Origin of the sequence: Mesorhizobium sp. M0664 (assembly GCF_040320565.1) — a bacterium.
GTDB lineage: Bacteria > Pseudomonadota > Alphaproteobacteria > Rhizobiales > Rhizobiaceae > Mesorhizobium.
Window position 1 is genome coordinate 1 of the sequence record NZ_JAMYPW010000021.1, and the last position, 56,958, is coordinate 56,958.

At 59.7% G+C, this 56,958-nt stretch carries 56 protein-coding genes, 1 tRNA gene and 5 pseudogenes (1 of these 62 only partly in view); 19 read left to right on the forward strand and 43 right to left on the reverse strand.

The genetic code is table 11. The features are described 5' to 3' along the window. Positions 1-427, reverse strand: a pseudogene (locus NKI39_RS19275) (OmpA family protein); the annotation flags it as partial. 235 nt (positions 428-662) lie between these two features. On the opposite strand from NKI39_RS19275, the gene NKI39_RS19280 reads away from it, so the two are divergent. Then, on the forward strand, positions 663-1,109 hold the full coding sequence (locus tag NKI39_RS19280) for a YcgN family cysteine cluster protein (RefSeq protein ID WP_023678278.1): 447 nt from the start codon (positions 663-665) through the stop codon (positions 1,107-1,109). A gap of 225 nt (positions 1,110-1,334) precedes the next feature. Continuing rightward, a complete protein-coding gene (locus NKI39_RS19285; RefSeq protein ID WP_352637442.1) occupies positions 1,335-1,694 on the forward strand; it encodes a hypothetical protein in 360 nt (119 codons plus the stop codon). 132 nt (positions 1,695-1,826) lie between these two features. Here NKI39_RS19285 and NKI39_RS19290 read toward each other — a convergent pair whose 3' ends face one another. Continuing rightward, a complete protein-coding gene (locus NKI39_RS19290; RefSeq protein ID WP_352472400.1) occupies positions 1,827-2,537 on the reverse strand; it encodes an SIMPL domain-containing protein in 711 nt (236 codons plus the stop codon). A gap of 173 nt (positions 2,538-2,710) precedes the next feature. Here NKI39_RS19290 and NKI39_RS19295 point away from each other — a divergent pair. After that, positions 2,711-2,786: transfer RNA gene (locus tag NKI39_RS19295), tRNA-Ile, on the forward strand. Positions 2,787-2,807: 21 nt separating this feature from the next. Here NKI39_RS19295 and NKI39_RS19300 read toward each other — a convergent pair. The 4 genes from NKI39_RS19300 to NKI39_RS19315 form a co-directional block, all read right to left on the reverse strand. After that, positions 2,808-4,025, reverse strand: a complete 1,218-nt coding sequence (locus NKI39_RS19300; RefSeq protein WP_352833645.1) for a tyrosine-type recombinase/integrase — start codon at positions 4,023-4,025, stop codon at positions 2,808-2,810. Between the two features lie 670 nt (positions 4,026-4,695). Continuing rightward, positions 4,696-6,009 carry an HlyD family type I secretion periplasmic adaptor subunit gene (locus tag NKI39_RS19305; protein ID WP_352548197.1) on the reverse strand — a complete coding sequence of 438 codons (1,314 nt, stop codon included), beginning with the start codon at positions 6,007-6,009 and terminating at the stop codon, positions 4,696-4,698. Then, positions 5,984-7,753, reverse strand: a complete 1,770-nt coding sequence (locus NKI39_RS19310; protein WP_352833753.1) for a type I secretion system permease/ATPase — start codon at positions 7,751-7,753, stop codon at positions 5,984-5,986. Before NKI39_RS19310 ends, NKI39_RS19305 begins: the two co-directional genes overlap by 26 nt. 396 nt (positions 7,754-8,149) lie before the next feature. Then, positions 8,150-8,941, reverse strand: a complete 792-nt coding sequence (locus NKI39_RS19315) for a calcium-binding protein (RefSeq protein WP_352833647.1) — start codon at positions 8,939-8,941, stop codon at positions 8,150-8,152. Between the two features lie 438 nt (positions 8,942-9,379). On the opposite strand from NKI39_RS19315, the pseudogene NKI39_RS19320 reads away from it, so the two are divergent. Further along, positions 9,380-9,760 (forward strand): annotated as a pseudogene (locus NKI39_RS19320) (transposase domain-containing protein); the annotation flags it as partial. A 77-nt stretch (positions 9,761-9,837) separates the two neighbouring features. Here NKI39_RS19320 and NKI39_RS19325 read toward each other — a convergent pair. The 9 genes and pseudogenes from NKI39_RS19325 to NKI39_RS19365 form a co-directional block, all read right to left on the reverse strand. Further along, positions 9,838-10,104, reverse strand: a pseudogene (locus NKI39_RS19325) (hypothetical protein); the annotation flags it as partial. 31 nt (positions 10,105-10,135) lie between these two features. Further along, complete coding sequence (locus NKI39_RS19330) at positions 10,136-11,086, reverse strand: LysR family transcriptional regulator (protein ID WP_352548199.1); 951 nt, start codon at positions 11,084-11,086, stop codon at positions 10,136-10,138. 67 nt (positions 11,087-11,153) lie between these two features. Next, on the reverse strand, positions 11,154-11,942 hold the full coding sequence (locus tag NKI39_RS19335; protein WP_352450738.1) for an ABC transporter permease: 789 nt from the start codon (positions 11,940-11,942) through the stop codon (positions 11,154-11,156). A 3-nt stretch (positions 11,943-11,945) separates the two neighbouring features. After that, positions 11,946-12,857, reverse strand: a complete 912-nt coding sequence (nodI, locus tag NKI39_RS19340) for a nodulation factor ABC transporter ATP-binding protein NodI (RefSeq protein ID WP_023719311.1) — start codon at positions 12,855-12,857, stop codon at positions 11,946-11,948. Positions 12,858-12,900: 43 nt separating this feature from the next. Further along, positions 12,901-13,146, reverse strand: a pseudogene (locus tag NKI39_RS19345) (carbamoyltransferase N-terminal domain-containing protein); the annotation flags it as partial. Positions 13,147-13,181: 35 nt separating this feature from the next. After that, entirely contained in the window at positions 13,182-13,778 is a 597-nt protein-coding gene (gene nodS, locus NKI39_RS19350) for a nodulation methyltransferase NodS (RefSeq protein ID WP_352466712.1), read from the reverse strand. 80 nt (positions 13,779-13,858) lie between these two features. Next, positions 13,859-15,184, reverse strand: a complete 1,326-nt coding sequence (gene nodC, locus NKI39_RS19355) for a chitooligosaccharide synthase NodC (protein WP_352466667.1) — start codon at positions 15,182-15,184, stop codon at positions 13,859-13,861. A 14-nt stretch (positions 15,185-15,198) separates the two neighbouring features. Continuing rightward, on the reverse strand, positions 15,199-15,858 hold the full coding sequence (nodB, locus tag NKI39_RS19360; RefSeq protein ID WP_352466666.1) for a chitooligosaccharide deacetylase NodB: 660 nt from the start codon (positions 15,856-15,858) through the stop codon (positions 15,199-15,201). Beyond that, positions 15,855-16,448 carry a NodA family N-acyltransferase gene (locus NKI39_RS19365; protein WP_352457034.1) on the reverse strand — a complete coding sequence of 198 codons (594 nt, stop codon included), beginning with the start codon at positions 16,446-16,448 and terminating at the stop codon, positions 15,855-15,857. The genes nodB and NKI39_RS19365 overlap by 4 nt, the downstream gene beginning before the upstream one ends. Positions 16,449-16,716: 268 nt before the next feature. Here NKI39_RS19365 and NKI39_RS19370 point away from each other — a divergent pair, with 268 nt between their 5' ends. Next, entirely contained in the window at positions 16,717-17,646 is a 930-nt protein-coding gene (locus NKI39_RS19370) for a LysR family transcriptional regulator (protein WP_352457033.1), read from the forward strand. Positions 17,647-17,763: 117 nt separating this feature from the next. On the opposite strand, the pseudogene NKI39_RS34320 reads toward NKI39_RS19370, so the two are convergent. The 4 genes and pseudogenes from NKI39_RS34320 to NKI39_RS19385 all read right to left on the reverse strand — a co-directional run. Further along, positions 17,764-18,001, reverse strand: a pseudogene (locus NKI39_RS34320) (IS1634 family transposase); the annotation flags it as partial. A gap of 445 nt (positions 18,002-18,446) precedes the next feature. Further along, on the reverse strand, positions 18,447-19,478 hold the full coding sequence (locus NKI39_RS19375; RefSeq protein WP_352466665.1) for a LacI family DNA-binding transcriptional regulator: 1,032 nt from the start codon (positions 19,476-19,478) through the stop codon (positions 18,447-18,449). Positions 19,479-19,780: 302 nt separating this feature from the next. Continuing rightward, positions 19,781-21,109, reverse strand: coding sequence for a dicarboxylate/amino acid:cation symporter (locus tag NKI39_RS19380; protein WP_352615322.1), 1,329 nt, complete (start codon positions 21,107-21,109; stop codon positions 19,781-19,783). A gap of 54 nt (positions 21,110-21,163) precedes the next feature. Next, on the reverse strand, positions 21,164-21,373 hold the full coding sequence (locus NKI39_RS19385) for a hypothetical protein (RefSeq protein WP_352503017.1): 210 nt from the start codon (positions 21,371-21,373) through the stop codon (positions 21,164-21,166). A 735-nt stretch (positions 21,374-22,108) separates the two neighbouring features. Here NKI39_RS19385 and nifA (NKI39_RS19390) point away from each other — a divergent pair. From nifA (NKI39_RS19390) to NKI39_RS19400, 3 genes are all read left to right on the forward strand, one after another. Further along, positions 22,109-23,881 (forward strand): nif-specific transcriptional activator NifA, encoded by a 1,773-nt coding sequence (gene nifA, locus NKI39_RS19390; protein ID WP_502898584.1) that lies wholly within the window; start codon positions 22,109-22,111, stop codon positions 23,879-23,881. A 238-nt stretch (positions 23,882-24,119) separates the two neighbouring features. After that, positions 24,120-25,259, forward strand: coding sequence for a histidinol-phosphate transaminase (gene hisC, locus NKI39_RS19395; protein ID WP_352503018.1), 1,140 nt, complete (start codon positions 24,120-24,122; stop codon positions 25,257-25,259). Positions 25,260-25,350: 91 nt separating this feature from the next. Then, positions 25,351-26,391, forward strand: coding sequence for an LLM class flavin-dependent oxidoreductase (locus tag NKI39_RS19400; protein ID WP_023678254.1), 1,041 nt, complete (start codon positions 25,351-25,353; stop codon positions 26,389-26,391). A 246-nt stretch (positions 26,392-26,637) separates the two neighbouring features. Here the strand turns inward: NKI39_RS19400 and NKI39_RS19405 are convergent, their stop codons facing one another. From NKI39_RS19405 to NKI39_RS19490, 18 genes are all read right to left on the reverse strand, one after another. Further along, positions 26,638-26,841, reverse strand: coding sequence for a hypothetical protein (locus tag NKI39_RS19405; RefSeq protein WP_352457028.1), 204 nt, complete (start codon positions 26,839-26,841; stop codon positions 26,638-26,640). Between the two features lie 159 nt (positions 26,842-27,000). Further along, the gene (locus NKI39_RS19410; RefSeq protein WP_352833651.1) at positions 27,001-28,896 is read right to left on the reverse strand and encodes an ABC transporter ATP-binding protein; all 1,896 of its coding nucleotides are present in this window, start codon (positions 28,894-28,896) and stop codon (positions 27,001-27,003) included. Further along, entirely contained in the window at positions 28,896-30,764 is a 1,869-nt protein-coding gene (locus NKI39_RS19415; RefSeq protein WP_352833653.1) for an ABC transporter ATP-binding protein, read from the reverse strand. Before NKI39_RS19415 ends, NKI39_RS19410 begins: the two co-directional genes overlap by 1 nt. A gap of 73 nt (positions 30,765-30,837) precedes the next feature. After that, positions 30,838-31,743 (reverse strand): SIR2 family NAD-dependent protein deacylase, encoded by a 906-nt coding sequence (locus NKI39_RS19420; RefSeq protein ID WP_352833656.1) that lies wholly within the window; start codon positions 31,741-31,743, stop codon positions 30,838-30,840. Positions 31,744-31,780: 37 nt separating this feature from the next. Beyond that, the gene (gene nifT, locus NKI39_RS19425) at positions 31,781-31,993 is read right to left on the reverse strand and encodes a putative nitrogen fixation protein NifT (RefSeq protein ID WP_352542071.1); all 213 of its coding nucleotides are present in this window, start codon (positions 31,991-31,993) and stop codon (positions 31,781-31,783) included. Beyond that, the gene (locus NKI39_RS19430) at positions 31,990-32,310 is read right to left on the reverse strand and encodes a nitrogen fixation protein NifZ (protein WP_352833757.1); all 321 of its coding nucleotides are present in this window, start codon (positions 32,308-32,310) and stop codon (positions 31,990-31,992) included. The genes nifT and NKI39_RS19430 overlap by 4 nt, the downstream gene beginning before the upstream one ends. Positions 32,311-32,408: 98 nt before the next feature. Then, positions 32,409-32,603 (reverse strand): 4Fe-4S dicluster domain-containing protein, encoded by a 195-nt coding sequence (locus NKI39_RS19435; protein ID WP_023678248.1) that lies wholly within the window; start codon positions 32,601-32,603, stop codon positions 32,409-32,411. 32 nt (positions 32,604-32,635) lie between these two features. After that, on the reverse strand, positions 32,636-34,114 hold the full coding sequence (gene nifB / locus NKI39_RS19440) for a nitrogenase cofactor biosynthesis protein NifB (protein ID WP_352833659.1): 1,479 nt from the start codon (positions 34,112-34,114) through the stop codon (positions 32,636-32,638). A gap of 236 nt (positions 34,115-34,350) precedes the next feature. Continuing rightward, positions 34,351-36,114 carry a nif-specific transcriptional activator NifA gene (gene nifA, locus NKI39_RS19445; protein WP_352833662.1) on the reverse strand — a complete coding sequence of 588 codons (1,764 nt, stop codon included), beginning with the start codon at positions 36,112-36,114 and terminating at the stop codon, positions 34,351-34,353. Positions 36,115-36,295: 181 nt separating this feature from the next. After that, on the reverse strand, positions 36,296-36,595 hold the full coding sequence (locus NKI39_RS19450) for a ferredoxin family protein (protein WP_023678245.1): 300 nt from the start codon (positions 36,593-36,595) through the stop codon (positions 36,296-36,298). Between the two features lie 11 nt (positions 36,596-36,606). Further along, positions 36,607-37,914, reverse strand: a complete 1,308-nt coding sequence (locus NKI39_RS19455; protein ID WP_352833759.1) for an FAD-binding protein — start codon at positions 37,912-37,914, stop codon at positions 36,607-36,609. Positions 37,915-37,923: 9 nt separating this feature from the next. Beyond that, positions 37,924-39,033: an electron transfer flavoprotein subunit alpha/FixB family protein gene (locus NKI39_RS19460; protein ID WP_352491473.1), complete on the reverse strand. Its 1,110-nt coding sequence runs from the start codon at positions 39,031-39,033 to the stop codon at positions 37,924-37,926. Between the two features lie 18 nt (positions 39,034-39,051). After that, entirely contained in the window at positions 39,052-39,903 is an 852-nt protein-coding gene (locus NKI39_RS19465; protein WP_352577710.1) for an electron transfer flavoprotein subunit beta/FixA family protein, read from the reverse strand. Positions 39,904-40,080: 177 nt separating this feature from the next. Then, the gene (nifW, locus tag NKI39_RS19470) at positions 40,081-40,461 is read right to left on the reverse strand and encodes a nitrogenase stabilizing/protective protein NifW (protein WP_352833664.1); all 381 of its coding nucleotides are present in this window, start codon (positions 40,459-40,461) and stop codon (positions 40,081-40,083) included. Next, entirely contained in the window at positions 40,458-41,666 is a 1,209-nt protein-coding gene (nifV, locus tag NKI39_RS19475) for a homocitrate synthase (RefSeq protein ID WP_352833667.1), read from the reverse strand. Before nifV ends, nifW begins: the two co-directional genes overlap by 4 nt. After that, positions 41,663-42,880: a cysteine desulfurase NifS gene (nifS, locus tag NKI39_RS19480; RefSeq protein WP_352833670.1), complete on the reverse strand. Its 1,218-nt coding sequence runs from the start codon at positions 42,878-42,880 to the stop codon at positions 41,663-41,665. Before nifS ends, nifV begins: the two co-directional genes overlap by 4 nt. Next, a complete protein-coding gene (locus tag NKI39_RS19485) occupies positions 42,831-43,118 on the reverse strand; it encodes a NifU family protein (RefSeq protein WP_352833762.1) in 288 nt (95 codons plus the stop codon). Before NKI39_RS19485 ends, nifS begins: the two co-directional genes overlap by 50 nt. Before the next feature lie 222 nt (positions 43,119-43,340). After that, positions 43,341-43,661, reverse strand: a complete 321-nt coding sequence (locus NKI39_RS19490; RefSeq protein ID WP_352833672.1) for an iron-sulfur cluster assembly accessory protein — start codon at positions 43,659-43,661, stop codon at positions 43,341-43,343. 589 nt (positions 43,662-44,250) lie between these two features. Between NKI39_RS19490 and hemP the strand changes: the two genes are divergently transcribed. The 6 genes from hemP to NKI39_RS19520 all read left to right on the forward strand — a co-directional run bounded on the left by hemP (position 44,251) and on the right by NKI39_RS19520 (position 49,090). Further along, positions 44,251-44,355 (forward strand): hemin uptake protein HemP, encoded by a 105-nt coding sequence (gene hemP / locus NKI39_RS19495; RefSeq protein ID WP_023678236.1) that lies wholly within the window; start codon positions 44,251-44,253, stop codon positions 44,353-44,355. Positions 44,356-44,387: 32 nt separating this feature from the next. Further along, positions 44,388-45,455 (forward strand): hemin-degrading factor, encoded by a 1,068-nt coding sequence (locus NKI39_RS19500; RefSeq protein WP_352833674.1) that lies wholly within the window; start codon positions 44,388-44,390, stop codon positions 45,453-45,455. 853 nt (positions 45,456-46,308) lie between these two features. Then, entirely contained in the window at positions 46,309-47,526 is a 1,218-nt protein-coding gene (locus tag NKI39_RS19505) for a cytochrome P450 (protein ID WP_352700543.1), read from the forward strand. A gap of 40 nt (positions 47,527-47,566) precedes the next feature. Further along, positions 47,567-47,767, forward strand: a complete 201-nt coding sequence (locus tag NKI39_RS19510; RefSeq protein ID WP_352491466.1) for a ferredoxin — start codon at positions 47,567-47,569, stop codon at positions 47,765-47,767. A 323-nt stretch (positions 47,768-48,090) separates the two neighbouring features. Next, complete coding sequence (locus NKI39_RS19515; RefSeq protein WP_352833765.1) at positions 48,091-48,711, forward strand: nitrogen fixation protein NifQ; 621 nt, start codon at positions 48,091-48,093, stop codon at positions 48,709-48,711. Positions 48,712-48,772: 61 nt separating this feature from the next. Beyond that, positions 48,773-49,090 carry a hypothetical protein gene (locus NKI39_RS19520; protein ID WP_502898583.1) on the forward strand — a complete coding sequence of 106 codons (318 nt, stop codon included), beginning with the start codon at positions 48,773-48,775 and terminating at the stop codon, positions 49,088-49,090. Positions 49,091-49,893: 803 nt separating this feature from the next. Here NKI39_RS19520 and NKI39_RS19525 read toward each other — a convergent pair. The 4 genes from NKI39_RS19525 to NKI39_RS19540 all read right to left on the reverse strand — a co-directional run bounded on the left by NKI39_RS19525 (position 49,894) and on the right by NKI39_RS19540 (position 51,775). Continuing rightward, positions 49,894-50,043: an ATP-binding domain-containing protein gene (locus tag NKI39_RS19525; protein WP_352833768.1), complete on the reverse strand. Its 150-nt coding sequence runs from the start codon at positions 50,041-50,043 to the stop codon at positions 49,894-49,896. 440 nt (positions 50,044-50,483) lie between these two features. Next, complete coding sequence (locus NKI39_RS19530; RefSeq protein WP_352833676.1) at positions 50,484-51,239, reverse strand: zeta toxin family protein; 756 nt, start codon at positions 51,237-51,239, stop codon at positions 50,484-50,486. Continuing rightward, positions 51,232-51,564 (reverse strand): hypothetical protein, encoded by a 333-nt coding sequence (locus tag NKI39_RS19535; protein WP_352833677.1) that lies wholly within the window; start codon positions 51,562-51,564, stop codon positions 51,232-51,234. Before NKI39_RS19535 ends, NKI39_RS19530 begins: the two co-directional genes overlap by 8 nt. A 4-nt stretch (positions 51,565-51,568) precedes the next feature. After that, complete coding sequence (locus NKI39_RS19540) at positions 51,569-51,775, reverse strand: ribbon-helix-helix protein, CopG family (RefSeq protein ID WP_352833679.1); 207 nt, start codon at positions 51,773-51,775, stop codon at positions 51,569-51,571. Between the two features lie 83 nt (positions 51,776-51,858). On the opposite strand from NKI39_RS19540, the gene NKI39_RS19545 reads away from it, so the two are divergent. The 5 genes from NKI39_RS19545 to NKI39_RS19565 are packed head-to-tail and all read left to right on the forward strand — an operon-like array spanning position 51,859 to position 55,171. Beyond that, positions 51,859-52,152 (forward strand): multiubiquitin domain-containing protein, encoded by a 294-nt coding sequence (locus NKI39_RS19545; protein WP_352833682.1) that lies wholly within the window; start codon positions 51,859-51,861, stop codon positions 52,150-52,152. Positions 52,153-52,156: 4 nt separating this feature from the next. Continuing rightward, a complete protein-coding gene (locus tag NKI39_RS19550; RefSeq protein ID WP_352833683.1) occupies positions 52,157-52,546 on the forward strand; it encodes an E2/UBC family protein in 390 nt (129 codons plus the stop codon). After that, entirely contained in the window at positions 52,543-53,931 is a 1,389-nt protein-coding gene (locus tag NKI39_RS19555) for a ThiF family adenylyltransferase (RefSeq protein WP_352833686.1), read from the forward strand. Before NKI39_RS19550 ends, NKI39_RS19555 begins: the two co-directional genes overlap by 4 nt. Further along, positions 53,928-54,266, forward strand: a complete 339-nt coding sequence (locus tag NKI39_RS19560) for a ubiquitination-like system serine protease family protein (RefSeq protein ID WP_352833689.1) — start codon at positions 53,928-53,930, stop codon at positions 54,264-54,266. The genes NKI39_RS19555 and NKI39_RS19560 overlap by 4 nt, the downstream gene beginning before the upstream one ends. Next, positions 54,263-55,171: an SDH family Clp fold serine proteinase gene (locus tag NKI39_RS19565; RefSeq protein WP_352833692.1), complete on the forward strand. Its 909-nt coding sequence runs from the start codon at positions 54,263-54,265 to the stop codon at positions 55,169-55,171. The genes NKI39_RS19560 and NKI39_RS19565 overlap by 4 nt, the downstream gene beginning before the upstream one ends. A 63-nt stretch (positions 55,172-55,234) precedes the next feature. Here the strand turns inward: NKI39_RS19565 and NKI39_RS19570 are convergent, their stop codons facing one another. Together NKI39_RS19570 and NKI39_RS19575 are read right to left on the reverse strand one after the other, a co-directional pair. Continuing rightward, a complete protein-coding gene (locus NKI39_RS19570) occupies positions 55,235-55,387 on the reverse strand; it encodes a hypothetical protein (protein WP_352833694.1) in 153 nt (50 codons plus the stop codon). Between the two features lie 6 nt (positions 55,388-55,393). Continuing rightward, a protein-coding gene (locus NKI39_RS19575; protein WP_352833697.1) for a 3'-5' exonuclease crosses the window boundary here: on the reverse strand, positions 55,394-56,958 show its 3' portion. It continues 1,030 nt past the right edge of the window; 1,565 of the gene's 2,595 nt are visible here — the last part of the coding sequence; the start codon falls outside the window, past its right edge; its stop codon occupies positions 55,394-55,396.

The following is a 56,958-nucleotide window of genomic DNA, read 5'->3' on the forward strand; positions in this document are numbered from 1 at the left end:
GAGCGATCTGCTCGGCCGGAGCGGATTCTGTTTGCTGCTGCTGATTGCGCCGCTTCTTGCGGGGTTGCTCGGACTCGGCTGGAGCGATCTGCTCGGCCGGAGCGGATTCTGTTTGCTGCTGCTGATTGCGCCGCTTCTTGCGGGGTTGCTCGGACTCGGCTGGAGCCGCCTGCTCGGCCGGAGCGGATTCCGTTTGCTGCTGCTGGTCGCGCTTCTTCTTTCTGGGCTGCTCTGCCTGCTGGCTTTGCGCGCAGGCCTCCGCCGACTCGCCCTCGGCGCAACTCGATTGCACTGGGATGAGCGGCGCTGCGGTACGTTGCACGGGGCCGAATGCGGCGTCGCCTTGCAGTGGGAACGCGCCTAGCGGCGCGGACGCCATCAACAGGCCAAGCGCCGTGCCTGCCAGAATCCGTGGTTGGCGTTTCATCATAAACACTCCTTGTGGCGTCCCATCCATGCCCAAACTTTCAGCAACCATGTTTGGTTCCTGTTTGTAGGTTCTAGCTGTGGCACAGGGCGATTGACCGGCGTTTTGAAGGCGACTTCATGTCATTCGTATGGTCCTGGCGTATGTTCCGGCGTATGGTCCCGGCGTATCGTTCGGACGAGGGTGCACGGTTGCCGTGCTTGACCTTGAAGCGTCCGGGGGCCACATGCCGACGATGGAAAAGCCGTTCTGGAAGACCAAGACGCTCGAGGCGATGACCCCGGCCGAGTGGGAATCACTCTGCGACGGTTGTGGCAAGTGCTGCCTGTCGAAACTCGAAGACGAGGACACCGGAGAGATCTACTGGACCAGCGTCGGCTGCCGGCTGTTCGACGCTGGAAGCTGCCGCTGCTCCGACTATGCCAACCGGCTGGCGCGTGTTCCGGATTGCGTCGGGCTGACGCCGCAGAACGTGCGCACCATCAGCTGGCTGCCCAAGACCTGCGCTTACCGGCTGGTGGCCGAGGGCCGCGATCTCTATTGGTGGCACAGGCTGGTGTCGGGAAGCGACGAGACCGTGCACGAGGCCGGCATCTCGATGCGCGGCCGGGTCAGCGCCAGCGAGACCGACCTTGCCGAGCCGGACGACTATTTCGACCATATGCTCGCGGACGAGCCTTAGGATTTCCTGCGGTAACGAAGACCGGGAACCATGGCAAAAGGGTACGTTCCCCATCTGCCCTGCATAGAACGGTTCCAGAAACGGACAGACTAACGGCTGGCCCATTCTTGCCGCATGAACGGGGGATGAATGGCCGGTTCGCAAAAAATTCAGACAGGCGGGTGCATTCTCCTCGCATAGGTTTGACGAAAACGGGTGGAAACCCTCAAACAAGGAGAGAAGACAATGTTCAATACCATCAAGACGGTTGCTCTTTCGGCACTTGTCGGCCTTGGCACGCTTGCTGCCATCCCCGCTCATGCTGACAGCATCTATCTCGGCTTCGGCAACAACCAGGATCCGCGCGTCGGCGTCTATACCGGCGACGAAGATGATGGTTACTATCGCGAACACCGCCGTCATGGCGGCTGGCGCCGGTCCTGTTCGCCGGAGCGTGCCATTGACAAGGCCGAACGCATGGGCCTGCACCGCGCCCGCATCATCGACATCAACCGCCGCACGGTCAAGGTCGCCGGCCGCCAGTATGGCGACCGCGTCGTAATCGTATTCGCCAACGAGCGCGGCTGTCCGATCATCTATCGCTAAGGTCTTCGGGCTTGCGGCCGGCTGACTTGCAGCCGGTAGAGTAGCGGAGCCCTTTCCGCCAGGACGGAAAGCGCGGCTCAAAAAACCCCGGAGGATCGATCCTCCGGGGTTTTTTCATGCTGCAAGCGATGATCATTTCAATTCGAAAGTCACCGTCACCTGTGCGGTATAGGAATTCTCGCCGGCTTGCACCGGGACCGACGCGCCGGCGGCATCGAATGCCTTGGCGTTGATCGGCATCGGCGGTGGTGCGAAATTCTGGTCGGTGATTTCCAGGACCCGGCCGATGCCGACGCCGGCCGCTTCGGCCAGCGTCTTGGCCTTGGCCATGGCATTGGCGACGGCCTTCTTGCGCGCCTCGGTGACGGCTGCCGCCGGATCGTCGTTGGAGAAGGAGATGCCGCCGCCCTGGTTGACGCCGAGCGACACCGCCTTGTCGAGAATGTCGCCGGTCTTGTCGATGTCGCGGACGCGCACCGAAAGCGTGTTGGTCACCTGATAGGCGACAAGCTCGGCCTCCTGGCTGCCGTCGGGCTTGTTGGTGTAGTTATAGCGCGGATTGATCTGGATGCCCGCTGTCTGCAGGTCGCGCTCCTTGATGCCGGACGATTTCATGGCAGCGATCACCGCGGCCATGGCGTCGTTATTGGCATCGAGCGCTGCACGTGCCGTCTTGGCTTCGCGCATGACGCTGAGCGTCAGCAGAGCCAGATCGGGTGCTATCGCCGCCTCGCCTTCACCGGTGACGACGATACGCGGCGGCGGTGGCGAATCGGCGGCGGCCGCGATCGCCGGAAATGCGATTGCGGCGGCAATCGCCAGGGGCAAGATACGTCTGGTCATGAAATCTCCTCGATCTGGGATCCCAAGACAGCCGAGTGTTGGCCGGCGTCCAATGGGCGACGTGCAATAGGTTATCAATATGGGCTGATTTGGGCGATCCCTGCCAGCCCCCTTGGAACGCCTGCTCGGAAAGCCTTGTGCGGTTCAGGGAAAAACACTAATCCAGCGCCGTGGGGCCTGTAGCTCAATGGTTAGAGCCGGCGGCTCATAACCGCTTGGTTGGGGGTTCGAGTCCCTCCGGGCCCACCATTGGCTTTTGTGGCCGTTGATTTAATTGGATTTTTTGGCCATTTTTGTCCCACCTCTTTCAACCCCCGCAGAAAGTGGGACAATTTTGTTCTCTTTTCGATCGATAACCAGCAGGTATTTCGCCGCTCTCGCTACCTTCCGGCGACGCGCTTTCTTGATGTAGTGGTCGGGCTGCTGGTACGTAGTCCACCCATATATCGCCTTCAGCTGCTCGTGCGTCGCGCCGTTCTCAGCGGCGATCGTCGCGCCAGCCTTGCGAATTCCATGAGCACTGCAGTGCGGCAGCTCAGCTTGATCACACCACTGGCGCATCTTGTTGCCCAGACCGTTCTCCGAGAACGGGCGACCATACTCATTGACCAGGAAGGTCATCTGGTCGGAGGGCGTGTGCTCAAGTTCCGCCTCTAGTTCGGGCAGAAGCGGGAGCTCCACCAACACCGCATCCTTGTTACGACTGGTCTTCCCAGGCTTAATTCTGATCCACTTCTCCCACTGCTCGGTCTCCTCGTTGTAGACGAGCGTGATGTGCTGTCGACCGAAGATCGCGACGTCGGACAACCGCAGGCCAGTAAACATGAAGATCGAGAGCGCACGTCTGGCTGCGGTACCCAGCGGATGCCGCTTCTCATATTGAACGATCTCCGACACGTCCCATGGGTGCCAGCCGTCGCCGCTCTTTAGCCGTCTGATGCCGCGGGCGGGATTGGAGTCGACGCCCGGAATCTCTGTGTCCTTTGCCCACTCAAACATCGCGCTGATGGCTTTTACGATATTGTTTGCCGCGCCAAGGGCGTCGAGCCTGGTGTCCCTGATCTCCTTAACATGAGACCGTTTCATACCGGCGAATGGCAGAGATCCCTTGGTGGGATACTGAGGATCCGGGTCACCTTCGAGGGGATGAGGTAATTCGCATACGCGCTCCAGAATTGCTCGTCGGCGCGCCATAGTGTCTTGGGTGATTTCCGTGCCGCCCCGACGGTAATACTCCTGGCAAAGCCACAGCAACGTGCCTTTCTTCGCTGGCTCGGAAGCCTTGGGGAGGCGCCGGCAAATCTCGGGAAGAGTGCCGGGCCGAACATAAGTGACCTCGGCGCGCGCGCACCGCAGTTCCTCGAGGAACTCGTCGCTGCCGGTCGGTTCACGGAGCCGGACCTTCTTCCGACCCGGTGCGCGAAAATAGTACCGATCATTGCCGTGGCGATCAGTGTCCTTCACTACGCCCTTAAGATCGATTTTCACGGGCTCATCCGTCATGTTCGTGGTTTTCGATCCCAAGGATTGTCTAGTGGCGGCGAATCTTCGTCAAGCTTTGGTGCTCCTCCGATTTGGCGGTGAGGGAGCTTTCGAAAGGCCAATACAAGTTCCTCGACGTCCCAAACAATGCGCCCCTTGCTCGGCATTCGTGGCTGGGGCATCCGGCCGTCCTGGACCATTTTATCAAAGGTCGTTGAGCTTACGCCGATGAACGTCGCAGCCTGCTCGCGATTGATTCCTACCGGCGGGAGCGAGGGCGGCAAGACGCTCGGGGTGCGTAGCATCGGTTTAGCGCGTTGAAAGCGCGTTTTTGACGCCTGCCTGTCTTCCTATGTACCTGTCCGAATATTGCAGACGCTCAATCATGTCCTAGCCCTGTGCTTGCAGGCTCACCCTAGGTCTCCAGACCTCAGGATCGCTCAAGACACCGGACTCTTTTCCAGCCTTTGTGTACGATGATGGGTATCTTAATGCGCTCGAGGCCAAGAACTGAATGGTCGGCGACTTGGAAGGGCAAAATGACCGTGGAACCACGAATCTGAGTCAGAGGCGGAATCCAACTGAGGAAAGTATGGCTGTGTTTTCAGACGGTTATGACTCTCATGCATGCGTAACAACCAACAAGAATACCAACAAAATGTTTCTGTGGTTACTTTCATTCCTCATGGAATGCGCGACTGATTTGGTCCGACAGCGGCTTCACAAAATAAGAAAGCGCCGTACGCTCGCCCGTCTGGATCATCGCTTCGGCCGGCATGCCGGGCACGAGCGTCAGGTCCTTGAGCTTCGTCAGTTCCGCATGCGGAACCGACAGACGCACCAGGTAATACGAAACGCCGTTTTTTTCGTCCGTCGCCAGATCGGCTGCGATCCGGCTGACATATCCGTTCAATACCGGCGTGGTCCTCAGATTGAAGGCTGACATCCGCAGCACGGCCTTGTGACCAAGCTGGATTTGGTCGATGTCCTTCGGGGTGATTCGTGCTTCAAGCGCAAGATCGTCGCCTTCCGGCACGATTAGCATAATCGGATCGGCGGGCGTGATCACTCCTCCGACCGTATGAACTGCGAGTTGTTGAATGGCGCCTGACTGCGGCGCGACAATATCGATCCGTCGCAGTTCCTGTTCAGCCGCCACCTTGCGCTCAACATACTCCCCAACCTGCGCCTGAACCTCTCTGAGCTCCTGGCCGACTTCCGTCTTGAAATCCGGATCGATCTGCAGGATCTGCAGGCGCGTTTCGGCTATGCGGGCTGCCGTCTGTGCCTGATGTGCAATCTTCTCACCGCGTTCGCCGCCGAAAGTGGCAACCTGCGTCTTCAGACTGTTCAAGCGTTGGTCCGAGACAATGCCTTGGTCGCGCAGCCCACTCAGGGCAGCAATTTCCTTTTGGAGGATCTCGGTGCTTTTCTCACAAGCGATTGCCTGCGCCTTGAGCCCCTCGATCTCGTGCTCATATTGAGTGATGCGTTCCGCTAGCTGCGCCTGCCTTCCGTCGCGGGATTGTCTGCGGAATTCGAACAGCCGCGTCTCGCCATGTACTGCCGAAGCTACGTCCGGAACATCTCTGCGGGCGAGCAGCCAGTCCGGGAAGGCGATCTCCGCCAGATCGTCACGCTCAGCTTCGAGTCGTGCCAGGTTGGCGGCCAGCTCATCGAGCCGCTTGGTGACTACAGCGAGAGTGGCGCGCGTCTGGGTGGCGTCGAGCCGCATGAGGATGTCGCCGGCTTTTACTTTATCACCTTCGCTCACCAGGATTTCTCCCACCACCCCGCCGGTCGGGTGCTGCACCTTCTTCACATAGGAATCGACGACAAAGTGTCCGGACGCGACAACCGCGCCGGAGAGATTCGTGAAGGCCGCCCAGGCTCCGGCTCCTCCCACAAAGATCACGCTCGCCAGCAGGCCCGCCACCAGGTGCCGGCGAATGGACCTGGAAACGTCATTGTTCTGATGAATGCCGGACACCGGGATCCTCCATGTCAGCGCGCTCGTTATCCTGTGTAGACTCGATGGCCTTGACCCCAGCGCCTGATGCCATCGCTGCCCTCTTCAAGACTTTGGAAAGCGCCTCATCACGCGCACCGAATGCTCGCTGCCGTCCACCTTCCATCACCAACACCAAATCCACGGCGCGGATGGCGCTCGGCCGATGGGCAACGACAACCGCAATGCCCTTGCGCTCGCGCACGGAGGCGATCGCCTTGACAACCGCAGCCTCGCCTTCCGCATCGAGATTGGCATTGGGTTCATCCAGCACAACAAGGAAAGGGTCTCGATAAAGAGCACGGGCAAGACCGATACGCTGGCGCTGCCCGGCGGAAAGTGCCGATCCGGCCTCACCAATCGGAGTTTCGTAGCCGTGCTCAAATCGGAGGATCAGTTCGTGCGTGCCCGCTGCTTTCGCCGCGGTGACAATAGCCTCAGGGTCAGGATTATCTTCAAAACGAGCGATGTTTTCGGCAATGGTGCCGTCGAATAGTTCAACACCTTGCGGCAAATAGCCGATATGACGGCCTAGCGCTTCCCGGTCCCATTGATCGAGGCTTGCGCTGTCGATGCGAACCTTTCCGGCGACCGGCGCCCATGCGCCGACGATGGCGCGCGAGAGTGTCGACTTGCCCGAACCCGATGCACCGATGATCCCGAGTGCGCTTCCCGCCTGAACGGCAAACGCAAGGCCGGTCACGGTCGGCTTCCTTTCGCCGGGCGGAACGATTGTCACGCCTTCGAGGCGGAGTTCGCGTTCAGGTGCAGGCATTGGCATAACAGGAGCGGTTTCAGGAACCTTTCCCAAGAGGTCCTCCAGCCGCGCCCAACCCTGGCGCGCCATGAGGAAGGGTTTCCAGCTTGAAATGGCCAGATCGACCGGAGCCAGCGCACGCCCCATCGTGATCGAACTGGCAATCATGACCCCGGCCGTAGTCTCCTGCCTGATGACAAGGTACGCGCCGACGGCAAGAATGGCCGATTGCAGCAGCACGCGCAGCGACTTTGAAATGGCACCCAGCCCACCTGCCACGTCCCCGGCTTTCCGGCTGGCGGCCAGATACTTGGCATTGGCCTTGTGCCATCGGGCAGCGATCCGCTTTCCGAGACCGAGAGCTTGCACGACCTCGGCATTGCAACGCGCTGCTTGCAGTAGACCATTGCGTGCCATGTTGTGGGCAATGGTATCGCGTATCGGTCGTTGCGAGAGAGTGTTGGCAAGAAGTGTCAGAGATGTGAGACCGATCGCCCCGACAAGTGCCGTCATGCCGATCCAGAAATGAAAGAGGAAGCAAATGCCAAGATAAAGCAGCATCCATGGCAGATCGAAGAACGCTGTCGGGCCGTTTCCACCTAAGAATCCGCGAACATTGTCGAGATCGCGTAGCGGCTGCAAGCCGTCGCCCGGCATGCGCGTTGAAAGCGGAAGGCGAACGATCGCATCGTGAACGCGTCCGGAAAACTGTTCATCGAAACGCTCGCCAATCCGCAGCAGCACGCGCGCGCGCAAAATGTCGAGCAGGCACTGGAACGCATAAAGCCCTGTAGCAAGCACGACGAGCCCCACTAGCGTCGATACGCTGCCACTTGCCAGAACGCGGTCGTAGACCTGAAGCATGAACAGCGGCGAGATCAGCGCAAGCACGTTCACCACGCCGCTGATCAACAGAATTCCCCAAATAGCGGAACTCAGAGGGAAAGGTCTCAAAGCTGAATCCTTCAAGGAATGGTTACTCACGTAGGTCTCCGTGAGGATCTGGCGACCCAGCTCCCCATATTGCTCCCCGAGCGGCGACCGACTGCATCCGCTCGCTGCTTCAGGATCAGTGCTCCCGCCGAATATGTTTGGTTTGGCATCTAATGGAGCGGGTCAACAACAACACCGTCCGGCTGAAGGTTTGGAAGGGCAACGTCATCGTGGCCGGCCGCAAGGGCCCGAACAGGCTTCCGCCTCCACGCCTTCAGGGAGATTTCGGTGTACGACCAGCGCGACGTGCAGGGCTTCGTCAAGCTGTACACGCTGCGACTGCTCCCGGGCGCCCCGGCCCATCGCACGTAGCGGAAACGGAAAGCGCCCGCCCCCGGGGGGCGGGGCGCTGTTCCGTATGGGTTTTCTGGATCAAACGAAGGTGAAGTCCGACGCGGTCAGGCCTAGGTCGGCCACGGTGACCACACCGCCCAGGTGGACGAATTCATGCGCGCTGTTGTCGGCGGTGACATAGGCCAGAGTTGCGACTCTGTCGGTGTAGCTGCTTTGGTAGACAATGATGTCGCCGGCGTGCTCGCCGGAGATCGCACTCGCGGCTTCAGAAGCAGAGTTGAAAGATTCGCCAGTGATTACTACGACGTGTTCGCCGTTCGCACCCGAGGCCGCACCACTGTAGAAGCTGCTCACCGGGTAGCCGGACTGTATGCTGGCGTTGTTGACGAAGTTCGCGCCAAAACCGTCATTGTAGAGGCCCACCGCATCGAAGGCGAACTTGTCCTCCGCCGGGTTGAAATCGGTGATAGTGGTAATGTCCGACTTCGACCCGACAACCCCAGGCACCGGATTGTGGAACTGGAACACGAACGTGTCACTGTCGGTGCCCCCGGTCAACGTGTCCTGGCCGTCACCCACGTAGAGGACATCCTGGCCGGGACCGCCGCTGAGCCTGTCATTGTCCTCACCGGAGACGCGCGGGTTGAAGCGGCCGTTGTCGCCGGAGAGATCGTCCCAGCCATCTCCGCCGAAGATGCGGTCGTTACCCTTGCCGCCGATGAGTCGGTCACTGTCCGGGCCACCCGAGATCTCGTCGTTGCCGCCACGACCGTCAATCCAGTCACCGCCCTGGAAACCCTCCATCCAATCGTCAAGCTCGGTGCCGATGAGTGTTTCGGAATCCGGGCCACCCTCGATAATCTTTGCCATCAAAAATACTCCTAATGATGCACCCTGCCTGACGCGTTTCATATTCCTCATCGGATAATTAGAGAAATCGATTGCTTGGATAGACACACATTTACGAGATGGATGCACTCACGTTCACTTCGCCCTTCTGCTGAGCAGTTGCGGGCTCGCTGGCGGCCGGGAAGCTGGTCGCCCAAGCAATCGATCTGAAGATTCGACACTCAAACCGGACCAGGACAACACTTCGTAACGGGCCGTCCTGGTTGGGCCCCAAACGTCTCTCTGTTTGCTCGACGCCGGCATACCCGCACCGTGAGCGCTGGACGAGGACAAGTTCCGCTGGCGGAGAACGGCGTGATCGGCTTGCCGCGCCGAAACTGATGGCGCTCGTCGAAGGCATGGACTGGACACGCGTTCGAGCCGAACGGCGACGGCGTCCGGCCGGAAGGCGGTGGCGAAGTGACTCAGGCGCAAAAGGCGGGCTTCAGGCCGTGCACAATAAGCTTCTGTCGGCGTCATGACGAGAAGCGCTTCGGCCCGTCCCCACGAAATCGATACGCTCAAGGCGATGTTCGTCGCCATGGCGGCGGAGAAGGCCGAACTGCAACAACTCCGGAGCGAAACACTCAAGGCCGAGATCGTCCGGATGGCGACACTCAACGAGCCTGCCCAGGAGCGGATCGCCGACCTTCATGGGATCGTCAAGCAGCTGGAGCGCGCCGCTTCGGTCGTAGCTCCGAGAAGCTCGAACGTGACCAGCAGGCCTTCGCCTTCGACGAAATCCAGACCGGGCTCGGCGCGATTGAGTCCGAGCTCGAGGCCGCAAGACCGACAGGCGAGCCGCGACGTGCTGCGCGACCGCGCAAGGCGTTCCCGGCGCATCTGGAGCGGGTCGAGATCGTCATCCAGCCCGAGCCATGGGGGAAGAAGCGCTCCCGCAGCCAATGGTCCAGTCCGTCAAACGCGGTCGGCCGCACAGGCTTGCGAAACGGAACAGTCCCGCCCTCGCTTAGATACCGAGGCACCGTGTTGCGCGCGCACCCGAATTCTTTCGCCCGTCGGTTCATTCCCCAGCCAAGCTCATGCAGCCGCAGCATCGCTGCCACCTCTTCATGCTGAAGGATCTGCTCTCCCTGCATCGTTCTCGACAATGCAGGAATCGCCCAATCCCAATCGCCATCCATTCCTCCTCTCATAACCGAGGGGGTCAGTTTCTCAATTCGACCGACAACTGAGACGTCCGGTGCTCTTAGGCGGGGTAATCATACGAGATGCCTCCTGCAACATCATTTCCCGCATCCATAGGCTTGCCGGATCATTATTGTGAAGCGCAGGCCATTGGACGGCCTCCGTGAATGCGGCAGGAAGTGGCGGCGGAAGTTCGACAATCCGCAGGGGTGTTAATTTTGCGAAATGCTGCGCCAGCCGTAAGGGCATTGTCCCGATGCGGTTGGTGCCTGATAGAAGGGGCGGGATCATGCTAAAGCCCTGTACGACGACCTCGATACGTCTCTCGAAACCGTTCTCGAGCAAATACCATTCCTCGATGGAGGGCTGCCGGGTGTCCCCGAATTTAAGCACAACCTGCCCCATCGACAAGTATCGGTCGAATGTAAGTGGCTCTGACAGCTGCTTGTTCGTGCCGCAGCCTACGCATACGAGCATATCTTCGAACAGGGCTGCGCGAGGATGTTTCGACATGAACACTTCCGGCATAATCAGAAAATCAACGTCGCCGCGCCGGAGAAGCTCCTCGGGGTCGTCGGAAATAAGCAGACATTCGAAGCGGACGGCGGGAGCTTCCCGCGCAGCACGCTTTACGATCTTCTTAAAAAATACGAGCGTGAGGTAATCGGAAAGGATGATGCGGAAGCGACGATCCGATCGGGCCGGGTTAAAGGCGTCCCAGGAAATAATCGACAGCTGGATGTGCAGCAATGCCTCCCGGACTGCTGTGGCGAGCCCCTCCGCGCGCGGTGTCAAAATGAGTTCGCGGCCGTTCATCGTAAATAGCTCATCGCTGAAATAGGCGCGTAACCGACCGACGGCGGCGCTCATGGCCGGCTGACTCAGGTTAATACTGCGGGCCGCGGCGGTGACTTTACGCTCCCTGATCAAAGCGTCCAGCACAACCAGGAGATTTAGATCGAGTCCCTTAAAACGCATGTATTGACCTATCCGACGCGTGGATGGGTATCGCCCAAAGAATCAATTTTACGAATGGTGAGTAGCGTCAACGCATCAGCCGACGACGAAATAGAGCAACCGATAGGAAGAACGGCAAAACCGTGTATATGCAAAGCGCGCCGATATGCAGGCCCATGCTGCCGGCCGGACGGCCAAGCATCGCCGGACGAATGAGGTCAATTGCATGTGCCAGCGGCAACAAGGAGGCGACGTCCTGAAAAGCGCCGGGCAATTGGTTGACCGGAAACATCGCGCCGCAAAGGAACAGCATGGGTGTTATAACAAGCGTATTATAAAATATGAAATATTCATAACTGGGCGCAAGCGCCGTGACGACCATCGCTAGACTCGCGAAGGCGAGGCCACTGAGAGCGATGACTGGCAGCAAGCAGAGGATGGATGGCCACGATGTGTAGCCGAGCGTGGTGGCAACAATAGTGATTGCTGTGCCCGCCATCAGGGCCTTGGTGGCTGCCCACGCCAATTCGCCGAGTAAGATATCGCCGAGCGTCAGCTGAGTGCATAGCATTCCTTCCCAGGTGCGCTGGTTGTCCATGCGGCCGAAACTCCCGTAAACCGTTTCAGCAGTCGCCGATGCCATCGCGCTTGTGGCAACCATGCCAGCCGCGAGAAACGCAATGTACGAAGTGCCCTCAACAGGACCTATCATTGTTCCGATGCCAAAGCCGAGACCGAACAGATAGATCATCGGATCGGCGAGGTTGCCGAGAACCGATGCAAGCCCGATTTTCTTCCATCCAAGATAGTTGCGGCGCCAAACCGCGACCCAATTCCACGCATTGGCGGGCATGGCCGCCGCATAACGTTCGCCCATTGTTCAGTCCTCCATCTCGCGCCCGGTTAGCCGCAAGAACACATCCTCGAGATTGGGGGGACGCTGCAGAAGGCGCAGACCGGCGCGCCCGCGTAGCTGCACCAGCACCTGCTCCGGATCGGGTGCATAGCAAAAAAGCGTCTCACCGCTCACCTCGATGCGCTGTGCGTACGGCCGGATCAGCGCACCCAGTTCATGCGGATTGCCGCCGTAGACCTCGACCACGTCACAGCCGATCTGCTCGTCAATGAGTGCGGACGGGCGGCCTTCGGCGATCTTGCGCCCCTCCTCCATAACGCACAGCCGATCGCACAGCCGCTCGGCCTCTTCCATGAAATGGGTAGTCAAAAGAATAGTCTTGCCCCGCGCCAGCAGCGATCGCAGCCGTTCCCAGATCAGGTGGCGGGCCTGCGGATCGAGGCCGGTGGTCGGCTCGTCCATCACCAGCAAGTGCGGGTCATTGATCAGCGCACGCGCGAGCGTCAGGCGCCGCTTCATGCCGCCGGACAGTTCGGCGACGCGCGCATCCGCTTTGTTCTCGAGGCGGGCGAACTCAAGCAGCGACGGTATGACCGCTTCGATCTGGCGTCTGCTCATCCGGAAGTAGCGCCCGAACACCAACAGGTTCTCGCGTACAGTGAACGCGGTATCAAGATTGTCGAACTGCGGGACCACGCCGATGCGCATACGTGCCAAACGCGCGCGCGCCGGCACTGGAGCGCCGAGCACAGTAATCTTCCCCGCATCAGGCGATGTCATGCCGAGGACCATACGCGCAATCGTGCTTTTGCCCGCACCGTTCGGTCCCAAGAGCCCGAAGCATTCCCCCGCCGCAACGCGGAACGACAGTCTGTCGACAACGAGCTTGTCATAAGTTTTGCTTACGTCAGTAAGATCGATCGCTACCATGGACATGGGTTCATTTTACCGAGAGGGACGCCAAGACTGGCGGTTGCTTGGTTGCCTGCCGGACCTGAAACTGTGACTCGTCTTCGCCATCCCAGCCGTCGATAACGAACTGATCGACATCACAAGGATTTAGCCCCTGTTCCGCCAAAGCGGCGACAATTACGTCGAGATTATCGATGGTTTGATAACGCGGATTGTTGTGCCGCTTTTCCTGCTCAACGCAGAAGACGAGCCGTCCATCCTCGACAAGGGCGATCGCCCCATCATGGGTCAGCTTGGTACCACAGATGCGCATAGTGTCTCCACGTTAACGGCGATAGATTCGATTCATCAGGAAGCGGAAAGCGGGTTCCGGAAACGGACGAGCAAGCAGTCTTCGTTGACCGACTCGCCCCGACACTCAAGACGCTCTACCTCGATCAACGTTTCGTTCAGCATGGCGATGACCGGCTCAGCACCAGCGGCGTGACCCCAGCGACGGCAATTAGCATCCCTTGCCGATCCGAAGATCAGATGCCCGCCTGGCGCAAGCACCCGCACCAGGTTTTTGACGGCCGCGCGCATCTCGGCTATGTCTTCGAGGTAGTATAGGACCTCCGCCACAACGATCAGGTCAAACAACTCGTCGGTCGAAAACTGTTGAACATCGGAGACTATCCAGTTGATGCGCGACGGCTCCTTTATCCGTTGACGTGCTCGAGCAATCGCTTGCGCCACGACATCGATGACGGTGAGCCCTTGGCAGTAGGGGGCTAGTTTTTCCGTGAATGCGCCGGCAGCGCACCCGACTTCGAGGGCATTTGTAATGGAGCCTTGGGCAAGCGCCAGCTGGAGCATTTCCGTGTGGCGCTCCCGCTCGAACGGATTGCCGTCGAGGCGCCACGGATCGTCTGCGGCCAATTCCCGATCGAGCAACTGATGATTCATGTTCTGGGTCAAACTCGTCCACCTCTCGTCTACCTAGGTAATTAGCGATCACTCGTCGCCGCAGATGTTGCTCGACAGCGCTAATCCCGAAGAATCCGCGCAAGATTGAGCCTGCGAAGCGGAGCCGCATGCGGTGAGAATTCTGCCCTGCTTGATCCAGTGATCGGAGTTTGGGTGGGGGCCTGTTTTCCCCCAGTGTTCGATGTAGCGACAGCAGAGCTTCGCGACAGCCAATCGCTATTGCTCAATGTACACAGCGCGTAGGCCTTCAAGGGAAGTAAGAGAAAGATGTTGATGAACGTGTGCAGGGAAAAGCCCAGAAATCGAAACTGTCGAGCACGAAATGCTACCACGCTGCATCGGAGCATGGTCATGGACACAATCATCAGTCCTGTCCACCAAGGCACAGTGCCTGTCAGTGCGAAATGTGCGAGGCCCGTTAGTACCGATAGGGCGAGGAGTAGCGGCCCGAGATTCTGTCCGACCACGTCCAACGTGAGATAGCTATTGAGGCCGGGCAGCAAGCGCAGCCCAAGCAGCGTGTCCCGGAATGTGCTTCGTGCCCAACGGAGTTGTTGGCGCAGATACGGTCCGAGTCTGTTCGGAACGACTGTGGCCGCGATGGCGCCCGGAACGTACTCGGTTCGAAAGCCTGCTTTCAGCATGAGGATAGTGAGATGGCGATCCTCCCCGAAGTCGCTTGGCTTGCCCCGAAAAAATTGCGACTCGTACTGGTCCAGTAACAAAAGGAGCGCAGACCGACGGTACATGGCACATGGGCCGCAACAGCACATAACGGCACCGAAGCGAGCCTGTGCCGCGCGCTCCTCGTTGCAAGCCAGCCAGTACTCCATGTCTATCAGCCTTGTCAGCCAGCTCTCGCTCCGGTTACTGGCAATCAACTGACCCATGACTGCGCCGACCGCTGGATCTCGCATCTTCGGTACAAGCTTGGTGATGACGTCGGACGCGAGTATCGTGTCTGAATCAACGTTAAGCACCAAATCCCCGGATGAGCGGCGTATCGCGGCGATCTGCGCCTTGCGCTTTCCAACATTCTCGGGAAGCAAAATGATGTCGAACCTAGGGTCGCGCGCGTAGGTTTCGTGGACAGTTCCTACGGCTTCGCGATTTCCAGAACCGTCATCAACCACATAGACCCGAAGTCTTCCGGCGTATTCTTGGTCTGCAATGGACGCCAGGCACTCTGAAAGCGTGCGCGGATCCTCGTTGAAGCAGGGGACGATGACATCCACGCTGGGCAGTTGATCGGAGCCGACGAGATCCTCCAACGCCGATGAGTCGTTTGTCGGCAGAGCATAAATCCCCTGCATGCTCTTATAAGCAGTCGAGAGCAGTGCATAAAGCGAAATGGCCACAGTGCTGGTTGTACCAAGAAGAGTCATGGGATCTCGTTTGTTCAGTGATGTTGAGGAAGTGAGCGGATTACAAATCCGCGCTCATGAAGTGCTGGAATCAGACGGGACAGCGCCGTGACCGTCTGGTCGCGCAGACCGGCGTGAGCGCCCTGGCTCAACTCGCCGGGAGGGCATCCGTCGTGCAAGAGTACGATTGCGCCCGGCCGGACAGAGGCGAGCACGGTATCGATAATCGCGTCGACCCCAGGGCGAGACCAATCTCGAGGGTCGACGGACCAATGGAGGGCCGTCAGCCCGGCGATCTGTGACGCTGTGAAGATTTCTTCGCTCCAGGCGCCGTAGGGCGCGCGAATATAGCGCACCGAGGCCTGAGGGCACGCCCTCATGATGGCGCCGTTCGCTTCAAAAATCTCACGTTGCACTTCGCCGAAGCCGCATTTGTACAGATCCGGATGAGTCATCGTGTGGTTGCCTAGCTCGTGCCCTTCTGCAAACATTCGTTGGATTAGATCCGGGTGCTCTAAGGCGTAGGCGCCGATGACGAAGAAAGTCGCCGGCACCCGCTGCTCTGCCAACACATCGAGAATCTCCGGTGTGAAAAGTGGATTGGGACCGTCGTCAAACGTCAGATAAACGCTGCGACGGCCGGTGCCGTCAGAGCACTCACGGCGCACTTCGTACAAGCAATCGGGACGGCTCATAGCTCTGGTCCGTTCCGATCGATCATCGTGCCCGTGGGCCATTCGCTGATCGGCCGTCCAACTGGCAGAACAATGGTGAGTGCGTCATCAATGCGTGTGGGCGGCAGGTCGAGGCGCGCCTCTGGTCGGGTGGAGCGCACGCGAATTCCCGACAAAACGGCCAAAGGGCTGTATCGCCGCGCGAACCTCTCAACATGATTCCGCAGCGCGTCCCGGACGGTTCCGAAAGCGAATGGAACGCCAAGCTCCTGCAGTATTGGAAGCATGACATGGATTGAATGGGCGATTCCGAGACCCTCAAGATCCGGACGTACCCCGTACAGGCCCAGCTCAGCCACCAACAGATCGACCGCGTCAACCTTGATGAAACGGCGCAGTATGCCCATGTGAGCCGCTACACCGCTCGAATCATAGGCGATTGCGCGGAGTTCAGGCCTGGCTCCGGCCCAGCTTCGACTACCTTCGAACGGTTCTGCGTTGGACGCCCCAGTCGGCCCGTAGGTATTACGAAAGAACTGGGCGAGCTCGACGTGGTCCGAGAGCTGCAACTCGTTTTCCCAGCACAATTTCCACTGCACCTGAGGGCGCATTCAGGACCTCTCTTCAAAATGGTTTCTTGCGGGCCGCATTACCCGGCCAAAGCGGCGGCGTTGTTGGCTGCACTCAACCGTTGTCGTTAGCGACGGTGAGCCAGCCGGTGGGGCTCGCCAATGAGCTCTCTCGATGTTCCCGCCCGTGTGGCGGCGCCGTCGATTTGAGCTTGACGTCGGTCATTTACGTTCCTCTAATGCATGGTTCGTAAATTCGTAAAATTGATTGTTTAGATGATGCCCATCCACACGCTGGATAGATCAGGATATGCGGTTTAAGGGGCTGGATCTGAATCTCCTCGTTGTGCTGGACGCTCTGATCAGGGAGCGTAAAGTCACTGCCGCGGCCAACAGTATTAATCTGAGCCAGCCGGCCATGAGCGCCGCCGTCGCTCGGTTACGCGCCTACTTCAGCAATGAGCTATTTACGATGAACGGCCGCGAGCTCATTTTGACACCGCGCGCGGAGGGGCTTGCCCCAGCAGTCCGGGACGCATTGCTGCACATCCAGCTATCGATTATTTCCTCCGACGCCTTTAACCCAGCCCAATCGGATCGTCTCTTCCGAATCATGCTTTCCGATTACCTCACGCTCGTGCTTTTTAAGAGGATCGTAGAGCGTACTGCGCGGGAAGCTCCCGCCGTCCGCTTCGAATGTCTCCCTATTTGCGACGACCCCGAGGAGCTTCTCCGGCGCGGCGACGTTGATTTTCTGATTATGCCGGAAGTGTTCATGTCGAAACATCCTCGCGCAGCCCTGTTCGAAGATATGCTCGTATGCGTAGGCTGCGGCACGAACAAGCAGCTGTCAGAGCCACTTACATTCGAGCGATACTTGTCGATGGGGCATGTCGTGCTCAAATTCAGGCACACCCGGCAGCCCACCATGGAGGAATGGTATTTGCTCGAGCACGGGTTCGAGAGACGTATCGAGGTCGTCGTACAGGGCTTTAGCCTGATCGCGCCGGTCCTATCAGGCACCAACCGCATCGGGACCATGCCCTTACGGCTGGCGCAGCATTTCGCAAAAACAACACCCCTGCGGATTGTCGGACTTCCGCCGCCACTTCCTCATCCCGCATTCACGGAGGCCGTCCAATGGCCTGCGCTTCACAACACTGATCCGGCAAGCCTGTGGATGCGGGAAATGATGTTGCAGGAGGCATCTCGCCTGGCGCCTTTGCTTGAAAGCTATTGAGCGTCTCGGGCACGACCATCCGACCTTGCAGTTTAAACACCGCCCGCAAGAATATGTCATTAATCAGCATGTTAGGCGCGCTCCGGCGCGTGTTACCACTACGTTTTGGGGGTGATCTCAGGCGAGTTGTTCGTCGAGGTTGTGTGGCAGAGCGATGCCAGCTGCCTTCAAAACGTTGCCCACTTTGGCCGTGACGTGGTGGTGACGACGCGAGCATCCTTTTCGATGGTGGCTTCCTGGAGGCGGTCGCGATCGCGTAGGAACGGTTGCCATTCGGGCGTCAGGCCTTTGGCCCGGCAGAGCGGCGCAGTTCCTTGCTGAGTACGAGGGCCAGGAACGAGCAGAACACATGTCCGGGTTGGTACTGAATTGACTGCCGCCTCCGATTTCGCGTGCGAAGTCCCAGAAGGTGTTTAGCCCCACTCAAATGCCAACTTTGCCGGCCATGCCGCGGCTTTTCACGCGGCCAGGCGAGGAGATGGCGGTCGACGAGGTCGATACCAATGGACTGTGCCGGCCTCGCTCGGCTACTGGCGTGAGGCATCCTTGATGACACCGCCCTGCACCGACAACGTCGAGATGTTGGCAATGAAGCCGGTCGAGGTCAACGCTGCGGATGTAGGCAATTTACCTCGCGCTTCGGGCTGAACGCGCGGCCGATCCGTTCACCCAATCGGCGCTTCATCCTGGGCCGCGGCTGAGGCCTGTGGGGTGCGGCTACCCCGCGTGGATGGGATAATCAATCAACTTTCTCTCATTCATGAAAGGAAACTCCCCGCTTACGATAGAAGCCATCAGTTTCATATATTTTCCGGCAGATGGATGTCGAACGGCAGAAATGTCTGTCCTGGTGTTTCAGCAGTGCCGGTCTCGATAGCCCGCGTCATCAGCGTTATCAGCTCCTGGGAAAGCCGGCGCATTGGCGTGGCGACCGCCATCGTGATGATGTTATCAGCGAGTGCCGCCCGAGATTCCGGCGTGATTTCATTCACGATCGCGACGAGATCGCGACTTTTACCCTCTTCCCGGACCGCGGAGATGGCGCCCTCCATGCCGCCCCCGGCGACATAGAAGCCGACGAGCTCGGGTTCCCGCTGCATGAGATCAAGCGTTGCCTCGTAGGTGACCTGCCGTTTCTCCAGGTTCACAAGCGGATCGAGCACCTCGAACGTCGGCGCGTTCTCACGGCAATAGGAGCGAAAGCCGACGTCACGGAGCTCGTGCCCCTGGAAACGATGGCTACCGACAAACACCGCCACCTTGCCGGGCCGTTTTGCGACCTTGGACACCATCCAAGCGGCCGTGCGCCCCACCTTGCGGTTGTTGAGGCCGATATAGCCCTGTCGCACGCCGGCGGCGAAGTCGGAAAGCAGCGAGAAAACCGGAATGCCTTTGGCCTTGAGGTCCTCAACCGCTGCTGTAATTTTTGGGTGGTCCGGTGCCACCATCGCGATCGCATGGCAGCGTGCGCCCAAATCCTTGAGCGGTGCGATTAGGTCGCTCGGCATATGTGACGGGGCGAATTGGATGAGCGGAATGCCGTGGAAGGACTGGGCCAAATTGACCGACGCTTCGACCTCGCGCGCAAAGTCTTGGTAGAAATGCTGGGCCGGTTTTCTCAAGATGAAGCCCAGACGGTAGCACGGTAGGTCTCGCCGCAAGCGCTGCTTGATGAGCCCGGCAGCATGATAGCCGATCGCGTGGGCGGCGTCGTGGACCCGCCGCGCGGTCTCCTCGCGCACCGGATGGCGGGCGTTCAGAACCCGATCGACCGTTGCTACGCTGACTCGGGCTTCGCGGGCGAGATCGGTAATTGTGGGGCGCTTGGTCATGGGTCCTATTCTGATTGGTTTTTGACGCAGGCTGGCTCTCTGTCACCTAGCGCGATTCGACAATGCTTTCGGGTGGGCAAAGTGAAGACGCCCGCATACTGAATGATCGACAGCGTATTGGACTACTCCAGACGTAGACCGGCCGGGTATAACGGAAGGTTCATTCGCTTAGGGCGGCGATGATTTGCACTCACACATTTAGCGCTTCTGATACATGGTCCGTGAGGCGCCGTTTAGAGCCTGCGAGTCGATCGTTCAGGTCATGTGACCAGCTTGGCGAAACCGGTCGCGGTGCGTCGCCCTTACTCGGCGGAGGATAGCCGGTTTGATGCCTCGGCAAGCTGATGACCGCAGAAGGCGGCTTTCATCTGCGCTTGGTCCAATTCTCCTTCCCAGCGGGCGACGACGAGGGATGCCACTGCGTTACCAACGCAATTCGTCAACGCCCGGCATTCGGACATGAAGCGGTCGATGCCGAGTATCAGGGCCATCCCAGCAACGGGAACACTCGGAACTACGGCGAGCGTAGCAGCCAGGGTGATGAAGCCCGCACCTGTCACACCTGCAGCGCCCTTGGAGGAAAGCATCGCAACGAGCAGCAGCAGCACCTGATCGCCGATTGACAGATCGGTGTTCGTCGCCTGCGCGATGAAGAGGGCCGCCAGGGTCATGTAGATATTCGTGCCGTCCAGATTGAACGAATATCCGGCCGGGATGACGAGACCCACAACCGAACGCCTGGCGCCCGCCTTCTCCATCTTCTGCATGAGCGAGGGGAGCGCGGCCTCCGAGGAGGACGTTGCGAGGACAAGCAGCAGCTCTTCCTTGATGTAGCGAATGAGAGAACAGATCGAAAAGCCGTTGTAGCGGCAGACCGCGCCGAGAACCCCGAACACGAAGAGGAAGGCGGTGAAATAGAACGTCGCGACCAGCATCGCGAGGTTGACGACCGAACCGATGCCATATCTGCCGATGGTGAAGGCCATTGCGCCGAAAGCGCCGATCGGCGCGGCTTTCATCAGAATGCCGACGAGCTTGAAGACAGGCGCGATGAGCGCCTGAAGGAAGGAAACGACAGGCTTGCCCGTCTCTCCGGCCATCGCGAGCGCCATGCCGAACAGAACCGAGAAGAACAGCACCTGCAGGATGTCGCCTTCCGCGAAGGCGCCGACTATCGTTGGCGGGATGATGTTCATCAGGAAGCCGGTGACCGACTGCTCGTGGGCCTTTGCGGCATAGGTATTCACGGCCTGGACATCGAGCGAGGCCGGATCGATGTTGAGGCCGGCGCCAGGCTGGACGACATTGGCGACGATCAGGCCGACGATCAGCGCGAGCGTCGAGAAGGTGAGGAAATAGACCATTGCCTTGCCGGCGACCCGGCCGACCTTGTGAAGATCGTTCATGCCGGCAATGCCGGTCGCAATTGTCAGGAAGATGACAGGCGCGATGATCATCTTGACCAGCTTGATGAAGGCATCACCCAGCGGCTTCAGGCTCTCGCCGGTTCCCGGATAGAAATAGCCAATTGCGACGCCGAGGGCGATGGCGGCAAGCACCTGCGCGTAAAGCTTGGCATAGAAGGGTTTGCGGGGCGCGGGACTCGCGCCGCGGACTTGTGCAGCTGACACTGTTTCTCTCTCCCTGACCGGATCGAGGTGGCGTGACTTCTCCCGGGCTTCTCCCTATAGCGGCGCTCCGGTCGAACGCTGCACCAACGCCGCCGCAATACCCATGCCAAATGGATCCGCATGACCTGAACTGACGTTGGGCTCGCCAATGATGGGATGAATGCGGTGGCACAAGACGGGAATGACAAGGCCGCCGTCCAGCACGCGCTTGATGTTCTCCGGCAGATTGCCGGTCGATCTCTCTGGCTTGCGGTTTTGCTGCACATCGTGGCGGGCTCCTCGGTTTGCCGACTTTGGGAAGGGGCCGCATCGCTGGCACCAGAGCGGAGAATTGCCGTGTTCTTTGCCGCGCTGCCGCTGCAGCGACAGCTTGAAAGCGACGTCGAGACGTAGGGATTGACGCCGCTGGTGCTGACCGCGACGATGCGGTTCAGAAGTTCCGAGCACCGCCGAGAAAGCCGCGCTCGACCGCCACCTTCGCGCCTTCACACGCGACGCCGCCGCCTTATCTGCGTCATCAATATCGAGGAAATGGCGGTTGCCGCGACCGACCAGTGTCGTCGGCAGTGATTATCGCTCCCGCCCCTGGTTCGCAGGCGCTGGTGACTGGCACGGCCCGGCAACTCGGCGCGGTCAGCCGCTCGGGCACCGCATCGCCGGCGCCGTATTTCTGTCGTTCAACATCGCCGACAAAATTAGAACTGATGAATTCTATCATAGGCCGCGAGGTTTCCTTTCACGAATGAAAGAAAGCTCGATTGACTATCCCGCCTCGCTCCAGTCTTTTGAAAATCAACGTGTGGTTGCCCCCGTGCAAGCCGAGAACGTGGCCAAGCTTCGTGGAGGGAGAGCCAAGCGATGCGTCAGGGGTCGACCCGCTTTGCACTCGACCACACGGCGGTGGCACGAGTTCACGTCAGAGCATTTTCGCGCTTGCCCGCGACGTCGCGGGCGCACATGCCGCCGGCATGCATTTCATGGCGCGAGATCGAGGATCATATGCACCACAACATTCCCAAATCAGAACAAAATGCCAGCGAGTGCCGCATTTCGCTTCCGGATGCGAAAAGGGCTTACCCAAAGTCCGAGATGAACACCGCGGTCCCTTTTGTGCCATCGCACGAGCACGCGCTTACCGGCATCTTCGAAATATCGAAAGTACTCACCGACCCCGCCCGGCTCGAAGTCACGTTGGCCAAGGTCGTCGATCTCCTGCCCTCGTTTGTGCAGATGCGGCACGGCATCATCGCTCTCTTCGACGCTGAGGGCGTACTGGACATCACCGTAGTCACCGGCTGCGACGAGAACAGCGATGAGCGCTCCCGGATGCGCCTGCCGCGCAAGGCAATCGATCTGATTGTGACGACGGACACGCCGCTCGTCGCCGAGAACATAGCGGTGCATTCGGCCTTCACTGCCGCTGACATAGAGGTGCTTGGGGCCTCCGACACCGTGTCCTTCATCGGCGTTCCCATTCGTGTTGATGGGAACGCCGTAGGCACGCTGACTATCGACCGCGCCTTGGACAGCAGGTCAACGTATCGGCTCGATTATGATGTCCGGCTGCTCACGATGATCGCCAACATGGTGGGACAGACAGTCAAGTTGCACCGCTTCTCCGCGGGCGACCGCGAACGACCGACAGAGGTGGAAGATCGGCTGCAAACGCAATTCTCTGATGTCAAGCACCCTGCACCGCAGCGCAAGAAGGTTCACGTCAAGGGGATGATTGGCGATAGTCCGGCGCTAAGCGCGCTGCTCGAGAAGATCGCAGTGGTAGCTAAGGCAAAGACCACGGTTCTGTTGCGAGGCGAATCCGGTACCGGGAAGGAGCTGGTCGCCAAGGCAATTCACGAGTTGTCGCCGCGCGCCAAGCGGCCCTTCATCAAACTCAATTGTGCAGCGCTGCCAGAGACAGTCCTGGAATCCGAATTGTTCGGTCATGAGAAGGGTGCCTTCACAAGCGCGTTCAATTCCCGCAAGGGTCGCTTTGAGCTCGCCGACAAGGGGACGTTGTTTCTGGATGAGATCGGCGAGATCTCGGCCTCCTTCCAGGCAAAGCTACTGCGCGTGCTGCAGGAGCAGGAGTTTGAGCGCGTCGGCAGCAACCAGACCATCAAGGTCGACGTTCGCGTGATTGCCGCCACGAACAGGAACCTTGAAGAGGCGGTTGCAAGGAATGAGTTCCGCGCCGACCTATATTATCGCATCAACGTGGTTCCCTTGCTGGTGCCGGCATTACGCCAAAGGCGCAGCGATATTCCGCTCCTCGCAGCTGAGTTTCTCAAGAATTTCAACGATGAGAACGGCCGTACGCTGACCTTCGATCCGCGTGCGATTGAAGTACTGATGAAATGTGAATTTCCCGGCAACATTCGCGAGCTTGAAAATTGCGTGCACCGGACAGCGATCCTGGCGGAGGGACGATCAATCGGGAGAAACGACTTTGCGTGCTCCCACGACCAATGCTTTGCCGAGGCGCTGCGGAAGAGCAGATCGGGCAAGGCCGCGCTCCAACCAGCGCCAATCCTCCCAGAGGCAGTGAATCCGGCCACGCCGCCGGATGCGGCCGCTCGTTCGGCCGCCACCACAGTCCCGCCTGCCGGAGCAACCCACTCATTGGGCGCGAGGACCACCGACGCCGAGCGCGTCATTGCTGCCATGGAAAGATGTGGCTGGGTGCAGGCAAAGGCGGCGCGCCTGCTTGGACTGACCCCGCGCCAGATTGGCTACGTGCTGAGGAAATACGGCATCGAGGTCAAGCGTCTGTGAAAGCATGACTCAGGCGGATTAGCTGAGACCGCTTAGCGGCTTGGCCCGCGCAGGGATGCAGATCCGCGTCCGCGTCAAGTCGATCCGACCGAGGACAGCCTGGCCGAATTCCCGTCGTGGCAGCCGGCGTTGCGACCATCTTGTGAAAGGCGACGCTGCCATCGTCAATCCGTCCGCCATGTTGCTTTCGTTGCGAGCTCATACGGATGCCCCTGTGCGACTGAAACGGAGATAAAATATGTCCGATGCAAAACTGCAAGCTGTGCTTTCGTCTCTTCCGCAAGGGACGCGACAGTTAGATGCTCTGCCGTCCAACGGACCAGCGCCGGACAAAAGTTTTGTCAAGCTGAATACGAATGAGAACCCGTTTCCGTTGCCGCCAATCATAATGCAAAGTGCAGTGGCGGCCCTCAATCGCCAGTATCTGTATCCGGACGACGATAACATCAGCTTGAGGGAAGCAGCGTCCAGTACCTATGGCGTATCCACGGATCAGGTCATCGCAGGCAACGGGTCGTCTGAACTGCTCGGACTCATCTACAGAGCTTTCCTCGCCCCTGGCGACAAGGTGGCGATGATATCGCCAGGGTTTTCGTTCAACCGCAAACTTGCCATGCTGCATGGTGCTGAGTTTCTCGAGATCGGATGTCAAACTCATTCGCTGCCAATGGAGCAATTGCTTTCCGGTCCGGCAAAAGACGCCAAGTTCATTCTGGTGGCCAATCCAAACAATCCGACCGGAACATTCCTCTCGATAAGCAATATCGAACGCCTCGTGGCACAATCGGATCGCCTGGTCGTCCTTGATGAGGCCTACGTCGACTTTGCACCCGATCACGGGCTGCGCCTCATCAACCGTTATTCGAACCTTCTGATCTTGAGAACATTTTCGAAGAGCTATGCCGCCGCCGGCATTCGCGTCGGTTTCGGTTTCGGTCACCCTGAGATTATTGGCAGGCTGCGCAACATCCAGAACGTCTTCAACATGAACGTGATCGGGCATGCGGTTGGTATCAGCGTGCTTGCGCATCGCGGCGCCTACGCAGAGAACCACAAGCACATCAGACATGAACGACAGCGAGTGACAGCCGCACTGTCGCAACTTGGATTTTCCGTAACGCCCTCCCACGCAAATTTCTTGCTAGCCCGTGTGCCAGCGGGACAGGACGGCTCATGGTGGCAAGCAGCCTTGGAAAGTCAAAAGATACTCGTTGCCTACTTTCCGGACAATGGTTTGGAACATTGCATCCGCGTCAGCATCGGCACAAAAGAGCAATTGGATGCATTTCTTGCTGCCGCTCGCGATATAGTTGGAAGCTTAAACATACCAAGCACCACGGGCAGGGGAGCGTCAGGCTCTGCTCGTTCGGTACGCTGACCCTAATCCGATATCACACATTGCTATCTTTAGACTTGCTTGGTCACCCAAGCACGACAACATTTTTCTTTAAAATCAGGGACAATATCGAGTGACAAACGTCTTTCCTTCAAACCTAGCCTTCGGCATCTTCGATCATCTGGACGAGGACGGCCTCGATATCGCCCGGCAGTACGAAGATCGCCTGATATTAGCAGAGGCGTGCGATCAGCTAGGGTTCTATGCCTATCATCTCGCAGAGCACCACTGTACCCCCCATGGGAGAGGTCCATCGCCGAATCTGTTCTTATCGAGCGTCGCCCAGCGCACCCGGCGCCTGCGTCTCGGACCCTTGGTGATGCTGCTTGCGCTTTATCATCCGCTGCGTGCGTTCGAAGAGATCTGTATGCTGGACCAGTTGAGCGGTGGCAGGCTCGAACTGGGCATAGGGCGCGGTGCTCTCCCGATCGAATTGGGTTACTTCGGGATTGGTGCGGACGCGGTGCCGGGCCGCTATGCGGAAGCCAGCGAAATTCTTGTTGAAATACTTGTTAATGCCATGAAGGTTGGCACGCTGTGCTATCAAGGCCGCCATTTTGAGCTCAATGACGTTCCTTTGACGCTAAGACCTCATCAGCGTCCACATCCGCCGACATGGGTCGCCGCCAATCGACCCGAGTCCGCAGCCTGGGCCGCTGCGAATGGAGCAAATATCGCGTGTGTAGGACCTTCCTCTTCTGTTCGCAAAACTACTGATGCGTTCCGCGCCTATCAAGAGGACAACACTGGCGCGGGCGATCGAGCGCCATTTATTGGATTGCTCCGCATGGTCGTGGTTGGGCGTTGTGACACACATGCCTATTCGCTCGCGGCACCTGCTTACGAACGATGGCTCAAGAGCTTCCAATTCCTTTACGAGCTTAACGCTATCCCCACTCCACCCAACCTGCCGCTGACCTTCGATGCGGCAGTCGAGAGTGAATTGTGCGTGGTAGGATCAGCAGCGTCTGTGCGAGAAGCTCTGCTCAGTCAGTTGGAAGAGGCAGGTGCTAACTACCTTCTTTGTCAACTGGCATTTGGGAATCTGCCGCTAGATGCTTCCCTATACACCGCGACGACCATTCAATCCGAAATCATGGCTCGACTTGGCTGACCATGAAATTCGCGGTCTGATCCGAAGGTAAATCGTTGTAACAGCGCTCCCTCACATTGCTCGAGCGTGCACATGGTGGGGATTGGGAAATCGTGAGGGAGGCCAAACTGACGACGAGCCGGCGGCACAGATTACCAGGTTTGTGCGTTGGCCGGCATCTGGGCACGGTGTGAGACTGCACGATCCTAAGGAGATGATGGCCGAGCGCGTCACGATGCCGGCACGCATCTGCTCGTCGCGCTCGCGCTAGTCGTTGCCCATAGCCCGCCGCAAGAGGTTCTTCTCGACCGGGGCGGCGCCGGTGGCGGCTCCCGCATCCAGCTTCATCAGCGGCTCGGCGGTAGCAAAGCCGTCACTCGCTACGGCGCTGTTGAGGGCGCGCTCGCGAGCGGCTTTGCTACGCCGAGCGACACCACCTGGAGCGAGTTCGCCCGATGTCGCGGCGTGCACCGCGGTCGGATAACGACGCTGGAGGAAATCGTTCGCAGCCGGTCTTCACGATCCGCGCGAGTGCTTTGCATGAATGCTGCCTGCTTCCTCGTCTGCGGTGGCCTGAGTGTCCGCCGGCACGCCCGAAGTCAATGTCAGTACCACAAGGCCGCCAAGACGTCAGGTCTGGGAGCCGGCTTGTACGGTCGTATCGTGTTCTGGAATATCGTCAAAGGAGGCGTAGTTGAGATTGTAGAGTTTGGAATACAGGCCCCCCATGGCTATTAGCTGATCGTGGTTGCCAGTCGCAATAACTTGGCCATTCTGAAGCACGATGATGCGGTCGGCACCCCGGATCGTGGCAAGACGGTGGGCGATGACGAGGCCAGTGCGCCCTTCAAGCAGCTTTATCAGAGCCTTCTGAATCTGCATTTCCGTGTAGCTGTCGATGTTGGCGGTAGCTTCGTCGAGCACGAGGATCTTGGCGTCGGCGACGAGGGCGCGGGCGAAACTGATAAGCTGGCGCTGGCCGAGAGATAAGTTGTCGCCGCGTTCGCCAAGTTGGGTCTCATACCCGTCGGCGAGGCTCATTATGAAGTCGTGGGCGCCGACCGCCTTGGCGGCCTCGATCACCTTGTCGCGCGCGGCTTCCGTCTTGTGGTATCGAATGTTCTCGAAGACCGTCCCGGTGAACAGGAACGGCTCCTGCAGCACCATGGCGACCTGGCGGCCGAGCGATTCCTGGGTGAGATCGCGCACATCATGTCCGCCGACCAGCACTTGGCCCTGCTGAACATCATAGAAGCGGTGGACCAGGGCCATCGCGCTCGATTTGCCAGAACCGCTCGGCCCGACCAGTGCGACCGTCTCGCCGGGATTGACCCGGAAGGAGACATTTTTCAGCACCGAACGGTTCGGATTGTAGCCGAAGGTGACGTCCCTGAACTCGACCGAGCCGTCCATTTCGGGCGAAAGCACCTCGGCATTGGGTTTGTCCTGAACATCGATCTTGACGTCGAGCACATCGGTCAGGCGCTTGCCTGAGGCCATGGCGCGCTGCATGACCGAATATTGCAGGGTGAGTGAGCGGATCGGGTCAAAGAAGCGCTGGATGTAAAATAGGTAGGCAACCAATACGCCCACATCTATGCGGCCATTCATGACCATCGAGCCGCCGACCACAATAACGGCGGCCATGGCGAGGCCGGTGAGGCCATCGACGATAGGCACCATGACCAGTGCATATTTGGCAGCGATCAGGTGGGTCCTGAGGTTGGCATGGGCCTTGTCGTCAAAAAGGATGAAATTCACCTGCTGGCGGTCCATTGACTGGACGGTGCGCACGCCGTGAATGGCTTCGGCCAGCGCGCCGTTGACGACGGAATTAGTCTCGTGTGCGGCCATGAAGGCGTCGCGGGCACGCGGCAGCCAGACAATGCGGACGATCACCAGGACCGGCAGAACCGAGAGCGTCAGGAGGCCGAGGCGGAAGTCGAGCCACAGCATTACGAAAACGATGCCGAAGAGAAGCGCAACATCGCCTACGGAATATACCGAGGTTTCGAGGAATTCCTGTATGGAGTTGACGTCGCCTTGCAGGCGCGACATGAGGCGTCCGACCTCGGTCTTGTCCATGAAGGAGAGCGAAACCTTCTGCAGATGGCCAAACATGGCGCGGCGGATGTCGAACAGGACAGTTTCGGCCACTTTCCCAACCACGGTTTCCTGCATGTAGCCGGCAGCGAAATTGACCAAAATCGCCAAAACGAACGCGCCGACGGCCGCGAGCTGGGCTGAGCGATCGGTCCTTGCCGGGTTCATGCCCTGGTCGAGCGCGTAGCGGATGATCAACGGGATGAGAAGCTGCGTCCCGGTGAAGATCAGCATTGCTGCAATCGTGATGACTACCCTGGCCCGATAGGGACGGACGAAAGCCCAGATGCGCCGGAGGATGCTCTTGTCGAAAGCCCGGCCGAACATCTCCTCCTCGATGCGGTGCGAGCCGACAACCGCGCGCGGAGGGCGTCTGCCGTCGTCACGTTCGGCTTCGACTTCGCCGGCGCGGCCCTGCGCCATCAGCGGGCGCCCCCATACTGGGTCATATTGTCATCACCCGGGCGCGTCTGGAGATCGTAAAGGGCCCTGTAGCGTCCCCGCTTCGCCAAAAGCTCTCGATGCGTGCCGCGTTCTACGATTTCGCCGTTATCGACAAAAAGGATCTGATCGGCATGCACAAGCGCACTCAGCCGGTGCGCGATGATGATCGTCACCCGATCCTTGGCGAAGCGCCGCATCGCCGCGCGGATGCGCTGCTCGGTGCCGGCATCGATCGCGGCCGTTGAGTCGTCGAAAACGACGACGGAGGGGCGCAGCATCATGGTGCGAGCAATCGTGAGACGCTGGCGCTGGCCGCCAGAGAGAGAGACGCCGCGTTCGCCCACGACCGTCTCGTAGCCCGCTGGGAGCCCGAGGATGTAGTTGTGGAGCTGGGCGAATTCGCCAGCGCGTTCGATTCGCTGTCTCTTCGCCCAGGGATCGCCATAAGCGATGTTGTTCTCGATCGTAGTGGTGAATAGGAATGCATCCTGCTGTACGACGGCGACCGCCTTGCGAAGCGTCGCGAGGGTGACATTGCGTATGTCCTGGCCGTCCAGCGTGATGGCGCCACCGGTCACGTCATAAAAGCGGGGGACCAGATGAGCTATCGTCGATTTGCCCGAACCCGGCGGACCGACGATCGCGATCGTCTCGCCTCTACGGGCCTCAAAGCTGACGTTCTTCAGAATGGCGCGGTTTTCGGCGCTGGGGTACGCAAACGAGACATTGTGGAAGCGCAGAGTGCCGTCGCTTATCTCGAGCGGTCTGGCCTCGAGAGCATCCCTGATTGTGATCTCCTGGTCGAGGAGACCGAAAAGCCGCGAACCGCAGCTAGAAGCGCGGGCAAAGGCATTGACCATGAGGCCGATCTGGCGGACTGGCATTTGCAGGATTGTCATGAAGGTCAGGAAGGTCGCCACCGTTCCGACGCTTATCTCGCCAGCGACGAGCTTGCTGCCACCGATCCAGAGCACCAATCCCATTGCGAAAAAGAAGGACAAGGTCATCGCCGACGTGCTGGGCACGTAGATGTCAACTCGGTCGTGGGCGAGGTCGAGCGCGTTCTTGGAAGCGCCGTCGAACTTCAGCATCTCATAGGCTTGAGCCGCAAAAGCGCGGACCACGCGGATGCCTGCGAGATTTTCCTCCATCACGCGGCTTAGTACTGAAAGCCGCTCATGCAGGTCGAGCCAGGTGGCGCGCAGCCTAAGCTGTGTGGCCGATGAGCGCCAGGCGACAAAAGGCACGAAGCTCAGCGCGACCAGGCCGAGCATGGGATCGGTCGAGATCATCATGTAGGCGCCGATCCCGATCAGCATGGTGAGCAGGAGCACGCGAACGAGCGCGGTGGAAAAATACATCCGCACGCCTTGGAGATCGAGCATTCCGATGGTGATCAGATCGCCTGAATGGACCCGGTCGTGAAAGGAAAAGCTGAGACGCTGGATCTTGTCGTAGTAGGCGAGCCGCAGTTCGTACGCGACATGATGCCCGACGGCTTCGGCAAAATAGTTCTGCGCCATCGTGAAAAGGCCGCGTAGCGCGCTGACGGCGAGCAGCAGGAGAGCCGGGATCCAGAGCGCTTGTCCTGCCGCGGTCCCCGCGACACCGCCCCCGATGGCTGTCTGGGTCAGGTCGACGGCCCGGCCGAGAAGCTGGGGAATGAGCAACTGGAGGATTGCCGCCAGGACCGTCGAGCCCATAGCGAAGGCGACCTGCCAGGGATGCCGCAAATTCATACGCGTGATGCGCAACAGCGTACTCAAATCCCGGCCCCAGCGCGCCGCTTCCACATGGGTCAACGAATTCAGAGCGTTCGTTGCGCTGCCGATAGCATCACTGCTCACGGGTGTATTCCCGACTGCATTTTGCGCCTTCGAGGCAAGCCGAAGGACCAATCATCAAAGGGGCCCGCCATTGTTAATCCTGTCCACCACCTGCAGCAGGGCGCGTTCCTATAAGCCGAGCCGCGGCTTCACTTACTGGCATGTCGATCACCGTGATTCCGCTTGCCGCAAGGAAACGCGCTTCGTTTCTGGTCAGCGTTTCCGCGTCCATTACCGCGCAATATGGACCTCGGGAGCGCTTCATGATCTGCCTGGCGTAGGTGCGCAGCATCTGATCGTTGAAGCGGCAGCCAACGAAGAAAAATCCACGGGTGATGCGCCGTTCCTTCACCACGTCTGGGATCGGTGTCTGGATATCGATTTCGGTCAGGACTTCGACATAGTCGGAATCTGCGACGAGAAAGTTTTGCGCCGGCCTAATACTCCCGTGAGGTGTATAGAGAACCGTCTTTGCCCCCGATCGGGGGTCGAGTTCCCTCCCGGACAAATCGTAGGTTTTCGTCCAAATGTTACCGATTTCGTTCGCCCGCGTGACGCCCTGTATCTCAACGACGTCCGTTCGGCCGGTCTCTACGAGAGCCGTGCGCATCGCGCCGTCGTACCAGCTGTCGACGATGAGGGAGAGCGGCAGCCTTGCGAGCCAGGCGTGGAGGAGGGTCGGCGCCACCGGCGCTGCGAATATGTAGGTCATCCAAGCTTGCAGCGTCCGGCGATGCCGGCGCTGTTCGATGAACTGCGCAACCGACCACATATTGGTGCGGATCCTGGAAGGGGCTGGCGCCCGCGCATTGAGTGCCGCGGCAACGACCTCCGGCGTATGCGGCACAGGCGGTTCCGCACAGTTGAACCCAAGAAGACCCGGACCGAGATAGGGGATCACCTCATCGGCGGCGAGCGCTTCCTTCGCCAGGTCAAGCAGCTTTTCGGCAAAACTGTCCCGCACGATGACGAGGTGGCCCGATGTCAGGATCGTGTTCATGCTCGTTTCCTCGCGACGCACCTATCAAGGGGCAGCATCAGTCCTGTTCGGAAACCTTCCTTGCCTCGACGGTGATCGGCAGACGCGTATCCCGTGGAAGATCGGGTAGGAGGAGCCGCCACCCGTTCCTGAGCGTCACAGTTCCGCCCCACAACTCTTCCTTCTCGAGCTTGATGATCGGCTCTTCGAGGTCCTTCTTCGGGACATACGCCGACAAGCCAGCCTCGGTCCTGCGGATCATGACTTTCATCTGGCCGTCCCTTCATTGGTATTGCTTTCAGCACTGCAGGGCGCCTCGGCCTTGTCGAGGCTCATCAGTTCACGCGCTCGCATGCCGACGACGGTGCCACGGTCGACCCATTCGACCGCATAGATGAAGAACTGCTGGAGAAAGGTGCCAATGTCGCGCACATATCCCTCGTCGCCCTTCCGCACGAGATTTTCGCCGATCTCCCTGCCAGGATAGGTGCCGTCATTTTTTATATGGCGAGTGGCACGTACCCGCTCTCCCTGCATGAATCGTGGAGGCCTGCGGATTTCGACCTCCTCTTCGCGTCCGAGCGACATGTCCGTTCCCTGATTTCCCTTGAGGCTGCAGATTGTGAACAAGGCGTTCCAGGCGTCCTGCGCAGGCAGCCCCGACCATGTCGGCAGCCCAATGTTCGTCACGCAGGAACGCAGGTCTTCGGCACCGGGCATACCGAGGCACATTGCTGCGCATCGAAGACCCCCTCGCACTCGGTGCACTTTTGCGGCTCGATCACATAGCTCTCGCCTTTGAACTTGATCGCGCCGGAGGGACACTCGAATTCGCAGGCGCCGCATTGGGTGCATTGGGATGCGATGATCTTGAAAGCCATTTTAACTCCTGGTCCGAATGGATGAGACGCGCTCAGGCCGTCGCCGCGAGTGCGGGGGTCCCAGACGCGGCCGCGTAAATCGCGCTGATTGCGGTCTCGATATAGTCGTGGGCATATGCGTCGGTGGCTTGGATTCCAGCGTCGGCGAGCTGATCCTGCGGGCAGTTTCCGATGTTGGCGCACAGCACGACATCTATGCCCTCAAGCGCAGCGATGACGCCATCCAGGGCGGCTTCTCCGCCCCAGCCGCCGAGACAATACTGCTCGACCTTGCGATGCCCGACAAAGCTGATCCCTCTCGGCGATGCTTCGTAAACCTGGAATTCCTTCGCATGGCCGAAATGTTCATTGACGCGGCCGCCGCCCTTGGTCGCCACTGCGAAGAGAAGGGACTTGCCGGGGCTCGCTGCCTTGACCAATCCGATCGCTTCTCTCCTAGCCGCCACGTGATCACGGCGCTCCTCCGCGACCAGCTCCCGATAGGCCTTGCGATTGCTGGCATCATAGGTGACCTCGCCGGGAATTCGGTCGACTGTGAATTCCTGGCCACGATCCTCACCGAGCAGGCCGACGGCATCTGCCCGGCACTGCCGGCAGTGGCGCATCAACTGGGCGCCGCCTTCGACACGATCCTGAAGAGCCTTCATCTCCATTGCGTTTGGGCCGCGTTGCCCGCTCAGTCCGTAGTGCGTGCCGTGCGCCGGGTCCGAAATCAGCGGCATGAGGTTGTGCAGGAACGCGCCTCGCTCCTTAACCCATCTATTCACCTCGATCAGATGCTCATCGTTCACGCCGGGGATCATCACCGAATTGATTTTGGTGAGGATGCCGCGCGCGGTCAGCATCTCCAGACCCAACATCTGCCGCTCGTGCAGGATCCGGGCGGCTTCGATGCCGACGTAGCGGCGATGGTCGTAAAAGATCCAAGGATAGATCTTTGCACCGACCTCAGGGTCGACCATGTTGATGGTGATCGTCACGTGATCGACATTCATGTCGGCAAGCTCATCGACATGGTCCGGCAGCGCGAGCCCATTCGTGGAGATGCAAAACTTGATGTCTGCGATTTCCCTGGCGACTCGTTCGAACGTTGCCTTCGTCTTCTTCCAGTCGTAACAGGCATCGCCAGGTCCGGCGATGCCGAGCACGGAAAGCTGCGGCACCTCGTTGGCGACCGCGATCACCTTGCGTAGCGCCTGGTCGGGCGTCAGCTTTTCGGAGACCACCCCAGGCCGGCTTTCGTTGGCGCAGTTATATTTGCGATTGCAGTAGTTGCACTGGATATTGCAGCCGGGCGCCACCGCGACGTGCATGCGCGCGAAATAGTGATGCGCCTCTTCTGAAAAGCAGGGGTGATCCTTGATCTTGTCCCAGACAGCCGGATCCGTGTCGTCCGGCTTTATCGACGAGCCGCAGGACGAAGACGCGCAGCCACCGGCTTTCACGGTGGCAAGCAACTGGTCATCGAATGTCGTGCTGAGGCTCTCAAGCGAAATTGCCGGTGCGGACATCGAACGGCTCCGTTGCTGGGTGAATGTCGCAGTTCAAACCGCAAGAGCTATGCCAGCTCAAAGAGCGGTTTTGGTTCACGAATTGGCTTTCGTGTCGGATTCCGTCGGATTGCTCCGACACACCTTTGTCGGGCTTCCGACAGTGGACAAGCATCGGGTCGCGAAGGCTACCAGCCTTGGGCGCGAAGGGTGTGAGGGAGACTACTTCGGGCTTACGTTTGACGTCATCACGACGTCTAGAATTTCTTCACCTTGATGCCATGTCGGCGCAGCGCGTAGCCGATTTGCCGCGGCGTGAGGCCGAGGATACGAGCCGCCCTGGCCTGAACCCAACCGGCCTTGTCCATCGCGTCGATCAGCCGGTCGCGTTCCGTCAGACGCGGGGGACAAGCGGGATCGTTCGGATCGCCGGCCGCAAGGGGAGATACGTTGCCTGCGGAGGCACCGATGCGACTGGCCGGCAGCCGCAATCCGACCGGCCCTGCGTTGACCCGTGCGAGATCGTCGATGATATTGCCGCCATTCGAGCGGTCGGCTCGCTTCCAGAGGAGCCAGGAAAGGCACTGGCTCTTCTTACAGGCGAAATCGGATGGCGTGATCGTCCTTGAACGCGCAAGTGTGGCCGTCCTTTGGACGCAGTTCTCCAGCTCGCGGACGTTACCAGGGAAGTAGCATTGCGAGATCAGGTCAAGCGCCGACGGCGCGAAGGCGAGTGCGCGATCGTTCTCCTTGTTGAATCGATTGAGGAAGGCGTTCGCAAGGCGTGGAATATCGCCGGGTCGCTCTCTGAGCGGAGGCAGGATAATTGGCACCACATTGATGCGGTAATAAAGGTCGGCCCTGAACTCCCCTTTTATGACGGCCGTCTCGAGGTCCTTGTTGGTGGCGCATATGAGGCGCACGTCGACCTGTAGCGTTTTGGTGCCGCCGACTCGCTCCAACTCGCCTTCCTGCAAGACACGCAACAGCTTGGCTTGAAAGGCCGGCGAAATCTCGCCGATTTCATCAAGTAGCAGCGTTCCCTCATTTGCCAATTCAAAACGACCGGCGCGCTGGGAGATAGCACCCGTGAAAGCGCCCTTTTCATGCCCAAACAGTTCTGACTCCAGAACGCTTTCAGACAGTGCGGCGCAGTTCAATTTGACGAAAGACTTCTTCCTCCGACGTGAGAGCTTATGGATGGCTTGCGCAAAGAATTCCTTGCCTGTGCCGCTTTCACCCCGCAGTAGCACGGTGGAATTGGTACCTGCTACGACCGAGACGGTTTCGAGCACCTGCTTGAGTGCGGGGCTTTCCCCGATGATCCCGTCGATTTTGACATCCGCATGCCGGGCAGGGTCGTAGGTCCTCCCCTCGTTGGGCGATTTCTCCGGTCTCCATTGCTCATGGACAGACCGCTGACGATCTGTACTCAGGATGCGATGGAGACGGATCGTCCGGCCGACAAGGTTGGCGACCATCGTCAGGAAGTATGTGTCCTCGTCGTCGCGAAAGTCGGTGGCGCCGTCTCCGGCGCGGTCGATCGACAATGTCCCAAGGATTTTATGATCAGCCTTTAGCGGGATACCGATAAAGGCAATTGGGATGGTGCCGCTGCTCGAAGATGTTTGAAGGTCAGCCTGAAATAGTTGGGACTTGCGGACGTCCGGTATGAAGAGTGGCGTCCCCGTAGCGACGATTTGATCTGTTATGGCCTGTGGTATGACGCGGCGAGTGCCTGATTGAGGTGCGTGGGTATTGCCGGCAGTTGCGGCAATCTCCGGCTCTCCTTCAGCGTCCAGGACGACGATTGCTCCGTGACGCATCTGCAGAAACGAAGGCAGGATGTTCACGACATTGGCGAGCGTAATCTCCAGCTCGCTGGGGGCGGTCAGCACCTTCGATATCTCGTAGAGTCCCCTGAGCGCGATATCTGCTTGGGGCATGCTTTTGATGGGCGGTTCAGGGCGGGTATCCCGAGGTGCTACCTCGTCGACCCGATCTTGCGGTACGTGAGCCATGGAAACACCTCAGCGGTTGTCGTCCAGAGTGCTCCTCCTTTTTTGTCTGAGTCTGAATTCTGAAAGCACAGTATTCACGAGCTTCTCTTCGTGGCGCGGCAATTCAAGCAAAGATAGACTTGGCGTTGGTCGCGACCTCAGCTGTACCAAGATTGACCCTCTTGATACGGTGCGTGCGTCCTCATCCGAATTTGAAGAGGACTCCGAAGCCGCCGCGTGGATAGTTCCACTCGATCTCGCCACTGGTCTCGCACAAAATCCGGCAGGTGCCGCACTCCATGCAGCCGTCGGCAGTGATCTCCACTTGACCTTTGTCGTTCAACTCATAACATTTCGCGGGGCAGACGTGGGTCAGCGCGAGCAAGTTCGCGCTTGGCCTCTCGTGCGGTCGCACTTTGATATGCGGACGGCCGGAATCCACCAAGTAGCGGTTCTGGTAAAGCTTGTCCTCGACACGTGACTTCGTCACTGCGATCGTCATTTCGTCTCCCCTCAGCGCCACGCCAATGCAAGGCGGACCGCGTCGCTGACCAGCCCCCAGCGCGAGCGCGCCTTGATGAAGGCCGCCGTGGTCGCCTTTTCCTTCTCGATCTTCGGCGTGCCGTCGACACGCATGAAGTTCTGCGCGGCTTGCGACATCAACCGCGGATAAGCCGTGAAGTAATTGCAGGAATTGGTGTGGAGCAAGGCCGGCATGTCTTTGTATTTCCTTAGGTCCTTGATCACGAAGGACTTGTCCAGCATGGCTTTGTAAAGGGCGAGATTCCGTTTGGTCATAGGACCGTTGCGGCTCTTGACCTCGATGATTGCCTCAGCCGCGATGCGGCCGGAGGTCATGGCGAGGTTCGAACCCTCGCGGTGAATGGCGTTGTTCAGTTGCGCGGCATCGCCGACCACGACCCAACCGTCGCCAAAGAGCTGCGGAATAGCCTTGTAGCCGCCTTCGGGAATGAGATGCGCGGAATATTCTTTCACTTCCGAGCCGGCGATCAGCGGCCGGATCGAAGGATGGGTTTTTAAGGCGTCGAGGAGGACGTAAGGGCTCTCGACCATCGCGGCGAAATCGGAGACGAGGCAGCCAATGCCCAGTGAGATCGACTCCTTGTTGGTGTAGAGGAAGCCGAGCCCGGCCATGCTGCGGGAGGTCGTGCCCACCGCCTCGATCACGCAGCCTTCATCGCCTTTCAGGCCGAACCGCTGCTCAATGACCTCTTCGGGCAGGAAATGCATTTCCTTGACGGCGAGCGCCACGGTTTGCGGCTTCGGCATCTCGCGCAGGCCGGCCCGCGTGCCAAGCAGTCCGCATACACCTTCTGCGAGGACGACCACGTCCGCGTAGATGGCTCCGCCGGCCCGGTCTGTGCGGACGCCGATCACCCTGTCCTTGGCGTCACGGATGAGTTCCGTCACGGTCGTCTCGCACAGAACCGTCGCGCCGGCCTCGCGCACCTTACGCGAAAACCATTTATCGAACTGGGCACGGATGATCGTGTAGCGGTTGGGCTTCGCCTCATTGAAGTCGTCCGACCGATAGTGAATCCCGGTATGGGATGTGTCGTCCATCACCCAAAGCCGCTGTTCAACCAAATGCCGCTCGAGAGGCGCATCGTCCCGGAAATCCGGGATGATCTTCTCCAGCATGTTCGCGTACATGATGGCACCCTGGACATTCTTGGAGCCCGGATATTCACCCCGCTCCAACTGCAGCACCTTCAGGCCGTGGCTGGCCATGGTGTAAGCAGCTGCGTTTCCGGACATGCCGGCCCCAATAACAATCGCGTCGAATTGTTCCTCAATCATGTCCATCCCTTAGCTCGCAAGCTTATCGCGACTGTGGGGCGACAGCCGCCGGGTGAAGGCTTCCGTCAGTGCGGGCAGGAAGCGGATCGCGTCGGTGACGATCCCGAGGTGGGCGAAATCGAAAATCGGCGCGTTCGGGTCGGTGTTGATGGCCACGATGAGATCCGCCCCCTCGACGCCAACCCGGTGCTGGATGGCGCCGGAAATCCCAGCCGCTATGTAAAGCTTCGGCCGGATGGTCTTGCCAGTTTGGCCGATCTGCCGATCAGCCGGCATCCAGCTCTTCTGGACCAACGGGCGCGAACAGCCATGCTCGGCACCAATTGCCCGCGCGAGATTCTTCACAAGCTGCAGGTTCTCCGCCGCGCCTAGACCGAGGCCTCCCGCAACCACGACGTCGGCATAGGCAAGATTTGCCTTTGCCGACTGACTATCCGGCAGGAAGCCCAGGACTTTGGTAACGATCTCGTCCTCGGCTACCGAGAGCTTGTGCCGGATGACACGCCCGACCGGTTTATCCGCCCGCGGTGGCATGGGCATGACCCTCGGTCGCACTGTCGCCATCTGGGGGCGGAAATTGAGCGTATAGATCGTGCACAGCAAGGAACCGCCGAAAGTCGGACGGGTGGCGGCGAGCGAACCGTCGGTATCCACATCAAGTTCGGTGCAGTCGGCCGTGAGCCCTGTCTGCAAGGTCGTCGCCACGGAGCCGGCAAGATCCCTGCCGAGTGTGGTGGCACCGAGAAGAAGGATCTCGGGTTTGTGGGTATCGACCAGATCCGTCATCGCCTTGGTGAATGGCTCGTTACGATAGTCGGCGAGCAGCGGCGCCTCGACGATGTAGACAAGGTCGGCGCCATAAGCGAACGCTTCGGCAACGGCGTTCCCGATGGCCTCTCCCGGCGGTCCAAGCACGACGCCTGCAAGCTGGACCTGAAGCTTGTCTGCTAACTTGCGGCCTTCGCCGAGCAGTTCGAATGATACGGGATGGACCTGGCCGCGTTCGAGCTCGATGAAAACCCAAACGTGCCGGTAGTCCTTGAAATGCGCGGGCAGCTCCTTCTTTATGCCGGCACGGCCGGCGGCAGGGCGAGGGGTTTCTCGGTTCGCGTTCGACATCGTCTGCTCCTTGCCCTCTCACGCGCCGCCGTTGAAGGCGAGCTCATGTTCCAATGCCGGCTGGCGGGTGAAGATTGCCGTGATGAGTTCGTCAGCGACATCGCGCAAGGCCATCTCGGCGGTTTCGATTTTTGCCGCCTTTTCTGCCCGCGCAGTAGGGGCGAAAACACGCTTGACGACCGTCGGTGAACCGCGCAGGCCGCATTTGGTGAGATCCTCAATGCCCGCGTCGGCCGCACTCCATTTCAAGACCTGGCTGCGCGCGGCGCACAGGGCGTCCTGGATCGAGCCCCGGCGGATCTCGTTTGTGCCTTCCAGCATGGTGATGAGGCAAGGGAGCTTGCTCTTCAGCATCTGTGTGCCGCCTTCGGAGCGGCGCTCGACCTTGATCTCGCGCGCAGCAATATCAACGGAGGCGATCTTCGCGACATAGGTCAGCTGCAGGAGTTCGAGGCGCTTGGCGATGCCGGGCCCGACTTGGGCGGTGTCGCCATCGATCGTCTGCTTGCCGGTGAAGACGAGGTCTGGCGTGCCGAACGTCTCGCCAACTTTCGCGATTGCCTGGGAAAGGGCGAAGGAGGTCGCCAGCGTGTCGGAGCCGGCAAAATAGCGGTCGGTTAAGAGCACCGCTCGGTCGGCGCCGTAACCGAGCGCCTTGCGCAGCGCGTCCTCTGCCATGGGCGGACCCATAGTGAGCACGGTGACTTCGCCACCATAGGCGTCGCGCAGTCTGAGGGCTTCTTCGAGGGCGAACAGGTCGTAAGGGTTGATGATGGTCGGAACACCCTGGCGCATGATCGTGTTCGTCACCGGATGGACCCGTATCTGTGCCGAGTCCGGCACCTGCTTGATGCAGATTACGATGTGCATTGGCGGTTTCTCAAGGCTCCTGTCCGGATGCGGGGTTGGCGTTTCATCTCCTTGGTTTGCATCATTCGTGCCAACTGTTTTGCGTGCCCCCGCTGTGATTGGTTGCTTTGAGGGCGCCGTGGTGATGACCTGATTTGTCGGCTTCTCGACATTGTCGCGTCGCAACCCGTGTCGCGGTCATTCCTGTCCGAACCGCTTCAGTACGGAGTCGAACGGGACAAAGGTGCGGCCCGGCGTGGCAGGTTTGTTCGGATCGTGGTCTTTGAGCACCTTGAAGACCCGATGGGTGAGCGGCGAGGAAACCGCGAAGTCCTCGTAAGCGCGTTCGAGCGTCGCGCGCACCCGCGCGGCAATCACCTGGTCGGGCAGACCGGAGAAATCTTCTTCGGCAAGGTATTGGCCCACGCGCTTCATGATATGGAGCCGCGAGACATTCAGCACCTTCGGATCATAGGAGACGCCAAGGACTGCGAAGAACTCCTCCGCAGCCGACAGGCGCTTCAGTCGTACGAGGATGTCGGTGACATCGATGGGGCGGCTGTCAGCGGAACAATTCATTGCATTCTCCCTGGTCGGAAAACGGTGGTGTCGGTGCGCTCGCGCACGGCTGACCTGGACCCGCACAGCTCCGCGAGGGATGCCTCGCTGCACATTCCATCGTAGAGCTCGACCAGTTGAGTTGCAGTAACGGTCGATTTGGTCTCGGCCGCCTCGCGCCGGACGCGGGCCACCATCGCGGCTGCCAGATCCGGGTCGAGAACGCGACCGCTTTCGCTCAGCACATGGGCAATCGCAGTGGCGCCGGAATGCTTGCCGATGACGATACGCCGGCAGCGGCCCACGAGAGCCGGATCAAGCCCTTGATAAGTACGCGAGTCCTTCAGCAGCCCTGCGACGTGAATGCCGGATTCGTGGGTGAAAACATCGGCGCCGACGACCGGCTTAATGGCAGCGGTCTGCCGGCGGGCGGCCCAAGCCACCTGGGCGGCGAGGTCGGGCAATGCGGTCAGCTCGATGCCGGTATCCGCGCCGTCGAAGACCGCCATCGCGGCGGCCACCTGTTCTAGCGCGGCATTGCCCGCACGCTCGCCGAGCCCCAGGACGGTGACGGACGCATGGCGCGCGCCTGCGCGGATCGCGGCCAGCGTGTTGGCGGCAGCAAGTCCGAGATCGTTGTGCGCATGAAATTCAAGTTCGATTGGAGACTGCGCCACGAGCTGGGCGACAAGTTCGAAGGTCGAAAACGGGTCGAGAACGCCGACTGTGTCGGCTAGCCTGACGCGGCTTGCGCCGGCGCGTGCAGCCGTCTCGATGACGCGGGCGAGATGATCTCGATTGGCCCGCGAGGCATCCTCGCAGCCCACCGCGACGAAGAAGCCGGCGGCGGCTGCGCGCCTGACCATATGCTCGATGACCTGGAGCGCTCCCGCCTTATCGAGGCCGAGCTTGGCGGCAAGTTGGATGTCCGACGCAGGCAGCGATAGATTGACGGCGTGGACGCCGCTCTCGATCGCTGCATCGAGATCCAGCGACGTCATCCGGCACCAGGCCATGAGCCGAACCGGGAGACGCCGCGCGACCACGGCGCGAATTGTTTCGATCTCGTCGGCGCCCATGACCGGCGTGCCGATCTCGATCTCTGTGACGCCGGCCGCCGCAAGAGACTCGGCGATCTCCCGCTTTTCCGTCGTCGTAAAGGCGACGCCGGGCGCCTGCTCGCCATCGCGCAAGGTCGTATCGTTGAGAAAGACGTGACGGGTCATGAACGGCAGCCTGTTCTGCTGCCGCTCAGGCATAGACCGGATTGAACGTCTTCGGCGCCTCGCCTACCGGGCCCAGGACTGGGAAAGCCACGCAGCTTCTCCACGATTGCCGGCATGACCTCGAGCACCCGGTCGACATCCGCTTCGCCGTTGTCCCGCGCCAAGGAGAAGCGGACTGCCGCGTGTGGCGTTTTCATCGCGCTCAGGACATGGCTCGGTTCCAGCGAGCCGGAGGTGCAGGCGGAGCCGGAGGAACACGCGATGCCCACGCGGCTGAGGAGAAGTGGAATTCCATCACTTTCGACATGTTCGAAGGAGATGTTTGCGGTGTTGGGCAACCGTTCCAGGGGATCACCAGTGACACAGGTGCTTGGGATGCGCTGGAGAATCCCGTCCTCTAAACGGTCGCGGAGCGACTTTACCCGTGTGGTCTCGTCGTCCATGAATTTCAAGGCGAGTTCGGCCGCCATGCCGAGCCCGACTATGCCGGGCGTATTCTCGGTGCCAGCGCGCCGGTTTTGTTCTTGGTGGCCCCCCTTGATCAGCGAGTGGAAATTGACGCCACGTTTTACGAAAAGCGCGCCGATCCCTTTCGGCCCATGCAGCTTGTGGCCGGAGAGCGACAGCATGTCGATTGCGGTCGACTTCAGGTCCATCGGAAGCTTGCCGACCGCCTGCACAGCATCGGTATGGAAAAGGGCGCCCACTTCCTTGGCCAACTCAGCAAGCCTGGCCACGGGGAAGATCACACCAGTCTCATTGTTCGCCCACATTATCGAGACGATTGCCACCTGTGGGGTGAGGGCGGCCATATAGGCGTCGAGGTCGAGCCGGCCACGGCAATCCACCGGGATCCTGTGCACCTTGACGCAGCGGGTCTTCTCAAGATGCGCGCAGAGCGTCAGCACGGCGGGATGCTCGACCGCGGACGTCACGATCTCGGTTCGGTTGGGCGCCGCCTCGAGCGCCGAAACAAGCGCTGCATTGTCGCTTTCTGTCCCACCCGAGGTGAAGGTGATCTCATCGTCGAACTCCGCGCCGATCAGAGCTTGCAACTGCCTCCGCGCCTTTCTCACCGCCGCACTGACTGAGGCGCCAAGAGCGTGCGCCGACGAAGGGTTGCCGAATTGATCCCTAAAGAACGGCAACATCGCTTGCACGACCTCAGGATCGACCCGTGTGGTTGCGTTGTTGTCGAGGTAGACAGGTATCATGTGCGATCCTCAGTTGACCGGAATGACGCGAGCGCGCGACCGCCTCATTGAGCCTCTGGCGTATGCCGTTGATGATGATGGGCCCGAACTGGCAGCCGGCGCGGACGCCCGAGAGTTTGACGTAGACCGGATCGGCGTCGACATGGACAAGTCCGCAGTCGCCACCGTCAGCCCGCAGGTAAGGAGGCCCGAACGCGACAACGCTATCGATAAGCCGAATTCGGCGCAGCGGCGCGATTTGGCCGCCAGCAGCTCGGGTGCCACCAGGAACCGAACTGTTTCGGGAGGCGACGTTCTTTGCATCCTACCTGAAGCGATTGCCGGTCCCAAGATCGGCTTCGACCTTGCCTTGTTCGTGAGGACAGGGACATCTGTTGTGCCGGCCATATAAGCCTCCTCTGCCGCAAATGAGTCCGTCGGCGGCAATCGCTTCATGGACCCGCACAGGCGCTTCGGGCGATCAACTGAAGGACTTGCCGCAGCCGCACTTCTCGCGCGCGTTGGGGTTATCGAAGACAAAGCCGGAAGATTCGAGCCCGGTGAGGAAGTCGACGGTCATGCCGGCGACATGCGGTTGGGAGCCCGCGTCCACGAACAGCTTGATCCCATCTGTCTCGGTGATCGCATCGCCCTCGCGCGACACGCTCTCCAGGCCCATTAAGTATTTGAAGCCGGCGCAGCCGCCGGCCTGGACCATGATGCGAAGGCCTTCCGCCGGCTCGCTGGCGCGGAAAAGAGCAGTCTTGATGGCGGCAACAGCGTTGTCGGTGAGCGTAATCATGGCTCCATTCTCCTCAGTCCGGGACCTGCTTGCGCAACACGTTGCATGCGCCGTGCCAAAGCGAAAAAATGTTTCAACACAGCGCGGCATCTCTGACACTGCGGTGGTTCTTGTGAGTCCATTGCTGCGAAGGTGTCGGTCAACCGACACGTACTGTCGGGTTTGTCGGGTCCGCCACGCGGGATGTTGGGCCTGAGTTGTTGGCTGAACTCACATTAAACCAATGACCATTACAGAAGACTTCTTCTGAGCTTGCTTCGGCGCAATTGGCACGGTTTTTGAAGCTCCATTTGGCGAGGCGGCAAGAGACTGCCGATCCACAATCATGTCGTGGGTGCCCTCGCGATCGATGGGGCGAAGGAAGGGAGCAACATGTCAGGACTGGGTCAGACACGCTTTGTTTGGCGAAGCAGTGCCGCCCGTGGCATCCGAATGACCGATTGGCCGATTGCGACAACACCCACAATCGCTCACCACCGCCCGGTGGCCACCGACCGGCTCGATGGGATTCCATCGGCATGTGCCTGCTCGTGTCACTCGGGTCTCGCCGCTCCGATAGCACCCCCGGTTTTCGCGCGGGTGCGACGACGTGCGCACGCTGTCCAGCGACACCTTGTTCACGGGCCAGCAGCAGATCAGGGTCGAGCATTACGGCGCGCCCTATCGGCTGAAGATTCACCGGCAGGGCAGCTGATCCTCACACGTAGGTGGAAGCAGGGGTAAGACATGGACCAGCGCGAGAAACCGTCGCCGGACGAAATCCGGCGGGCGTGCGAAGACACTCCGAAAATCCGGGAGCATGATCTCGCCGCTCGATTGGGCATTTCGGAAGCCGAATTGGTCGCGGCGCATTGTGGTCACGGCGCGGTGCGCATCGAGCCGCGCGTCGATGATCTGCTGACCGGCCTCGAAGCGGTCGGCGAGGTGATGGCGGTCACCCGCAACCAAAGTGCCGTGCACCAAAAGATCGGCGTCTACGACAAAGTGGTCACCGGCAACCCGCATGCCATGGTGCTCGGCGACGAGATCGACCTGCGCATCTTCCCGAAAGCGTGGGCGTATGGCTTCGCCGTCGAGAAGCGCGAGGGAGCCGAGATCCGCCGCAGCCTGCAATTCTTTGATGCCACCGGCGAGGCGATGCACAAAGTACATCTCAGGCCCGCCTCGAACCTGCACGCCTATCAGAATCTGGCGGCAGAGCTTGTATCCTCCGACCAGGAGCCGATCATATCGGTCGAGGCGAGCGGGGCGCTCGATAATGCAGTGAGTCCAGACCAAGCCGCCACGGTCGACGACCTACGCGAGCACTGGAGCCGGCTGAGCGACGTGCATCAGTTCTACCATATGTTGAAGACCCTGAAGCTCAGCCGCTGCCAGGCGATGCGTATGGCCGACGAGGATTACGCCTGGCTGCTCGACAATGATGCCGTTGGCGCCCTGTTCCAACAGGCGGCCGAAGACGAGATGCCGATCATGTGCTTTGTCGGCAATCGTGGTTGCATCCAGATCCATTCCGGCCCGATCAAGTCGGTCAAGCAGATCGGGCCGCGGATCAATGTGCTCGACGAGAACTTCCATCTCCATCTTAGGACTCATCACATCCGCGAGGTCTGGGCCGTGCGCAAGCCGACGAGGGACGGTCACGTCACGTCCGTTGAAGCCTATGGCGCCGACGGCAAGATGATCGTCCAGTTCTTCGGCACGCGCAAGGAAGGCGAACGCGAGCGCAGCGACTGGCGGTTTCTGGCCGAGAGTCTGCCACGCGTTCCCGGTCCGACCGGCCGGGATGTGTAGAGTGCCGACAGGCCCTCGGATTGAACCGGCCGCCATAGGACTCGGCACCACGTTCCGACAGCGGCTCGCGAGGAAATATAGGTCCATGTGCGATAGAGCTTGCCGTGTTAGCGCATACGCACGGTCAGGTGTGCACGCCGGAATTGACCGCATCGATACAGTCAGGCTCGTCGCCGGCCGGATCGCTGCGCACGAGTGCATCGCTCGTCTGACCGGAAATCCTTGCAGCGGCTACAACAACGCATATGCCATCAGCGCCGAACCGAAGCGGAAGCGCGGCCGGGTCTTGTCGGACCGCACCCGAACCTTGCGCTGGATCGCGTCGTTGCTCAATCCGGGCCGTGCGAGCGATCTCCTCGCTCGTCGACCGGAAGGCTGTGCAGCAGCAGCCAAGCCGAACAGCCCGATGTCGCGGACTCGACAAAACCGACCACGGATGTCGGTTGTCGGACGTTGTCCTAAGAATGATGGACAGGTGATCATCAGCGGCGGGCCTAGTGCAGGCTGGCATTGCTTGGTGCAGCGCCATGGGTACGCCTATCCGGCACGCGACTTGCTTCGACAATTTGATCAGCAGGGCATCAGCAGTGCGTCACGGAGCTCAGAGGTGATTGACCAGCCTCTCAACCCTAACGGGGATAAGCGGCGGCTTTGCTTCATGACCGCAGCGCGGCGGAGATGCCCCTTCTGATCGACTTCGCAACCGATCTCATCCGCGCTGGTGCAGGTGGGCTGTATCAGGCGACAGAATCTAGAAGGCGCCCGACAAGAGACGTGCCCATGCTGGAAATCGACTTTATGAACAGCGGTGCAATCTCAATCGAGCCATGAACGCCAATGTAGAGAAAACAAAATGGCGACCAACCCCGTTCCAGATCATGTCCCGCCCGAAATGGTGAGGGACTTCAGCCTGTTTACATCGCCAGGGATGCCACCAACACCCAACGGGGATCCACACGCAGCTGTCGCTTGCGTACATGACGGGCCTCCGATCTTTTACTCCCGCTACAACACGCAAGATGGCCGGGGTACCTGGGTCATCACCCGTGCCGCGGACCAGCGGAAGGTGCTGCAGGACGCAGAGACTTTTTCCAGCCATCGCAGCATCTTCTCCTCCATACTGGGTGAAAACTGGCCGACGATCCCGCTTGAGCTCGATCCACCGGCCCATGGCGTCTTTCGCTCACTGCTCAATCCGCTGCTTTCGCCAAAGCGGGTGTTGGCTTTGGAACCGGCTGTCCGCGAACGGGCGGTCGAGCTGATCGAAAGGATCGCCGCGTCGGGCACAAGCTGCGACGTGATGAAGGATTTTGCCTTTCCTTTCGCGGTGAGCACCTTTCTTCGCTTTCTGGGGTTGCCCGATGACCGACTCGATACATTCGTCGGCTGGGGGAAAGATCTGCTCCACGGCGACGATAAGGAACGACCTGTGGCTGCCCGGACGATCGTGGCATTCATCGACGAACTTGCAGCCATGCGCCGCCAGGAGGCGGTTGACGATTTCATGAGCTTTATCGTGCAGGCACAGGTCGAGGGCCGCCGGCTGACGGACACCCAAGTCCGCGGCATCGGCGTGCTTGTCTTCGTCGCTGGGCTCGACACGGTCGCAGCAGCTATAGGCTTTGACTTGGCGTACCTCGCGCGCAACCTCAAAGATCAGCAATTGCTGCGGAGCGAACCGGACCGCATCCTGCTCGCAACCGAAGAATTGCTGCGGGCCTATCCGCCCATTCAGTTGATCCGCGTGGCTACGAAAGATATCGACTTCGAAGGCGCGCCGATCCGGAAGGGGGACTATGTTTCCTGCGCCACGATGATTGCCAATCGTGACCCGGCGGAATTCGAATGCCCCAACACAATCGATTTGGAGCGGGAGGACAACCGCCACGCAGCGTTTGGCTATGGTCCCCACCGTTGCCTTGGCTCACACCTTGCCCGGCGGGAGATTGTCATTGGCCTGGAGGAGTGGTTGGCGCGCATCCCGGCTTTCAGGATTAAGCAGGGTACGGCACCGATAACTTCTGGCGGCCATGTGTTCGGGATCGAAAATTTGATCCTGGACTGGTCTTAGGCCCGCCCCGACACGGGGCACAGACAATGGAGGCAGCGCCATGCGCATCATCGTCCAAAAGGCCAAATGCCAGGGTCACGCGCGATGCGCGGCGCAAGCGCCGGACATCTTCAAGCTTGATGACGAGGGCTACATCCTGCCTGGTGACATTGAAGTTGCGGAAGGGGAGGAACTGCCTGCATCGCGGGGCGCGCGATCCTGTCCTGAACGTGCGCTGGAACTCACCCGCTGCGCGCTTTGAGGACTCATTCAACCGAGAGTCTGGCGGGCTTGAACCATGTGGCCGCACTCAGCACGCGACCTCTGTCCCGCACGGTTCACGTCCAACTCTGCAGGGGCATTTCCGGCGCCAGTGTTCCCCGTGAGGCGCAAACGGCAGGGCAGGGGTTCGCGAACCCCTCTTCCAATCACAGAATTTGCGTCAGAGCCGATGGACCAGACGAGAATTGCCGAACTACTCGACGCGAGGCGACCCGGAGTGCCATACCGAAGGACTGCCCGACCCATGTTGCGGCAGGCCGGGTCTCTGCATGATTTGATAGGACGAAACCAGGAGAACGCACCATATTTGCCCAACATTATGCCCGGCTCAGCACCGGCCAATGGCCGCACATCGAGCTGGAGAGGAGGTTCGACCAGCATGTGCTTGCCTGTGTGCTTTCACGTGCGCTCGAGGAGATCGAGGCCGGCGAGGCGACGGTGACGGAGGCAACCGGCCTTTCGCGCGCCGAGCTGCGCGATGTCCTGGCCCGCTGTTTCCCTGCTATTCCTATCAAAGCGTTTGCCTTGGAAGAGGTGAGCGAGCCCGAGCCGGATCCGGAGGAAGAACTTCTGCGCGGACTGCTGCTGGCGCATGCCCGGCCGGGCGACCCGGCGAGCGCCCGCTTCGCCAAGATCATCGCCCGGCGTGCCATGCGCAATGACCATCTCTGGCAGGACCTTGGCCTTTTGAATCGAAGCGACCTCGGCTGCCTGCTCGCCTCGCATTTTCCGACGCTGGCGGCCGGCAACACCCAAAACATGAAATGGAAGAAATACTTTTACCGCAAGCTCTGCGAGGCCGAAGGTTTTTCGCTGTGCAGCGCGCCCAGTTGCCGGGAATGCAATGATTTCGAAAGCTGCTTCGGCCCGGAGGAAGGTGAAAGCCGCCTCACACGGATCAAGAACGGCATCGCCTCGGATTGAGAGCCGCTTTCGTCAGTCGTACAGCGCCAGCGCTCGCGCCGCGCCATAGGTCTCTTGTCGAATGTCGACGGACGCCTTCGAGGATTTGAATGCTGTGCCTGCTGTCCGGTTGCTCGCGATGCTCGCTTCGGCGGGTGCCGTCATCATGGCGGTGGAGGACCCGACCCACACCATCCCCGCCGAGCAACTGCTGTTCTCCGGGTCGTTGCTCCTCGCTTGCCTGGCCGGGCTCTATTCGGAGCGGGCCGGCGTCTTCGACACCGGGCTCAAGCGCAAGATGCTGGCCGGCGCCTTTGCGGCGCCCCGGCGGCCTCGGTTATGGCTCGGCCCGGCTCGGCTTGGGCGCCGCCGTAACCACCGCCGTGGATTTTTGCGCTAGTGCACGGGTTCGCCTGGATCAACCATCGCGGCGACCAGATTGTCTTCGGCATCGCCATCAATTTCATTGCCGCCCCTCCACCATCATTCTAGGCCAGGCTTCCGGCAGGGCGCGCGCCGGCGCTCTCTGGGGAACCTGGATTCGGAGTCAGAGCCCGTTCGACCGATAGCCAAAGAAGAGGTACTTGCCGTAAATTGACCGAGACGATGTTCTGCCATCGCATCGACCTAACCCGTTGAGGGTGAACCGAAAAAACGGACGTTTCCCGATGCATTCCGAGAGGACCCGAAGCCTTCCGGTAGCTCCGTGCAACATCTGCAATACAGCCTAACACGCCCACCATGGTTGCGGGAAGGACTCATGCTGGAACTAGCCCTCGCTGTCACATTCTGGGGGAGGTTTCCCCACCTTCCATCATTGCCATGCTTACGCGTCTCGTTTGATCGAACCGTTGACGGCAACCTTTGCGGTGTTGCGCCGTACGCGCTGATCGACGACGTTTCGTTCCTTCAAATAATCTGCACACCGTTGCCTGTCTCGGCATCATCAAAGGGGCGGCAAGTGTGCTACGGCGCGCCTTGGGTATTCAAGGCGGAGGATATCGCCGCCTATCGCATGCAGAATGCCCCGCGGCCTGGCGCACGAACTCCACGCTGGGTAGGTCCCCAACTGTTGTCCGCGACTTCCTCTACGCCACGCCTCGACACGCTCGCCTGCAGGCTCTTGCGTTCGAAGTACGACATGTTCTTCATCTACCATACCAGCGACCATTGACGAGCCAATGGCCTCATAGTCACAACCCATCAGAGCCGCGGTCGGCTAACTGCGACGTATAGCGAATTCCTGCCGACAGCGTCCGAGCCATCGTACGAGGCCAAGTTCGGGATCACAACCACGTCGAATTCAAGCCCTTTGGCTTCTACCGGGGTCGTGAAATGAGTGTGAAACCGCATCGTCAGCTTTGAATGGCCGAGATCATTGGATTTCGGAAGTTCGCATCGAGATCGCCCTGCATCAACGCAAACCACCGATCAACATCCTGGTCGTCTGCACAAATTAGGGCCACGCTCGCGGTCTCCGGAGCGCGACAATGCGATCGATCGCCATCCGGGCGAACTCCGCGGGATCCTCGTATACGTCCAGCGGAGCATAGCAGGTTGCTCGACAGTTATCTTACACGAGGCGAGCAATCGCGAAGGGAAGCGGCAGTATATGAGAGCTGCGCTTGGAGTCACTCCCTCTACAATGTGATCCGACCACAATGACGCGGACAAGTGGTTGAAACACCTCGGCCAATAGTTCGCTGTTAAGCAGCCCAGCAGTCCTTGTGCGCGGTGGCGGCGGTATCTTCGTCTACGGCACACTGCTTGCCGCCCGCCGACTTGATTGCCTTTCATTCAGCCGGAGGTTGGTCTTCTCGTGGTGCTACGAGGTCAAGCCAGGCGAGCACGGAGGCAGGTGGCGGCGCATCCCCATTGTCGCGCCAATCAAATAGCGCCTCGTTCCCCGCCCGTACGTGACAGACGGTAAAGGCCACTTCCCGATCGCGGCTATTGTCCACGAGAATAGCTGCGTCCGCGACCTCTAGCGCTTTATTGATTGCCTTCTGCGTGCGTGGGAACCGATCGAGGAGCTTTTGCGGGTCAACTGCATGACCGCCGCGGCTAACGCGTGTCTCGACGCGAGCAATGGAGAGCTCGGCCGAGGTAAGGCCGACGAAGAAAATGATGACGTAGTACCCTTCTGCTTGCATTTGCCGAATCTGGTCGATCTTGGAGACAACGGTGCCGTCGTCCTGGGGCTGCCAGTATGAGAAGACGGTCTCCATGGCGAAGGGGACTTTGTTGGCCAGGGCCTGGGCGACGAAGGCTTCGACGCCCTTCTGGGCGACGCGCATCCAACTCTGGTCGTCGTCGCGCAACTGCTGCGCCCAATGCGGGAGTGCGCCACTCCTTCGAGGCTCAGGCAATATCGACATCATCATGCGATCGGCGTTTATTAGCGGAATCTTGAGCACAGGGGCAAGCTGCTGCTGCCACATAGTCGACTTGCCCGAGCCATTGTGGCCGGCCAGCACAATGGCAAGAGGCTTGGAGGACTCGATCTGAAGGGCGACGACCCGCCTTACGGCAGGTCCAAGCTTATCCATTCGAGGCGACGAACTTGCCGCTGTGGAAAACGCCGTACACCTTCTGGCCGTCAAGTTCGCGCACGATCTCTTTGGGCCGGGCGTCATCGACGTAATAGAGCGGCACGCCCTTGGAAGGCCGGAGCGATATGCCCGGCCGCGAGATTTTGTCGGCTGCACGCTTCAGCGCCGACTGGCCGGCGGCGACATTTCGCGCCACCACGTCGGCCTTAGGTTTGGCGGAGGCTACCGTAACCTTGCCAAAGGTGACATTTCGGTTGGACTTAGGCTTGAGTCCACCGGTGCGCTGTTCGGCCGCAAATCTGATTTCGGTTTTCTTGGCCATTGTCTCAGCGCTCAAGCAAACGTCTGGCGACGTTGATTCTCTCTTTAAGGCCCTGTTGGAAGTCGGGATCCTTCCGACGAGCATCGATATGTTTTGATATGGCAGCGCGGATGATGTCCGACACGGGTCTATCCTCGACACTTGCCACTGTTTCCAAGGCTTCCGCCTGCTCGGCTGATAGCCGAATGGTCATAGCTTTTGGTGCTTTCATGGCACCAATATGGTTACATCGCACCTATCTTGTCAAGCGGTATGGTGTCGTGGTATCTCGGTATCAATTAACGGAGATATAAGATGAGCGATGAAATGAAAAAGGATGGCGCCGACGATGATCATGGTCATCATGGTGGCGATCAGAAAATCAACATCAAGATCGACCGGGAGACCTTTAAGGTCGACAAGGAGCGTATGACAGGGCACGAACTGCGCCTCCTGCCTACCCCGCCGGTGGGGCTGGAGCGTGATTTCTTCGAGGTTGTACCCGGCGGGTCGGATCGCAAGATCGCTGAAACCGATGTGGTTGAGCTCAAGAATGGGATGCGGTTCTTCACTGCCCCCGCTCAGATCAACCCTGGTTGCGAGGGCTAGGTCGATGCTCCCGGCGGCTGATGTCGAATTTCTCGAGGCGAAAGCGCCAGGCCATTCCACGGCGCTCGACTCCGGCATGATCTGTGTGAGGGTGCCGGAGTTTGTCTTGCCGCCCGGGCTGAGCGTCCGGAATGCAGACCTGCTGTTGCGCCTGTCGCCGGGCTATCCTGACGTGCCGCCAGATATGTGGTGGTTTTATCCGGGGGTGTTTCGGGCCGACGGCTCGCGCATCGAAGCGACCGATTCGATCGAGCACTATTTTGGGCGTGACTGGCAGCGCTGGTCACGGCATCTGGACCCGCAGCGCTGGATGGCCGGTATCGACTCCCTGGAGAGCTATTTCGCCTTGATCGCGAGTGAACTCCACAAGGCGGCGAAACGGATGGCAGCATGACTGCCACCCTCGTGCTTTCCAACCCGGTGATGAATGAGATCATGGTGGCCTCGGGCAACCCGCTCGAGACAGCCGGGGTGCTCCGAGCCGTGTTGGTTAGGACGCCTGCGGGCCATATCCGGCTCTTGGGCCGTGGCATCGACTGGGTGCCGGACAATGCCTATCTAGACCGCCGCCATGATGGCCTCGGAATCTCGTCGGAGGGATATGTTGGCTCGCTTGGGAAGGCGGAGGCCCGTGGTGAAATTGCTATCTGGTTTCACACTCATCCGGGCGTCGGCTCCTCGCCGCGGCCGAGCCAACATGACGAGCAGGTCGACGGTCAGATAGCAGACCTCTTCCGGCTGCGCACCGGGCAAGAGTTTTATGGCACTCTGATCGTGGCGCCCACTGGGCACGGCATCGCCTTTACCGGAACGTTGCAACACGAGGACGGCGCGCGCTTTGCGCTCGATCGGTTGTGGGACGTTTCCGACACTTGGCGCCTCGTCAAGTCCTACAACGATCCCTCGCCGCCACTGGCATCGATGTTCGACCGTAATGTGCGGGCCTTTGGCGGTGAGGTGCAGCGTACCCTGAGTGAGCTGACGATAGGGATCGTCGGTACCGGCGGCACCGGTTCGGCCGTCGCCGAGCAATTGGTACGGGTGGGTGTCCGGCATCTGCACGTGATCGATGCCGATGAGTTGTCTCTTTCCAACGTTACACGTGTTTACGGCTCCCATCCGGACCAGGTCGGGCAGCCCAAGGCGGAGGTGGTGCGCGATCATCTGCTTTCGATCGCTCCTGATCTGGACTGCCAGGTCCAAGTGGGGATGATCGTCGACCAGCCTATTGCCCGTGAACTCTGTGAGTGTGACCTTGTGTTTGGCTGTACCGACGACAATGCCGGGCGGCTGGTGCTGTCGCGGCTCGGGACCTACATGCTGACGCCGGTTATCGACATGGGAGTGCTGCTGTCGAGCGATCACGGGGGCAATCTGCGCGGTATCGACGGCCGCGTTACGGTGATGGCGCCGGGAACGGCGTGCCTCCTCTGCCGGAACCGGATCGATGTACGGCGCGCCGCAGCCGAGCTAATGAACGAAGACGAGCGACATCGCCTCGCCGGCGAAGGCTATGCGCCCGTGCTGGCCGGCGTCGAGCCGGCGGTGGTCACCTTTACGACGGCGGTGGCCGCCGCCGCCACTTCGGAGTTGCTCGAACGGCTGACCGGTTATGGGCCGGATCCGAGACCCTCGGAAGTTCTGTTGCGGCTGCACGACCGTGAAATCTCAACCAATATTGTTGAGCCGCGCGAGCATCACTATTGTCATCCGGCCAGCGGCAAGCAAGGTCTCGGAAATACGACTCCCTGGCTCGAACAAGTTTGGCGGAATGCATGAAGATCAGGTGGTGGGACTGGCTCCCGTTCCGCAGATGGCGGGTCGTGGGGTTGGTCGAGGACGCGGACGAGCTTCCCCCTCGGCTGCCGCGCACCGGCGCTGTATTGGTGACCTCGGCTGGCTATGACAAGTGGGTCGCGTTCGACTGCCCGTGTAAGCGGGGTCACCGGATAATGCTCAACATAGACGAGGCCCGCCGGCCATACTGGCATGTCGCCCTGGGCAAAGATCGCATTCTCACCATCGCGCCTAGTATTGATTACACCGATGCGCAAAAGCGCTGCCATTATTTCATGCGCGATGGCCGCATTCAGTGGGCAAAGGATTGGCTATGACCAAGGCAAAGATCGACAAAAAGTCCGAGAAACCACCAGCGTCGGTCGCCGCGGCCGCGCCGGCGCCCAAGCCATCCAAAACGCCACTCTATTCGGCCTTCAATGCGTCCCGCTATATGCGGCAGCAACTGATCAAGCAGATCGAGGAAGAGACCGGAGCCAAGCTGCTCTGCTACATGGCAACAGCAGAGATCGACCGCGACGATGTCATGTTCTTCGTCGACTTGATCCATAACGTGCCCAAAGGCAGCAGCATCGATTTGTTGCTGCACACGCCCGGCGGGGACGTCGATGCGGCTGAAAAGCTGATTGAGCTAGTGCGGAACCGCAAGGGCGACGGCAAGTTCCGAGTTATTGTTCCGGATCGCGCCAAGAGCGCCGGCACCCTGATCGCGCTCGGCGCGGACACTATCGTAATGAGCGACACCTCCGAGCTAGGTACTATCGATCCGCAGTACATCGGCAAGGATGCGCACGGCAACGAAGTGCACCTGTCCGTCTTTGACTACCTCTCTTCGTACGAGACCTATGCTGAGCAGCTGCGGAAGGACCCGAACGATCCCGCCGCTCGGGCGATGTTCGAGAAATTCGATCCGGCTGTCCTCAATAAGTTCAAACAGGTTAAGAGTCGCGCCCGCATCTTCGGCGAGAACCAGCTCAAGCGTCATGGCACGACCTACACCGCCATCGTCGCGCAACTCATGGACACCAAGACCTATCCTTCGCACGGACAGATGATCGGCGCCGATCACGCCAAGCAGATGGGTCTGCAGGTCGACGTGATGCAGATGGACGAGCCGTTGTGGCAATCTCTGTGGCAGCTCTACTGCCACTTCCGGCTAGCCCTAACTCAGCCAGGCATCAGCAAGATGTTTGAATCTGCCTACGCTTCCAACTCGGAATGAGCGTGCATGGTTGATTCCGGAATTTGGTAGTAAAGGCTACCGACCAACTTAGGCTCCGGCAGCCTAGGAATCTAAGAAAGTGTGGCGCAGCTGGCGCCACGAGAGATTCAAGCCGCCGTTGATTTCGGGAACACCACCATCCCCTGCTTCTTCCATCAGACACGCGCCAAGTACGGCTTGCGCACTTAAAACACAGCTGGCCGCGTAACGATTCATTCCCGTCTATCCAATCGAGAGTCTTCGCAATTCCCCCGCCACATTGGCTCCGAACTGCAGATCATGCAGTCGGCTTTCGTTGAGGTCGGTAATCAGGGCGCCCATGTTCTGCCACCTGAGACGACGACCACCACCTGATGCCCGCATGCCTCGACCATCGACCAACTCGATCAGCTTGTCCTGGGCTTCGGGCGAGATACCGAGTGCATTGCCCGTATAGACGAACTGAAGTCCGGTCAGCTTGCCGAAGTCCCCTATATGCCGGTCCGGTTCAAACTCCGGCAGAATCTCTGGTACCCCCTGAACAAGAGTGGGATTAAGGATTTCGACCTCGCTCCACATGGCCGTGCCGATCGTGTTGGTGACCTCCGAAATCCACGGACTTGCGACGCCGTGGAACGAAAGGATCAATTCTCTTTTGGCGCGGGTCATCGCGACATAGAGTTTACAAGAAGTGCGATACGCCTCCTCTTCAGGAGCATCGTGCGGCGGCAAAATTCCGTCACGGCACTGAAGAATGATCAGCGTGTCAAATTCGTAACCCTTCGTCTGCTCCAGATCGCAAAACACGAGGCGATCCGAGCTGGGATCGTAGGCGCCGTCAAGCGCGGTGACGCCGCAACTCTTTGCGAATCCCTTTACGTCCCGGCTGGAAAACCCCGCAAAAGCGACGCACACGGTCTTGGCGCCTTGCTCCAACCGCGACGCGGCATAAGTCCGTGCATAGGCTATTTCCTCTTCCAGCGTATCCGCCGCAAGCGCCATTGGAACGTCGCCGCTGAAGTTCGCGAACTTTGGGTCCAGAATTTCCAGATCCTCACTGTTGAACATTTCCTCGTAAAGATTGTTTCGCAGCACGTCATAAGCTGCCGTAAGGATTTCTCGGCTGTTTCTATAATTCTGCCGGATACGTTCGCGGGTGATGCTGGCGAGACCCGCATCGGTAAGGGATCGGTGCTTCGGCAGTATGGTTTGGGCGATGTCGCCACACAGGAATATGTCGTTTGGTCCGGTTTTGACGAGATGTCGAATAATGCGAAGCTCAGTGGTGCCGAAGTCCTGTGCTTCGTCAACGAGGATGTTCGTGTAGAGGGGCCCAATTTTGTCCCGGTGCTTCGTCAATGCCGATGTCAAACCGAGATAGTCGATGACGCCTACATCGCGCATCTTCCTCTCCCAGCCGTCTAGTCCCTCCAGCAGGCTCTGCCTGCCTTCGGGTAAGATCGGAAACCTGCGACCCTTTCGCTCTAGATCCAAATATGTCGCGCGACCATCCGGTGCGACGGCACTTCTTATCCAGTCGAATTCCTCACGCAAATAGGCTTCGCCATTGACGTTGCGCGCAGTCATCGATCTGTGCAGCGGCATCAGTATCTTCGCGTCGTCATTGTTCGTCCACTGGCGGTAATACTCGCGGAACACCTCGTCGACATGTTCGCCAGACTTCCAGGTCACATCGCTGAAATGGCGGTCATTCTGCGGTTCGAACATATGCAGAAGCCGCTGAGCCAATTGGAAAAATGAGGTGACTTCAATCCTGCCCCTCACCAAAGCGTCGGTGCAGGCGGCAT

Coding starts and splice junctions, on each gene's coding strand:
- NKI39_RS19510 (WP_352491466.1), top strand. CDS start 47,567: ATGCGCATCATCGTCCAAAAGGCCAAATGCCAGGGTCACGCGCGATGC.
- NKI39_RS19450 (WP_023678245.1), bottom strand. CDS start 36,595: ATGACGATCGCAGTGACGAAGTCACGTGTCGAGGACAAGCTTTACCAG.
- NKI39_RS19430 (WP_352833757.1), bottom strand. CDS start 32,310: ATGTCGCTCGGACGCGAAGAGGAGGTCGAAATCCGCAGGCCTCCACGA.
- NKI39_RS19570 (WP_352833694.1), bottom strand. CDS start 55,387: ATGAATCGTTACGCGGCCAGCTGTGTTTTAAGTGCGCAAGCCGTACTT.
- NKI39_RS19315 (WP_352833647.1), bottom strand. CDS start 8,941: ATGGCAAAGATTATCGAGGGTGGCCCGGATTCCGAAACACTCATCGGC.
- NKI39_RS19330 (WP_352548199.1), bottom strand. CDS start 11,086: ATGCGTTTTAAGGGACTCGATCTAAATCTCCTGGTTGTGCTGGACGCT.
- NKI39_RS19525 (WP_352833768.1), bottom strand. CDS start 50,043: ATGCGGTTTCACACTCATTTCACGACCCCGGTAGAAGCCAAAGGGCTT.
- NKI39_RS19550 (WP_352833683.1), top strand. CDS start 52,157: ATGCTCCCGGCGGCTGATGTCGAATTTCTCGAGGCGAAAGCGCCAGGC.
- nodI (WP_023719311.1), bottom strand. CDS start 12,857: ATGTCCATGGTAGCGATCGATCTTACTGACGTAAGCAAAACTTATGAC.
- NKI39_RS19490 (WP_352833672.1), bottom strand. CDS start 43,661: ATGATTACGCTCACCGACAACGCTGTTGCCGCCATCAAGACTGCTCTT.
- NKI39_RS19365 (WP_352457034.1), bottom strand. CDS start 16,448: ATGCGCCCTCAGGTGCAGTGGAAATTGTGCTGGGAAAACGAGTTGCAG.
- nifV (WP_352833667.1), bottom strand. CDS start 41,666: ATGACCCGTCACGTCTTTCTCAACGATACGACCTTGCGCGATGGCGAG.
- nifW (WP_352833664.1), bottom strand. CDS start 40,461: ATGAATTGTTCCGCTGACAGCCGCCCCATCGATGTCACCGACATCCTC.
- NKI39_RS19280 (WP_023678278.1), top strand. CDS start 663: ATGGAAAAGCCGTTCTGGAAGACCAAGACGCTCGAGGCGATGACCCCG.
- NKI39_RS19560 (WP_352833689.1), top strand. CDS start 53,928: ATGAAGATCAGGTGGTGGGACTGGCTCCCGTTCCGCAGATGGCGGGTC.
- nodS (WP_352466712.1), bottom strand. CDS start 13,778: ATGAATCATCAGTTGCTCGATCGGGAATTGGCCGCAGACGATCCGTGG.
- NKI39_RS19535 (WP_352833677.1), bottom strand. CDS start 51,564: ATGGCCAAGAAAACCGAAATCAGATTTGCGGCCGAACAGCGCACCGGT.
- NKI39_RS19505 (WP_352700543.1), top strand. CDS start 46,309: ATGGCGACCAACCCCGTTCCAGATCATGTCCCGCCCGAAATGGTGAGG.
- NKI39_RS19565 (WP_352833692.1), top strand. CDS start 54,263: ATGACCAAGGCAAAGATCGACAAAAAGTCCGAGAAACCACCAGCGTCG.
- nifS (WP_352833670.1), bottom strand. CDS start 42,880: ATGATACCTGTCTACCTCGACAACAACGCAACCACACGGGTCGATCCT.
- nodC (WP_352466667.1), bottom strand. CDS start 15,184: ATGACTCTTCTTGGTACAACCAGCACTGTGGCCATTTCGCTTTATGCA.
- nifT (WP_352542071.1), bottom strand. CDS start 31,993: ATGAAAGTCATGATCCGCAGGACCGAGGCTGGCTTGTCGGCGTATGTC.
- NKI39_RS19370 (WP_352457033.1), top strand. CDS start 16,717: ATGCGGTTTAAGGGGCTGGATCTGAATCTCCTCGTTGTGCTGGACGCT.
- NKI39_RS19455 (WP_352833759.1), bottom strand. CDS start 37,914: ATGATTGAGGAACAATTCGACGCGATTGTTATTGGGGCCGGCATGTCC.
- NKI39_RS19435 (WP_023678248.1), bottom strand. CDS start 32,603: ATGGCTTTCAAGATCATCGCATCCCAATGCACCCAATGCGGCGCCTGC.
- NKI39_RS19500 (WP_352833674.1), top strand. CDS start 44,388: ATGGACCAGCGCGAGAAACCGTCGCCGGACGAAATCCGGCGGGCGTGC.
- NKI39_RS19555 (WP_352833686.1), top strand. CDS start 52,543: ATGACTGCCACCCTCGTGCTTTCCAACCCGGTGATGAATGAGATCATG.
- NKI39_RS19530 (WP_352833676.1), bottom strand. CDS start 51,239: ATGGATAAGCTTGGACCTGCCGTAAGGCGGGTCGTCGCCCTTCAGATC.
- nifB (WP_352833659.1), bottom strand. CDS start 34,114: ATGTCCGCACCGGCAATTTCGCTTGAGAGCCTCAGCACGACATTCGAT.
- NKI39_RS19540 (WP_352833679.1), bottom strand. CDS start 51,775: ATGAAAGCACCAAAAGCTATGACCATTCGGCTATCAGCCGAGCAGGCG.
- NKI39_RS19420 (WP_352833656.1), bottom strand. CDS start 31,743: ATGAACACGATCCTGACATCGGGCCACCTCGTCATCGTGCGGGACAGT.
- hisC (WP_352503018.1), top strand. CDS start 24,120: ATGTCCGATGCAAAACTGCAAGCTGTGCTTTCGTCTCTTCCGCAAGGG.
- NKI39_RS19375 (WP_352466665.1), bottom strand. CDS start 19,478: ATGACCAAGCGCCCCACAATTACCGATCTCGCCCGCGAAGCCCGAGTC.
- nifA (WP_352833662.1), bottom strand. CDS start 36,114: ATGGCTCACGTACCGCAAGATCGGGTCGACGAGGTAGCACCTCGGGAT.
- NKI39_RS19520 (WP_502898583.1), top strand. CDS start 48,773: ATGTCGACGGACGCCTTCGAGGATTTGAATGCTGTGCCTGCTGTCCGG.
- NKI39_RS19545 (WP_352833682.1), top strand. CDS start 51,859: ATGAGCGATGAAATGAAAAAGGATGGCGCCGACGATGATCATGGTCAT.
- NKI39_RS19290 (WP_352472400.1), bottom strand. CDS start 2,537: ATGACCAGACGTATCTTGCCCCTGGCGATTGCCGCCGCAATCGCATTT.
- NKI39_RS19460 (WP_352491473.1), bottom strand. CDS start 39,033: ATGTCGAACGCGAACCGAGAAACCCCTCGCCCTGCCGCCGGCCGTGCC.
- NKI39_RS19335 (WP_352450738.1), bottom strand. CDS start 11,942: ATGGGCGAACGTTATGCGGCGGCCATGCCCGCCAATGCGTGGAATTGG.
- nodB (WP_352466666.1), bottom strand. CDS start 15,858: ATGAGCCGTCCCGATTGCTTGTACGAAGTGCGCCGTGAGTGCTCTGAC.
- NKI39_RS19465 (WP_352577710.1), bottom strand. CDS start 39,903: ATGCACATCGTAATCTGCATCAAGCAGGTGCCGGACTCGGCACAGATA.
- nifA (WP_502898584.1), top strand. CDS start 22,109: ATGCACCACAACATTCCCAAATCAGAACAAAATGCCAGCGAGTGCCGC.
- NKI39_RS19285 (WP_352637442.1), top strand. CDS start 1,335: ATGTTCAATACCATCAAGACGGTTGCTCTTTCGGCACTTGTCGGCCTT.
- NKI39_RS19410 (WP_352833651.1), bottom strand. CDS start 28,896: ATGGCGCAGGGCCGCGCCGGCGAAGTCGAAGCCGAACGTGACGACGGC.